Below are 57098 nucleotides of genomic sequence, written 5' to 3' on the forward strand. Positions count from 1 at the left end.
AGACGTCCCGCACGAACTGCTCGCGCAGGTTGCCGTGGTCACTGACGAGGAAGCCGCGCAGGGTGAGCCGCTTGCCGATGACCATCGCCAGGTTGCGCGGGGCGGCCGGCGGCTCGGTGTCGTTGTACTGCGCGATCATGCCGCAGATGGCGGCCCGGCCGTGCAGGTTCATCGCCGAGATCGCCGCCTCCAGGTGGTCGCCGCCGACGTTGTCGAAGTAGACGTCGATGCCGTTGGGGGCGGCCGCCCTGAGCGAGTCGCGTACCGGGCCGTCGTGGTAGTCGAAGGCGGCGTCGAAGCCGAGCGCCTTGAGCCGCTCGACCTTGGCCGCCGAGCCGGCGCTGCCGACCACGTGCCCGGCGCCCTTGAGCTTGGCGATCTGGCCGACCAGGCTGCCGACCGAGCCGGCGGCGGCGGAGACGAAGACGCTCTCCCCCGGCTTCATGCCGGCCACGTCGAGCAGCCCGGCGTACGCGGTCAGACCAGTCATGCCGAGCACGCTCAGGTACGCGCTCACCGGCGCGATCGTCGGGTCGACCGGGCGGGCGGCCTTGGCGTCGAGCAGCGCGTACTCCCGCCAGCCGAGGCCGTGCAGCACGGTGTCGCCGACCTTGACGCCGTCGGCCTCGCTGGCCACGACCTCGCCGACCGCGCCGCCGTCGAGCGGCGCCCCGAGCTGGAACGGCGGGACGTACGACTTCACGTCGTTCATCCGCCCCCGCATGTACGGGTCGACGGACATGAACTGGTTGCGGACCACGATCTGGCCCGGGCCGGACGTCGGCACCTCGGTCTCGACGAGGCGGAAGTTGTCGGCGGTCGGCCAGCCCTGGGGGCGGGAGGCCAGGTGGATCTCGCGGTTGGTGCTCACGGTGTCGTCCTTTCGTACGCGGGGGGAAGGGCCGGGCGGCGCTCAGGCCGCGGCGGCCTCGCGGACGGTGAGGGCGACCTCGATGTTGCCGCGGGTCGCGTTCGAGTACGGGCAGACCTGGTGGGCCTGCGCGACCAGCTGCTCGGCGGCGGCGCGCTCGACGGCGGGCAGGTCGACCAGGAGGGCGACGGTCAGCCCGAAGCCGCCGCTGCCGTTCGGGCCGATGCCGACCTCGGCCTCGACCACCGAGCCGGAGACGTCGGCCTTGGCCCGGCGGGCGACCAGGCGCAGCGCCGAGTGGAAGCAGGCCGCGTAGCCTGCGGCGAAGAGCTGCTCGGGGTTGGCCGCGCCACCGGCGCCGCCCATCTCCTTCGGGATCGCCAGGTCCAGCTCGACGGTGCCGTCGGAGGTGCGGACGTGGCCGTCGCGGCCGTCGCCGCTGGCGAGGGCGGACGCGGTGTAGAGCACCTGCATGGTCACTGCTCCTTCTGTCGGTGGATCGTCTCGGTGACCCGGGTGAGGGTGTCGCGCAGGGCGATCAGCTCGGCCTCGGTGAGGCCGGTGGCGCGGGCGACCTGCAGCGGCACCTCGTCCATCCGCTGCCGCAGGGCCCGACCGTCGGCGGTGAGCCCCACCTCCACCCGTCGCTCGTCGCGCGCCGACCGGGACCGGACCACCAGGCCCGCCGCCTCCAACCGCTTGAGCAGCGGGGAGAGCGTGCCGGAGTCCAGCCGCAGCGCGGCGCCGAGCTCGGAGACCGTGGGGGCGTCCTCGCGCTCCCAGAGCACCAGCAGCACCAGGTACTGCGGGTAGGTCAGGCCGACCTCGTCGAGGATGGGCCGGTAGACGTCGGTGAGGGCGCGCGACGCGGCGTAGAGCGCGAAGCACACCTGTCGACGTAGCACCAGATCATCGGTCACGGGGAAACCGTAGCCCACGATTGAATTGTGCACAACCGATCTGGCCGGGATGTGGCCCCGCCCACCCGGTCGCCGGGCGGGGCGGCCGGGCTCAGCGCTCGCCGAGCCAGGCCTCCAGCTCCACCTCGACCAGCTGGTCGGGGTCGAGCAGGCCGGCCACCACCACCATCGTCGCCGCCGGACGGACGGCCCCGAACACCGCGTTGTGCGCCCGACCCACCTCGTCGGCGTAGCTCCGGTCGGTCACGTACAGCCGGGTCCGGACCACGTCGCCCGGCTCGGCGCCCACCTCGGCGAGCGCGTCCAGCCCGATCCGCAGCGCCTGCGCGGTCTGCGCCGCGGCGTCGCCGACGTGCGTCACCCGACCGTCCACGGTCGACGTGCATCCCGCCGTCCACGCCAGGTCGCCCGCCCGGACCACCCGGGCGTAGCCGTAGACGGCCTCCCACGGGCCGCCCGAGCCCAACCGGGTGACGGTCACGCGGCGGCCAGCGTTTCCAGCGCCTGGGCCACGGTGAACGCGCCGGCGTAGAGCGCCTTGCCGGCGATCACGCCCTCCACCCCGATCGGCTCCAGGGTGGCCAGCGCCCGCAGGTCGTCCAGGGTGGACACGCCGCCAGAGGCGATCACCGGGGCGTCGGTGCGCGCGCAGACCTCACGCAGCAGGTCCAGGTTCGGCCCGCGCATGGTGCCGTCCTTGGTGATGTCGGTCACCACGTACCGGGCGGCGCCCGCCTTGTCCAGCCGCTCCAGCACCTCCCACAGGTCACCGCCGTCGCGGGTCCAGCCCCGGGCGGAGAGGGTACGACCCCGCACGTCCAGCCCGATCGCGACGCGGTCGCCGTACTCGCCGCAGACCCGGTCGCACCACTGCGGGTCCTCCAGCGCGGCGGTGCCGATGTTCACCCGGGCCGCCCCGGTGCCCAGCGCCGCCTGCAACGACTCGTCGTCCCGGATGCCGCCGGAGAGCTCCACCTTCACGTCGAGCTGCCGCACCACCTCGGCGAGCAGGTGCGCGTTGGAGCCCCGACCGAACGCCGCGTCCAGGTCGACCAGGTGGATCCACTCGGCGCCGTCGGCCTGCCAGGCCAGCGCGGCCTCCAGCGGATCGCCGTACGCGGTCTCGCTGCCGGCGGCGCCCTGCACGAGCCGGACGGCCTGGCCGTCGGCGACGTCCACGGCGGGCAACAGGGTGAGGCTCAACTTCTCTCTCCTCGCATCAGATCCGACGGTCCAGCGCGATCACGACGATCGCCGGCAGGACCAGCAGCAGCAGGACGACCAGCACCAGGCGCAACGCCAGATCGTCGACGAACGTCCAGATCCCGAACAGCGCGGCCAGGCTCAGGCCGACGATCGCGGCCCGCTCCCCCCGGCTGCGGCGGCCCACCCGGCCGGTGCGACCCCGCCGCCACTGCGGCGCCAGCCGGCGTACCAGCGTGCGGGTGCGCTGCCGGCGGGCCAGCCGGCGCTGGCGCACGACGCGTTCCCGGGCGGCCTCGGCCTCCCGGACGGCGCGGCGGCGGGCCCGCTCCTTGCTCACTGGTTCACCTCAGTTCGCGACTGCGGGGCTCGCAAACCCGGCTCACTCCTCGCGCTCACGCCGTGCCCCGCGGTGCCCCGGCGGCCGGCGTGCCCCGCGCCGGGCCGGCCGGCTCAGCCAACTCAGCCAACCGTGGCCAGCCAGTTGCGCAGGAGGGCGGCCCCGGTGTCGGCCGACTTCTCCGGGTGGAACTGGGCGGCCGACAGCGCGCCCCGCTCCACCGCGGCGACGAAGTCGGTGCCGTGGTGGGCGGTGGTGACCAGAGCCCCGGCGGCGGCCAGCCCGGCGACGTCGTTCACCCCGTACGAGTGGACGAAGTAGAACCGGCTGTCGGCGGGCAGCCCGCCGAAGAGCACCGAGCCGGCCGGCGCGTCGACCGTGTTCCAGCCCATGTGCGGCAGCCGGTCGGCGGGCAGTTTCGTCACCCCGCCGGGCAGCAGCCCGAGCCCCTTGGTGACCACGCCGTGCTCGTCGCCGTGCTCGAAGAGCACCTGCATGCCGACGCAGATGCCCAGCACCGGCCGGCCGGCGGCGACCCGCTCGGCGATCACCGGGCCGGCGCCGAGCGCCTCGATCCCCGCCATGCAGGCGGCGTAGGCGCCCACGCCCGGCACCACTAGGCCGTCGGCCTCGGCGGCGGCGGCCAGGTCGTCGGTGACGGTCACCTCGGCGCCGGCGCGCTCCAGGGCGCGCTCGGCCGAGCGCAGGTTGCCCGAGCCGTAGTCCAGCACCACGATCCTGGTGGTCATCAGCCCTCCCCGGGGAGCAGCCAGAGCACCCCGCCGACGGTGGCGAGCGTGGCCAGCAGCGCCATGATGACCACCGCGCCGCGCGGCGCGCCCTGCTTGTGCAACGACCACGTCCCGCCGACCAGCACACCGGCCAGGATCAGCAGCAGCGTCGGCAGCACCGGCCCCATCAGAGCTCTCCTTCAGTCGCGACTGCGGGGCTCCGCTGCGCTGCACTCCTCGCGCTCATCAGAGCGCACCCTTCGTGCTGGGCACCACGCCGGCCGAGCGCGGGTCGATCGCGGTGGCCTCGCGCAGCGCCCGGGAGACCGCCTTGAACTGCGCCTCCACCACGTGGTGGGCGTCCGGGTGGCCGCCGGGGCGGGCCGCCCGCAGCACGTCCACGTGCAGGGTGATCCGGGCCGACTGGCCGAAGGACTCCCAGATGTGCCGGGTCATGCTGGTGGGGTAGACCGGGCCGATGTACGGCGCGAGCGCCGGCTCGTCGTGCAGCACGTACGGGCGGCCGGAGAGGTCGACGGCGGCGCGGACGAGGACCTCGTCCATCGGCACGGTGGCCGAGCCGTACCGCCGGATGCCGGCCTTGTCCCCCAGCGCCTGGTCGAAGGCGGCGCCCAGGGCCAGCGCGGTGTCCTCCATCGTGTGGTGGGCGTCGATCTCCAGGTCGCCGACGGTGCGCACGGTGAGGTCGAAGCCGCCGTGCCGGGCGATCTGGTGCAGCATGTGGTCGTAGAAACCGACGCCGGTGCTGATCTCGGCCTGGCCGGTGCCGTCGAGGTCGATCTCGACCAGCACCTTGGTCTCCTTGGTGATCCGCTCCACCCGGGCGGTGCGACTCATGTCAGCTTCTCCATTGCGGTGAGGAAGGCGTCGGTCTCGGCCGGGGTGCCGGCGGTGACCCGCAGCCAGCCGGGCAGGCCGACGTCGCGGACCAGCACGCCGGCGTCGAGCAGGGTGCGCCAGGCGACGGCCTGGTCGCCGACCACCTCGAAGAGCACGAAGTTGGCGTCGCTGTCGGCGACCCGGTGGCCGCGGGCGCGCAGCTCGGCGACGATCCGGTCGCGCTGGGCCTTGATCGCGTCGACGGTGCCGAGCAGGGCGTCGCGGTGGGCCAGCGCCGCCCGGGCGGCGGCCTGGGTGAGCGCCGAGAGGTGGTACGGCAGCCGGACCAGCTGCACGGCGGCCACCACCGCCGGGTCGGCGGCCAGGTAGCCCAGCCGGCCGCCGGCGAAGCCGAACGCCTTGCTCATCGTCCGGGTGACCACCAGCCGCGGGTGGCCGGGCAGCACGGCCAGCGCGCTCACCGTGCCGGGGCGGGCGAACTCGGCGTACGCCTCGTCGACCACCACCATGCCGGGGGCGGCGTCGAGCACCGCGGCGACCACCGCCGGGTCCAGCGCGGTGCCGGTGGGGTTGTTCGGCGAGCAGAGGAAGACCACGTCCGGCCGGTGCTCGCGCACCTGGGCCACCGCGTCGTCGACGGTCAGCCCGAAGTCGGCGCCCCGGACCCCCGGCACCCAGCCGGTGCCGGTGCCCAGCGCCAGCAGCGGGTGCATCGAGTACGCCGGGGTGAAGCCGAGCGCGGTGCGCCCCGGGCCGCCGAACGCCTGGAGCAGCTGCTGCTGGATCTCGTTGGAGCCGTTGGCCGCCCAGACCTGCTCGACGGCGAGCCCGTGGCCGAGGTACGCCGCCAGGTCGGCCCGGAGCGCCACCGCGTCCCGGTCCGGGTACCGGTTCAGGTCGCGCAGCTCCGCGGCGAGGGCCTTGCCGATCGCCTCGACCACCGGCTCGGGCACCGGGTACGAGTTCTCGTTGGTGTTCAGCCGGACCGCCACGTCGAGCTGCGGCGCCCCGTACGGCCGCAGGCCCCGCAGGTCGTCGCGGAGCGGCAGGTCGTCCAGGGTGGTCACGCCGGCCCCCCGGGGAAGCGGGCCGCGACGGCCTGGCCGTGCGCCGGCAGGTCCTCCACGTTGGCCAGGGTCACCACGTGCGGGGCCACCTCGCGCAGCGCGTCCTCGGTGTACTCCACCAGGTGGATGCCGCGCAGGAAGGACTGCACCGACAGCCCCGAGGAGTGCCGGGCGCAGCCGCCGGTGGGCAGCACGTGGTTGGAGCCGGCGCAGTAGTCGCCGAGCGACACCGGCGACCAGGCGCCGACGAAGATCGCCCCGGCGTTGCGCACCCGCATCGCCCACGCGCGGGCGTCCACGGTCTGGATCTCCAGGTGCTCGGCCGCGTACGCGTCGACCACCCGCAGCCCGGCGTCGAGGTCGTCCACGAGGACCACGCCGCTCTGCTCGCCACTGAGCGCGGTGCTGACCCGCTCGGCGTGCTTGGTGGCCGGCACCTGCCGGGCCAGCTCCCGCTCGACCGCCTCGGCCAGTTCGACCGACGGGGTGACCAGCACGCTGGCGGCGAGGGGGTCGTGCTCGGCCTGGCTGATCAGGTCGGCGGCGACGTGCGCCGGGTCGGCGGTGTCGTCGGCCAGGATGGCGATCTCGGTCGGGCCGGCCTCGGCGTCGATGCCGACCACGCCGCGCAGCAACCGCTTGGCGGCGGTGACCCAGATGTTGCCCGGACCGGTGATCATGTCGACCGGGTCGCAGTGCGCGCTGCCCTCGGCGTCGACCGCCGCGCCGTATGCCAGCATCGCCACCGCCTGGGCGCCGCCGACGGCGTACACCTCGTCGACGCCGAGCAGCGCGCAGGCCGCCAGCACCCGCGCGTCGGGCAGGCCGCCGTTGTCCTGCTGCGGCGGGCTGACCACCACCAGCGAGCGCACCCCGGCCGCCTGGGCGGGGACCACGTTCATCACCACGGTCGACGGGTACATCGCCAGGCCACCGGGGACGTAGAGGCCCACCCGGTCGACCGGCACCCAGCGCTCGGTCACCGTGCCGCCGGGGACGACCTGGGTGGTGTGGTCGGTGCGCCGCTGGTCGGCGTGCACCCGGCGGGCGCGCGCGATCGACTCCAGCAGCGCGGCGCGCACCTGCGGGTCGAGCGTCCCCTCGGCCTCGGCGATCGCCTCGGCCGGCACCCGCAGCACCGCCGGGGAGACGCCGTCGAACCGCTCGCTGGCCTCCCGGATCGCCGGATACCCATGCTCCCGGACCGCCTCGACGAGCGGGCGGATCCGCTCGACGGCCACGGAGACGTCGAGCTGGGCACGGGGCAGCAGGCGGCGCGGGTCACGGACACCGCCGCGCAGGTCGATCCGATTCAACACCCTTGCGAGTCTAGGCCGCTTCGTCAGGATCTTTCCGCGCCGCCCGTACCGCGGGAGGCGTGAGCCGGGCCACGCCGCGGGCGTCCGGTCCGACTAGGCTCGACGCGTGACTGCGCGGCTGCCGGTGTTCCCGCTCGCAACGGTGCTCTTTCCCGGACTCGTGCTGCCGCTGCACATATTCGAGGAGCGCTACCGCGCGCTGGTGCGCCACCTGGTCGGGCTGCCCGAGGGGGCGCCCCGCGAGTTCGGCGTGGTGGCGATCCAGGCCGGCTGGGAGGTCGCCCCGGCACCCGGCCGGTCGACCCCCGGCGGCGGTGACGTGACGCTGCACGAGGTGGGGTGCACCGCCGAGCTGCGGCAGGTCACCGAGCTCGACGACGGCGGCTTCGACATCGTCACGGTGGGCCGGCGGCGGTTCCGGATCGCCGACGTGGACCGCTCCTCGGCGCCGTACCTGACCGCGCAGGTCGAGTGGCTGCCCGAGCCGGGCGGCACCGACGAGATCGCCGAGCTGCTCGCGGCCCGGGTGATCGCGGTCTTCCGCCAGTACCTGGGGCTGATCCGGCCCGATCCGGAGGAGATCTCCGAGCAGCTGCCGGAGGACCCGACAGTGCTGTCCCACCTGGTCGCCGCGACGGCCGCGCTCACCGTGGCGGACCGCCAGCGACTGCTCGCCATCGACGACACCGCCACCCGGCTCCGCGCCGAGCTGCGGCTGCTCAACCGCGAGGCGGCTCTGCTGCGTCAGGTGCGGGCGGTTCCGGTGCCGCTGTCGGAGCTGGCGTCGCCCCCGGCCCCCAACTGAGGCCGCCGGGCTCCGGCTCCGGCCGCAGCGACGGCCAGCGCGACCAGCCGGCCAGCAGGGTGTACGTCACGGCCGCGGCGAACGCCGGCAGCAGCACGTCCCCGAAGGGCACCGGCAGGAACCCGAACAGCCACTCGATCCCGCCGGCGCGCAGGTCGGCCGGCTTGCTGAAGGCGGTGCCGTCCGGGGCGTTCTCCAGCAGCCGCCGGTAGCCGGAGAGCCCGACCCGGCGGCCGACCTGCCAGGCGACCAGCGCGGCGCCGAGCGCGCCGAACGCCGCCCCGGCCAGCACGGCGGGGCCCCGGCGGCGGCGCAGCACGACCCAGAGCCCGACCGCGGCGAGCAGCCCGAAGCCGAGCCCGAGCAGGCTGAACCAGCCGTCGGCGGCGATCGGCTGCTCCGGCTGCGGCTGGGCGTAGATGGCGCCCTCGGCGGTCTTGAGCACCGGGGTGTCCGGGGCCACGGCGGCCCAGAGCAGCCCGAGCGGCACGCCCAGGACGGTCAGTGCGAGCACGGTGGCGAGGGTCGCCGCGACGGAGCGGCGGGGCCGGTCGGCCGGCTGCTCCGGGAGGCCGGCGTACGCCGGGGGCCAGGCCGCGGCCGGTCCGCCCGGTTGCGGCCAGGGGCCACCCGGCGTGGCCAGCTCGACCGGGCCCGGCTCGCCGGGCCGCGATCCGGCGTCGGGCGCGCCGGAGAGCGGCGTCCAGCCGTCGTTCACCGTGCGGGCCGGCGGGGCGGGGCCGGCGGGCGCGGCGGCACGGTCCGGCTCGTCGGGACGGTCGACGGACCGGTGCGGATCGGGGGTGTCCGGGCTCACCCGGTGATCCTCTCAGGCGGGGCGGCGACGGGGGGCGCCGGTGGCCGGACACTCCCTCAGCGGGCGAACGGCTCCAGCATCACCGCGGCGGCGCGCAGCCACGCCTGCCGGGTCTCCGGCTGGAGCTGGGGGTACTCGATCGAGGAGCCGGTCTCCAGCGCCGGGTCGTACGGCACCACGGCGACGGCCCGGGTACGGGTGGCGAAGTGCCGTTCCAGGTCGTCCTGGAGCTGGGAGCGGCCGGGCGTCGGGCAGGAGATCAGGGTGACCGCGTTGTCGGCCAGCTCCCCCATCCCCTCCTCGTGCAGCAGGTCCAGCATCCAGTCCGCGCTGAACGCGGCGTCCTCGCGCGGCACGGTGGTCACCACCAGCTGGTCGGCGGCGTGCATGACGGTGCGCCAGTTGGCGCTCTCCACGTTGTTGCCGGTGTCCACGCAGACCACGTCGTGGGTGCGGCGCAGCAGCTCCAGCACCCGCTTGACGGTGAACTGGTCCAGCCGCTGGGCGAACCGGGGGCTCTCCTCGCCGGCCAGCACGTCGTACGAGCCGTCGGAGGCGTGCCGCAGGTAGTCGTCGAGGGACTCCAGCAGTTCGGCGCCCTCCCGGATCTCGATGTGCGCCAGGTCGCTGATCAGGTGCCGGATCGTCCGGGCGTGCCGGGCGCTGCCGGCGCGCAGCCCGAGGGTGCCGCGCAGCTCGTTGTCGTCCCAGGCCAGCACGCCCCGACCGCGGACGCTGCCGACGGTGGCGGCGGCGAGCACGGTGGCGGTGGTCTTGTGCACCCCGCCCTTGGGGTTGGCGAAGGCGAGCACCCGGGGCGTGCCGAGGTCGCGGCGCAGCACGCCGGCGGCCCGCTCCTGCTCGTCCTGCGGGGCCTGCGGGCGCCACTCGATCCGGGCCGGTTCGATCCGCGCCGGCGAATAGCCCCGGTCGGCGGTCACCGCGGGCGGGTACGCCGGCTCGGCGGGCACGGCCGGCTCCGGCGGATAGGTCGGCTCGGGCCGGTACGACGGCTGCGGCGGGTACGCCGGCTCGGCCGGGGCGTAACCGGGTCGGAAGCCGTCGTCGAGCAGCGGGGCGTACCGCGACTCGACCGGCGGCGGCTCGTGCCGGTAGCCGTTGTCCAGCAACGCGTAGCGGGACTCCGCCGGCGACTCGGGCGGGTAACCGGGCTCGGCCCGGTAGGCCGGCTCCGGCGGGTACCCCGGCTCACTCCGGTACGACGGCTCCGGCTGGTACGACGGCTCGGGCTGGTACGACGGCTCGGGCTGGTACGACGGCTCCACCCGGTACGCCGGGTCGATCCGGTAGGTCGCCTCGGCCCGGTAGCCGGGGTCGGTGCCGTACCGGGGCTCGACGGGCGGCACGGCGGCCGAGGCCCGCCCGGACCAGCCGGTGCCCGACCCGCGCCGGGGCAACGCCTCGCGCGCCGGTGGGGGCTCCTCGGGACGGCGGTCGGCCTCCGCCGGCTCGCCGGCGCGACCGCCCCGGGCGCGGTCGAGCAAGGCCCGCCATCGCGGTGCCGGTTCGGCCGACCGGCCCCAGCCGGTCTCGCTGCCGTCCAAGGCTCGCCCTCCCCGCGCCATCGATCTCCGCCTGACAGGCTACGAACGAAACCCTATTCGGACCACACCTGTTGCCGCACATCCCCCATGGGCAATCCTCACCCGCCCGGCGCCGGTGCACCCCCACCGCCGGTGTCCGGCGAGGTCGGAGGCGGTGTGAGCGCCCGCGAGCCAGCCGATCCGCCGGGTGAGGGATCGATCACGTCCCGTGCCTGTTCCGACGAAACGCCCACCGACGGGAAGTCCAGCGCGGTGTCGGCCGGCGGCCGCACCACGTCCCGCTGTTCGGGCAGCGGCGGGAGGACCACCGCCCGGTCCAGCCGGCGCAGCTCCGGGGCCGGGTCCACCGCGCGCACCCCGGGCCGGCCGGCCAGCGTCCGCAGCACGGCCGGGTCGGCGCGCACCACCGCCGCGTAGACGCACGCGCACCCCGCCCGGTACGCCCGCGCCTCCCGCGCGGCGACCTCCGCGCCGGTGGCGTACACCCGGCGCAGCTCGCCCTCGGCGGTGCCGGCGGCGCGGGCGCGCTGGTCGGCGGCCTCCCGGTCCTTGCGCTCGGCCACCGCCGCCATCCCGGCGACCACGTCCTGCGGCAGCAGCTGCGCCGCCAGGCGGACCACCTCGGTCTGCCGGTCGGGCAGCGGCACCCGCGTCACCACCTCGGAGACCGGCGCGTCGGCGAGCACGCCGGGCACCTGCGCCGGCGCGAGGTAGCCGGTGAACGAGACCAGCGCGTACGTCCCGGACGGCGATCCGGACGGCGGCAACGCGGCCAGTTCGGCCGCGGCGGCGCGCACGTACTCGGGGATCCGGTCGCCGGGCCGTACCCCGACCCGGGTGACCTCGCCGACGGTGCGGTCGCCGACCGGCTCCTCCCGGCCCCCCGCCCAGCCGGCGGTGAGCAGCACCGCCCCCACCGCGGCGAGCGCGGCCGAGGTGAGCCAGCGCGGCCGGGCACGGCCGGGCCGGCCCACCGGCGGTGTCGGCCGGTCGGCCGGTGGCGGTACGGCGGCGCTCACCGGCGCGGGCCCCCTGTCGGCTCGGATCGGGTGCGGTTCGGTCGGCTCGGACCGGGTGCGGTCAGTCGCGCAGGATCGCCAGCGCCTGGGCCAGGTCGTCCGGGTACTCGCTGACGAAGGTCACCTCGTCGCCGGTACGCGGGTGCAGGAAGCTCAGCGACCGGGCGTGCAGCCACTGCCGGCCCAACCCGAGCCGGGCCGAGAGGGTCGGGTCGGCGCCGTAGGTGATGTCGCCCACGCAGGGGTGCCGCAGCGTCGAGAAGTGCACCCGGATCTGGTGCGTGCGACCGGTCTCCAGGCGCACGTCGAGCAGACTCGCCGCCGGGAACGCCTCGATGGTGTCGTAGTGGGTGATGCTCGGCTTGCCGCCGGAGACCACCGCCCAGCGGTAGTCGTGGTGCGGGTGCCGGTCGATCGGGGCGTCGATGGTGCCGCGCAGCGGATCGGGGTGCCCCTGCACCACGGCGTGGTAGCGCTTCTCCACCTCGCGGTACTTGAACGCCCGCTTCAACGCGGTGTACGCCTGCTCGCTCTTGGCCACCACCATGATTCCGGTGGTGCCGACGTCGAGCCGGTGCACCACGCCCTGCCGCTCGGCGGCGCCGCTGGTCGAGATCCGGTGCCCGACGGCGGCGAGGCCGCCGATCACGGTCGGCCCGGTCCAGCCGGGGCTGGGGTGGGCGGCCACGCCGACCGGCTTGTCCACCACCACGATGTCGTCGTCGGCGTGGACCACGGTCAGGCCCGGCACCGCCTGCGGCACCACCGTCGGCGGCGCGACCGGGGCGGGCAGCGTCACCTCCAGCCAGGAGCCGGCCTTCACCTTGTGCGAGTTGGGCCGCGCGGCCCCGTCGACCAGCGCGTCACCGGCGTCGACCAGGGCCGCCGCGGCGGTGCGGGAGAGCCCGAAGAGGCGGGACACCGCCTGGTCCAGGCGCATGCCGTCGAGCCCGTCCGGGACGGGCAGGGAACGCTGGTCACCGCCACCGGCGGCGAAGGCCGAGGTCACGCCCGCTCCCGGGGCTGAGCGCCGGTGGCGTCCCGGTCGTTGGCCGCCGCGTCGTCGGCGGCGCCCTGCGTACCGGCCCGGCTGCCGTCCCGCTGCCGGCCGGTCAGTTCGAGCAGCACGGCGAGGAGCACCCCGGAGACCAGCGCGCTGTCGGCCAGGTTGAACACCGGCCAGACCTGTCCGTACGGGTCGAAGAGGCTGACCATGTCCACCACGTGCCCGACGAAGTGGCCGGGGGCGCGGAAGATCCGGTCGGTGAGGTTGCCCAGCGCGCCGCCCAGCACCAGGCCGAGGGAGACCGCCCAGGGCAGGGACCGCAGCCGTACCGCCATCCAGACGATCCAGCCGACCACGCCGATGGTGATCAGCGGGAAGATCCAGGTGTGGTCGGCGCCGATGCTCCAGGCCGCCCCGCTGTTGCGGGTCAGGGTCAGGTAGACCGCGCCGCCGAGCAGGCGTACCGGCCCCCGGTCGTCGAGCGTCACCAGCGCGAGGTGCTTGGTGAACAGGTCGGCCAGCAGGGCCGCGAGGGCGATGCTGGCCAGGACCACGACCGCCTTGCGGCGAGGCGTACCGTCGCCCGGCTCAGCGGTGCCGGATCCGGCGGTCGGTGCTGTGGTCATCGACTCCCCATCGACTGTCCGACGGTGAGCGGTTCACCGTCTCGCGTGTGTCACCGGGGAGCGGACGTCAGCGCCGCTCCTCCAGCTGCTTGCAGGTCACGCAGAGGGTCGCCGACGGGAAGGCGGCGAGCCGCTCGACCGGGATCGGGTTCCCGCACCGCTCGCACCACCCGTAGCCACCCTCGTCGAGGCGCTCCAGGGCCCGCTCGACCTGCGTGATCCGTTCCCGGATGCTGTTGGCGAGAGAGATCTCCTGCTCGCGCTCGAACGTCTTGGTGCCGGTGTCGGCCTGGTCGTCCCCGGCCGAGTCGGTCAGCCGGTCGCGCTGCAGCTCGGTGATCTCGCTCAGCGTCTGATCGTACTCGGCTCGCAGCTCGTCCCGTCGGGCCGCCAGGGCCGCCCGGATCTTCTCGGTCTCCGCCGCGCTGCGGGTGGCCTTCACCGCAGGCTTGCGGCCGGCGGTCCTGGTGTCGGCTGGCTTCGCCATCGTCAGCTCCCTCAGCCGCGTAGCGCGGCGGTCGGCGGTGTCCGGACAGGGGTCACCGGCCTGGCGCCCCCACGTAACAAAACGGGCGCACGGCAACGAGGGCCGCGCACTCCGGAGGTTGGCAAGAATACGGAACGTACAGGCGTCCGACAACGTGGCGCACCGTCGTGCCGCTATTCAGCCCCTGGTAAGCCCTAATTGGGGCAAAGGGAACGCTAGCAGATCAGCCATCCCGATCCTCGCCGTACTCGCCAAACCACCTGGCCAGTCGACCCCGCCGACTGACCGCCCGCAGCCGCCGCTCGACCTCGTCCCGCACCCCGGCGGTCGCCACGATCAACAGGCTGTCGCCTGTCTTGAGCCGGGTGTCCGGGCCGGGCACGAAACCCGCCCCGTCGCGCAGCACCAGGGTCACCGAGGCGCCCACCGGCAACCGCAGCTCGTCCACGTGCACGCCGGCCAGCCGGGAACCCGGCGGCACCTCCAACTGGAGCAGGTCCGCCCGCATCCGCTCCAGCGGCGCCGTCTCCACGTGGATCTCGGCCAGCTCGGCGGGCGCGGTCACCCGCAACCGGCGGGCCGCCGGCGCCAGCGTGCCCGCCTGCAACACCGTGAAGATCACCACCAGGACGAAGACCGCGTCGAAGAGCCGGTCCGCCCCGGGCACCCGCTCGGAGAGCGGGATGGTGGCCAGCACGATCGGCACCGCCCCGCGCAGCCCCGCCCAGGACAGGAACGCCTGCTCGCGCAGGTTGACCCGGAACGGCAGCGCGGCCACCAGCACCGACAGCGGCCGGGCCAGCAGCAGCAGGGCCAGGCCGGCGACCACCGCCGGCAGCACCGCCGCGTTCAGCCGGCTGGGCGTGGCCAGCAGCCCGAGCAGCACGAACAGCCCGATCTGGGCCAGCCAGGCCAGCCCGTCGGCGAAGCCCAGGATGGCCTGCCGGTGCGGCAGCCGGGCGTTGCCGAGCAGCACCCCGGCCACGTACACGGCGAGGAAGCCGGAGGCGTGCAGCACCGCCCCGGCGGCGTACGCCAGCACGGTGAAGCCGACCGCGGCGATCGGGTAGAGCCCGGACGACGGCAGCGCCGCGCGGCGCAGCGCGAAGCGGCCGGTCAGCCCGGCGGCGAGCCCGACCGCCGCTCCGACGCCCAGCTCGTAGCCGACCAGGAACACCTCGTACCACCACGGGTGACCACCCTCGGCGCCGCGGGAGAGCAGCACCACCAGGATCACCACCGGGGCGTCGTTCATCCCGGACTCGGCCTCCAGGGTGGCCACCAGCCGGGGCGGCAGGCGCAGCCGGCGCAGCGTGGCGAAGACCGCCGCCGCGTCGGTGGAGGAGAGCACCGCGCCGTAGAGCAGGGCGAGCCGCCAGTCCAGGCCGAGCAGCAGGTGCACCACCAGGCCGACGACCAGGATGCTGACCAGCACCCCGACGGTGGAGAGGGCGGCGGCCAGCCCGAGCACCGGGCGCAGGGTGCTCCACCGGGCGGTCAACCCGCCCTCCGCGATGATCACGATCAGCGCGCAGAAGCCCAGCACCCGGGTCAGCTCGGCGTCGTCGAAGCGGATGCCGAGGCCGGCCTCCCCGATCGCCACCCCGAGCGCCAGGTAGACCAGCAGACTCGGTACGCCGAGGCGGGTGGAGAAGCGGACCGCGCCGACCGCCACCAGCAGGACGGCGGCGCCGAGCAGCAGCGCGAGGTCCAGCCCCGGCGTCACCGGCCACCGACCCGCAGCGCCCTCACCCGTCCGATCCGTCGCGCAGCCGGCGGAGCACGTCGGTCAGCCCGGGGGCCGGACGCTCGACGGTGAACAGCTTGTCGCGGCTGGCCGCGCCGGTGCGCAGCGACACCGCCGCCGGTCGTACGCCGAGTGCCCCGGCCAGCGCCTTGCGGGCCGCCTCGGTGGCCCGCCCGTCCACCGCCGGCGCGTTCACCGCGATCACCAGCGCGGGGCCGTGCGGGCCGTCGAAGCGGCCGCCGACGCGGGCGCGGGAGGCGCCGGGCTTGACGCGTACCGCCACGGTGAGCGGCTCCCCGGTGGGCATCGACGCGACTCAGCCGGGTCGGGTGTCGGCGAGCAGGGCGGTGTCCGGCGCGCAGTCCGCGCACGGGGTGAAGCCGAGCGAGACCGCCTCGGAGACCGGCAGCGGCTCGTCGTCCCGGCCGAGCAGGCGGGGGCAGGAGCGCAGGTGGTAGCGGGGGCGGCCGTCGACGACCCGCACCTCGGTGTCGAGCCGGGCCACCCACGCGGCGTCGGCGGGGGACACGTCCTGGGCCTCCGGTTCGTCGTCGACCTCGGCCGGTTCCGCCGCCCAGCCGCCGGCCGCCCCGTCGCGCCAGGGGCCCGGGGCCGGACTCACCGAGTCCCACGGGCCGGCGTCGTCGACGTCGCGGGACCGCCCGGCGGTCGGCGCGGCCTCCCACGCCGGGTCCGCGTCCGGTGCGCGGCGCGCGGCCACGCCGTCGGAGTCCCACGGGCTCTCGGCCTGCGGCTCCCACGGGTCGGCGTCGCCGGTCACCGGCGGCTCGGGCGGTTGCCGCCACCCGTCGCCACCGGTGCCGCTCGTCGGGGGAACGTGCTGGACGGGGATCTCCGGCTCCACCGGGGCGTAGGGCTCCGGCGGGGTCGTGGCGCGGGACGTACCCGCGAAACCCCGGCCCGCGCGCGGCCCGGGCCGGCCCGTCGTCGCCTTGGCGGCGGCCACCTGGCGGGCGCCCGCGATCAACGCGACGGCGGCCAACAGGCTGGCCGCGATGGAACTGATCAACAGAGTGCTGGAGCCGTCAGCGAGACCGAACACCAGCAGTACGACCGCGACGAGGATGAGCAGCAGACTTGCGACTATCACGGCTCACCCCCGCCGCGTCGTGTCGGTGTGGCGCGGTCGGCGACCGTCGGGCGACGGCCGCCGACCGTGGATCAGCGACCGGCTTCGAGAGCGCCGGAGCGACCGCCGCCGTACGAGCCGGCGAGGCTCGGGGCGGCCAGCCCGTTGCCGGTGGCGGCGCGGCTGCCCTCGGCGCGGGTCATCTCGGCCTCCAGGCCCTGGCCCCGGCCGTCGAGGTCCCGCAGCTGGCTCTCCAGGTACGCCTTGAGCCGGGTGCGGTACTCGCGCTCGAACTGCTTGAGCTCCTCGATGTGCTTCTGCAGCGCGGTGCGCTTGGCGTCCAGGCCGCCCATGGCCTCCTGGTGCCGCTGGCGGGCGTCCCGCTCGAGGGCGTCGGCCTTGGCGCGCGCCTCGCGGGTGACCTCCTCGGCCTTGGACCGGGCCTCGGAGAGAAGCTGGTCGGCCTCGCGGCGGGCGTCCGACACGTGGTCGTCAGCGGTGCGCTGGGCCATCATCAACACCCGCAGCGCCTGCTGCTCGCCGTCGCCGCCGCCGGCCGGGCCACCGGCGGACCGGACCTGCTCCAGCTCGGCCTGCATGGCCCGGGCGGCCTGCTCGGCCGCGGCCTTGTCGCGCTGCACCCGGTCGAGCTGGGCCTTGACGTCGTTGAGCTCGGCCGCGAGACGGGCGTCGCCGCCGGGGCCGGCGGGAGCGCCACCACGGCCGCCGCGCTCCACCTGGGCGCGCAGCTCGTTGTTCTCCTCGATCAGACGGGCAAGCTCACGCTCGACCTCGTCCAGGAAGGCGTCGACCTCCTCCTCGTCATACCCCCGCTTGCCGATCGGCGGCTTTTTGAAGGCGACGTTGTGGACGTCGGCCGGGGTCAGCGGCATCGAAACTCCTCGGGTCAGTTGCGGCCGCGTAGCGGGCTGGGCCACCGGACGTTCATCCGATGATCAACCGCTTCAACACGAACTCCATCAGCACGAACAGGATAACCAGGAGCACAAGGGAGGCCAGGTCGATGCTCACGGTACCAATTCGCAGTGGAGGGATCACACGCCTCAACGCCTTGAGAGGCGGATCAGTGACGCTCCACACGGATTCCAGTCCCGCCGATGCCCCGCGCCCCGGTTGCCACCGGCGACCGTACTGCAGGACGGCGCTGAGGACGAATCGGGCCAACAGCACAATTAGGAAGAGGTACAGGAGCAGGTACAGCGCTTGGAGCACGATCGACAACACGGCAGGCGACGTCCCTCGGTCGGGCGGACTTAGCTCAGGCTGAAAAAGCCGCCCTCAGCGATCTTGGCCTTGTCCTCCGCGGTGACCTGGACGTTGGCCGGTGAGAGCAGGAACACCCGGTTGGTCACGCGCTCGATCGTACCGCGCAGCCCGAACGCCAGCCCGGCGGCGAAGTCAACCAACCGACGGGCGTCGGCCTCGTCCATCTCGGTGAGGTTGATGATCACCGGAACCCCGTCGCGGAAGTGCTCGCCGATGGTCCGCGCCTCCCGGTAGGTGGTCGGGTGCAGCGTGGTGATCTGGTAACGCTGCTCCTCCTCGGCCACCACCGCGCGCTCGCGCGCCTGGGTCTGCGGCGCCAGGGCCAGGTTGTCCCGGGTGTGGTAGGTCAGCGCACCCGAGGTCTCCCCCGCGCCGGACCGGGTGATCGAGCGGACGCTGGACCGCTCGACCCGCTCCGGACGCTCGTCGTCGGCCCGGTCGGCCTCCACAGCCCGGCTCGCGCCGCGCTCGCTCAGCCGGCCCCGCTCGCCGAGCCGCGGGCGCGGCGCCGGCGGCTCCTCCGACTCGTCCTCGTCGTCGTCGGCGAACTCCTCGGAGTACCGGCTCGACCGGTACCGCGAGTCGCGGTAGCCCGGCTTGTCGTAGCCGTCGTCGTAGGCCCGCTCGTCATCCTCCTCGACGAGACCGAGCCAGACCCCCGCCTTGCGCAGTGCACCCATCCCGCGCCCTTCCGTCCGCCGTGCGGCACGCACCCCCGTGCCGTGTCGCCTGATCACGAATGGACAATCCATGCCCACCGGATCGGAGCGGCAATCCCCCGACAGGCGATTCGCGGCCGCCCGCCGTGGCCCCCGACAACGGGACGCCGTTCCTGAAACAACACAGATGTAATTTGCTTCTACCGCGGTCAGGCTACCGCAGCGTGGGACGCATTCCGAGCAACGCGCTGCCGACGCGGACATGTGTCGCGCCATATTCGATGGCCGGTTCGAGGTCGCCGCTCATTCCGGCGGAGAGCGCGGTCGCCTCCGGGTGCCGGTCGCGGAAGCGCGCCGCCACCTCGGCGAGCCGGGCGAACGCCCGCTCCGGCTCCCAGCCCAGCGGCGCCACCGCCATCAGCCCGGCCAGCCGCAGGCCGCCGGCACCGGCCAGCGCCTCGGCCACCGGGCCCAGGCCGCGGTCCGGGTCGGCCGAGTCCGGCAGCGCGCCGCCACGCGCCGGGTCGCCGTCGATGCTCACCTGCACCAGGGCGTCCAGCGGCCGGTCCCGGCCGGCGGACGCGGCCGCGTCCAGGGCCCGGGCCAGCCGGACGCTGTCCACCGAGTGCACGACGTCGGCGTAGCGGACCACCGAGCGGGCCTTGTTGCGTTGCAGCTGGCCGATGAAGTGCCAGCGGACGGCCACCCCGGCGGCGGCCACCTCGGCCGCCTTCGGGGCGGCCTCCTGGTCGCGGTTCTCCCCCACGTCGGCCACCCCGAGCCCGGCCAGCGCGACCACGTCGCCGGCCGGGTACGTCTTGGTGACCGCGATCATGGTGACCTCGGCGCGGTCCCGTCCCGCGGCGGCGCAGGCGTCGGCGATCCGGGCGCGGACCCGGGCCAGCCCGGCCGCGAGTTCGGCACGCCGGTCGGGCCGTACCGTGGCTGGTTCGTCGGTCATCGGCGGAGCTCAGGAACCGTTCTTGAGGAAGTCGGGCACGTCCACGTCGTCGAAGAGCACCCGGCGCGGCGACTGCTGCTGGGCCGGCAGGGTGGTCGGCGGCGCGACCGGCGGGTTCTGCGGCGCCGGCTGGTTCTGGTTGGTCTTGCGCGGCGCCTCGGCCGCCTTGTACGAGGGCGCGCCGCCGTCGAAGCCGGCCGCGATGACGGTGACCCGGACCTCGTCGCCCAGCGCGTCGTCGATGACCGCGCCGAAGATGATGTTGGCGTCCGGGTGCGCCGCGTCGGTGACCAGCTGGGCGGCGTCGTTGATCTCGAACAGGCCGAGGTCGGAGCCGCCGGCGATGGAGAGCAGCACGCCCCGCGCGCCGTCCATGCTCTGCTCCAGCAGCGGGCTGGAGATGGCCGCCTCGGCCGCCTCCACCGCGCGGTTCTCGCCGCGGGCGCTGCCGATGCCCATCAACGCGCTGCCGGCGCCGCTCATCACGCTCTTGACGTCGGCGAAGTCCAGGTTGATCAGACCCGGCGTGGTGATCAGGTCGGTGATGCCCTGGACACCGGAGAGCAGCACCTGGTCGGCGGTGCGGAAGGCGTCCATCATGGAGATGTTGCGGTCGCCGAGCGCCAGCAGCCGGTCGTTCGGGATGACGATCAGCGTGTCGCACTGGTTGCGCAGCTCGTCTATGCCGGACTCGGCCTGCACCTGGCGACGCTTGCCCTCGAAGGAGAACGGCCGGGTCACCACGCCGATGGTGAGCGCGCCGAGCTTGCGGGCGATGTTCGCCACCACCGGCGCGCCGCCGGTGCCGGTGCCGCCGCCCTCGCCGCAGGTCACGAAGACCATGTCGGCGCCCTTGAGGACCTCCTCGATCTCGTCGCGGTGGTCCTCGGCGGCGTTCTTGCCGACGTCCGGGTTGGCGCCGGCGCCGAGGCCCCGGGTCAACTCCCGGCCGACGTCGAGCTTGACGTCGGCGTCACTCATCAGCAGCGCCTGCGCATCGGTGTTGATCGCGATGAACTCGACGCCCTTGAGCCCAACCTCGATCATCCGGTTGACGGCGTTGACGCCGCCGCCCCCGATGCCGACGACCTTGATGACCGCCAGGTAGTTGTGCGGAGGTGTCATCTCCGGTCCTTTCCCTTCGAGATTGGCATCGCCCCGACCGGGTACGGCGTGACCAGACCGACGGTCGACGACAGCTGTCACCACAGAGGATCAGGAGTAAACCCTCACCCTCTACTAGAGGCTTACAGTTATGTCAACCACTGATCCTCTTCGGGGCAACGTAAGCGCCCCCACGCCGAGAGCCAAGGACCTGCCCGGCGTGTCGCCGCCATTGGCGGGACGGCTCACGTCCGGCGTCGGCGAATCACTTGAAGGTCACCACGTCGGGCGCGCTGACGTCGATCGTGTCGGCCTTGCGACCCAACAGCGCGGTGGCCACCCGCGCCTTGTCCGCCCCCCGGGTCGCGTCCCCCCAGACGACCGTCCGATCGCCACGGAGGGTGAGGCTGATCCGGGCCAGCCCCTGCACGGTGAGCTCGGTCAGCTCCGCGCGCAGCGGCGGGGTGAGCACCGCCAGCACCTCCAGCGCGGCCCGGGTGCCCGGGTCGTCCGGGCCGGGGGTGGCCAGCCGGACCACCGGCAGGCCGTCGGGGGCGCGCGGCACCGTCCGGAACACCACCCCGTCGGCGTCGAGCACGACGAACTGCCCGTCCCGGGGCACCGCCGCGACCCCGGTCCGCTCCACCACCGTCACCACCAGCGTGCCCGGCCAGTCCCGTGTCACCGTGGCCCGCTCGACCGGGGCCAGCGCGCCGATCCGGCGGCCGGTCGCGGCCAGGTCCACCCGGGCCAGTGGGACCCCGTCCGGGACCCCCGCGGCCTCCCGCACCTCGACCGGGGTGACCAGCTCCGCGCCGACCACCCGCACCTCGCGGACCCCGAACAGCCCGGTGCCGAGCACCGTCCAGGCGACCAGCGTGGCCACGGCGAGCACCGCGGCGGCCACCGCCCAGGGCAGGGCCGCGCGCATCCGCCGCTGCCGCGCCCGGGCCATGAACCGCCGGGTGGACGGCGGGACCGCGTCGCTGCCGGCCCGGACGAGCTGCCAGCGCCGGACCGGGTTACGCCGGGGGCCGCCGCCGTCCGTGCCGGCGGTACGGCCCCGCGCCGGACCCGGGCTCATCCGGCGGCGGAGGCCGCGCCGTCCGGGTCGACGGCCACGCCGAGGGCCGTCGGGTCGGCGGCGCCGCCGGAGGCCCGCGCGGTGAGGGCGTCGATCAGCTGGTCGCCCATCAGGGAGATCGGCGGGGCGCCCATGGTCACCACCACGTCGCCGGGGCGGGCCCGCCGGGCCACCTCCACCGGAGCGTCCTCCCACGAGTCGACGAACACCTTGTGCGCGGCGTCCAGCGGCACCGCCTCGACCAGGGCCGCGGAGCCCTCCCCCGGCTGGCGCAGCTCACCCGGCCCGAAGACCTCCAGCAGCACCAGCTCGTCGGCGATGCCCAGGGCCCCGGCGATCTCCGCCTGGAGGTCCCGGGTGCGGTAGAGCCGGTAGGGCTGGAAGACCACGATCAGCCGGCCGTCCCCGGCCACCTCGCGCAGCGTCTGCAACGCCAGCGTCATCGAGGTCGGGTGGTACGCGTACTCGTCGTAGACCAGCACGCCGTCCGCGACGCCCTTGCGCTCGAAGCGCCGGCGTACGCCGGGGAAGGCGCCCAGCGCCGCCTCGGCCGCCTCGACGGGCAGCCCGAGCAGGTACGCGGTGAGCACCGCGGAGGCGCTGTTGAGCCCCATGTGCCGCCCCGGCACCGGCAGCCGGATCTCGCCCAGCGAGCGGCCGTCGACCTCGGCCAGGAAGCGCACCCCCTGCGCGGTGGAGGCCATGTCGTCCAGCCGCAGGTCGGCGTCGGGAGACAGGCCGTAGGTGTGCACCCGGCGGCCCTCCGCGCGCAGCGTCTCGGCCAGCCGGCGGCCGCCCGGGTCGTCGGCGCAGGTGATGATGAAGCCGTCCGGGTCGGTGAGCCGGGCGAACTCGGCGAAGGTCGCCTCCAGGTTGGCCAGGTCGCCGTAGGTGTTGAGGTGGTCCGCCTCGATGTTGGTGATGATCGAGACGTACGGGCGGTAGATCAGGAACGAGCGGTCGCTCTCGTCCGCCTCGACCACGAAGTACTCGCCGGTGCCGTGGTGCGCGCCGGAGCCGACCTCGGAGATCTCCCCGCCGATGACGAAGGACGGGTCCGTCCCGGCCTGCTGGAGCACCATGGTGACCATCGAGGTGGTGGTGGTCTTGCCGTGGGTGCCGGCGACCGCCACCGTCCGGCGGCCGGTCATCGCCGCGGCGAGGGCCTCCGAGCGGTGCAGCACCCGCAGGCCGCGCCGGCGGGCCTCGACCATCTCCAGGTGGTCCTGCGGAATGGCCGAGGAGTAGACCACGGTGTCCACGCCGTCGAGGTTGCTCGCCTCGTGGCTCATGTGGATCGTCCCGCCGAGCGCCCGCAGCCCGGCCAGCGACGGCCACTCGCGCAGCTCGCTGCCGGAGACCGGCAGGCCACGGGTGAGGAAGAGCCGGGCCAGGCCGCTCATGCCGACCCCGCCCACCCCGATCAGGTGGATCCGGCCCAGGTCCTCGGCGGTGAGCGTGCCGGCCGGGGTGAACTGCGCGGTGTTCATGCCAGGTACCTTCCCGTCGCGGTGGCCGGCGTCATCGCGCCACCGTCGTTCGCGACTGCGGGGCTCGCAAGCTCACTTTTCGCGCTCACCGAGCCACCGCCTCGTAGACGAAGTTCAGCAGCGCGACGTCGCCGTCGCGTCGCCCGTACCCGGCCGCGGCCGCGCCCATCGCGGCGAGCCGGCGGGGGTCGCGGACCAGCGGGATGACCGTCCGCTCCAGCCAGTCCGGGGTCAGCTCGGCGTCGTCGACGAGCAGCCCGCCGCCGGCCTCCACCACGGGCAGCGCGTTGCGCTTCTGCTCCTGGTTGCTGTGCGGGTACGGCACGTAGATGGTGGGCAGGCCGATGGCGGCCACCTCGGCGCAGGTCATCGCCCCGCCCCGGCCCAGCATCAGGTCGGCGGCGGCGTAGCCCAGCTCCATCTCGGACAGGTAGGGCAGGGCCACGTACGGCACCGGCAGGTCGGTGGGGACCGGCACCGGCTCGTTGCGGGCACCCATCACGTGCAGCACCTGTACGCCGTTGCGGGCCAGTTCCTTGGCCGCGCCCGAGACCGCCAGGTTGATCGAGCGGGCGCCCTGCGAACCGCCGGCGACGAAGAGCACCGGCAGGTCGGGGCGGAGTCCAAAGTGGGCGCGAGCCGCGTTGCGCATGGCGACCCGGTCCAGCCCGGCGATGCCCCGACGCAGCGGCACGCCGACCACCCGGGCGTCGCGCAGCGACTCGGCCTGCGCGGGCTGGTGCGGGAAGCCGACCGCGACGTTCTTGGTGAACTTCATGCCGAGCCGGTTGGCCACGCCCGGTGGCACGTTCACCTCGTGGATGACGATCGGCAGCTCGCGGCGCCAGGCGGCGAGGTAGCCGGGGACGGAGACGTACCCGCCGAAGCCGACCACCGCGTCGGCCTGCACCTCGTCGATCACCTTGCCCGCGGCGCGGGCCGCCTTCCACATCCGGTCCGGGGTGCGCACCAGGCTCATGTTGACCGAGCGCGGCAGCTGGTACGCCGGGATCTGCCGCAGGTCGTAGCCGGCCGGCGGGATCAGCTCGTTCTCCAGGCCCTTCGGCGTGCCCAGACAGGTGATCCGGACGCCCGGGTCGTGTCGGCGCAGGCAGTCGGCGAAGGCGAGCAGCGGGTAGATGTGGCCACCCGTACCGCCTCCACAGAGCACCACCGAACGCAGCGGACCCATCAGCGTCTCCTCTCGCTCGCCGTACCGCCCCGGGTCCGGCCCTGCCGGCCACCGCGCGGTGCGGCCTGGTCGTCCTCCCGCCGCGCTCGCGACCGGGGCACGGACCCTCGGGCAGCCGGTGGCGTCGCCGGGCGGCGGCGCCGGCCGGGAAGCGGCGGCAACGGGGCCCAGAGTAGTCGGACCCACCGGGCGGGCGGACGGGCATGCAGGGCTCGCGCGGCGTCGGGCTCGGCGCGGGCGAACGAGGCGAGGATGCCGACCGCCGCCAGCGTCACGACCAGGGCGCTGCCGCCGTCGGAGATGAACGGCAGCGGCACGCCGGTCAGCGGCAGCAGGCCGATCACGCCGCCGATGTTGATCACGGCCTGGCCGACCAGCCACGCGGTGATCGCGGCGGCGGCGAGCCGGCGGAACGGGTCCTCGACCCGCCGCGCGACGCGCAGCCCGGTGTAGGCGAGCACGGCGAAGAGCACCAGGATGACGGTGCAGCCGACCACCCCGAGCTCCTCGGCGATCACCGCGAAGATGAAGTCGTTGTGCGCCGCCGGCAGCCAGCCGAACTTCGCGCTGCTCTTGCCCAGCCCGACGCCGAACCAGCCGCCGTGCTCGATGGCGTTGCGGGCCTGGACGAGCTGCCAGCAGCCGGTCTCCAGGCAGGTGGCCGGGTCGGGCGGGCTGATGAACGAGGTCAACCGGGCCAGCCGGTAGTTCTCCTCGCCGACCGCGCCGGAACCGGCGCCGAGCGAGGCCACCGCCACCAGCACGCCGATGCCGAGCAGGCCCACCGCGGAGAGCGCGGCGAACACCCGCATCCGCACCCCGGCCGCCCAGAGCAGCCCGACCACGATCGCCAGCAGGCAGAGCATGGTGCCCAGGTCGTTGTAGCCGACCAGCACGAAGAGCAGCCCGACCACCGGGAAGAGCGGGGTGGCCAGCTCCTTCCACCAGCCGAGCGCGGCGCCCTTGCGGGCGATCACGTGCGCCCCCCAGAGCACCAACGCGAGCTTGGCCAGCTCGGAGGGCTGCACCTGGATCGGGCCAAGGTAGAGCCAGAGCAGGTTGGCCCGCAGCGGCCCGAGCGCCTTGATCTTGAACAGCGAGTCCAGGGCCAGCAGCAGGTTGAGCACCAGCAGCAGCACCACCGCCGCACCCAGCACCGGCCGGCCGAGCGAGCGGAAGGTGCTGGCCGGCAGCCGCTGGCAGGCCCAGAACGCGACGATGCCGATCACCGCGAAGACGGCCTGCTTGGTCACCGACGCCGAGGCGTCGCCGGCCTCGGCGTAGTCCCTCACGCTGGTCGCCGAGAAGACCATGGCCAGGCCGATCAGCAGCAGCAGGCCGGCGCTGGAGAGCAGCAGGTAGTAGGAGGCCAGCGGGCGGGCCAGCAGGCCGCGCAGCGCCGCCAGGCCGCCGGCCGCGTCCAGGCCGGTGATCGACGCCGGCGGGTCGGCGGTACGCCCCGCGACCCGCCGTGCCTGGGTCTCCGCCGCCGTCGTCGTCGTGCCGGTGCCGCCTCGGTCCTCCCCCACGAGCCCATCATCGCCGCTTCGCCGGGCCCGTTCCCGCCGTTCGGCCCGGTCGGCGTGTCGGAATGCGGAACGGGGGCCCCTCGGCTATGAGGGACCCCCGTACGCGACGCTCGCGGCGCGCCCCGGCCGACACCGGCCCGGCCGGGCCCGGCCGGGCCGGTGTCGGCGACTCAGCCCATGCTGGCCAGGAAGTCGCTGTAGAACAGGCCGAGGGCGATGGCGACGCCGATCCCGGCGATAATCCAGAACCGCACCACGATGTTGACCTCGCTCCAGCCGGCGAGTTCGAAGTGGTGCTGCAACGGCGACATCCGGAACACCCGCTTGCCGGTGGTCCGGAAGGAGATGATCTGGATCACCACCGACATGGTGATGATCACGAACAGCCCGCCGATGATCGGCAGCAGCAGGATCGTCCGGGTGGACATCGCCATGCCGGCGATCAGACCGCCCAGGCCGAGCGCGCCGGTGTCGCCCATGAAGATCCGGGCGGGCGAGGTGTTCCACCACAGGAAGCCGACGCAGGCGCCGGCCGCCGCCCCGGCGATCAGCGCGATCTCCAGCGGATCCCGCACCGCGTAGCAGTAGTTGTTCGGGTTGGCGGTGTAGGTCGGGTCGGCGCACCAGTGCCGGTACTGCCAGAACGCGATCAAGGCGTACGCGGCCAGGACCATCACCGAGGCGCCGGTGGCGAGGCCGTCGAGGCCGTCGGTGAGGTTCACCCCGTTGGTGGCGGCCATCACCACGAAGATGATGACGATCACCGAGGCGATCTTGCCGATCTCCAGCGCCGGGATGTCCCGGATGAAGCTGAGCGTGGTGGCCCCGACGGTCTCGGTGTTGGTCGCCGCGCCGCTGGCGTCGGTCATCGTGCTCGGGAAGTAGAGCGCCACCACCCCGAAGATCGCGCCGACCAGGATCTGCCCGAAGAGCTTGCCGCGCTTGTTGAGACCGCCGCTGTGCCGCTTGCGGACCTTGAGGAAGTCGTCGATGAAGCCGACCGCCCCGGAGAAGACCATCAGCCCCAGCAGCACCAGCGCCGTGATGGTCGGCTCGACCTGGGCGATCTGCGCGTCCGGCAGCGTGGTCAGGGCCAGGTGACCGGCGACGTACGCGATCACCGTGGCCAGGATGAAGACCACGCCGCCCATCGTCGGCGTGCCCTTCTTGCCCTGGTGCATCGCCGGGCCCTCGGCCCGGATCGGCTGGCCGGCCTTGAGCCGGGTGAACACCTTGATCGCGATCGGGGTGCCGAGCAGCGAGATCAGGAACGCCACGCCGACGGCGATGATCACCGCCCTCATGCGGCGTCCCCGTTCCCGGTGGCGCCGGCGCGCAGGGCGTCGGCCACCTCCCAGGTGCGGTACCGGGAGCCCTTCACCAGGACGACGTCGCCCGGTCGTAGCTCGCTGCGCAGCACCTCGACGGCCGCCGCCTGATCGGTGAGCAGCACCGACTCTCCTCCCCAGTCACTTACCGCTGTCGCGCCCTCGTGGATCGGCGCCGCCGGCTCACCCACCACGAGCAGCCGGTCCACGCCCAACTCCGCCGCGAGCCGGCCCACCTCCCGGTGCCCGTCGCGTTCGAAGTCGCCCAACTCGGCCATGTAGCCGAGCGCGGCAAAGATACGCCCTTCGCGGCGCATGCCGGCAAGGGCGCGCAGCGCCACCGCCATCGAGGCCGGGTTGGCGTTGTACGAGTCGTCGATCACGGTCACCCCGTCGGGCCGGTCGAAGACGTCCATCCGGCGGGTGGAGACCAGCCCCAGCTCACCCAGGGCGCCGGCCACCTCGGCCAGCGGCATCCCGAGCTCGCGGGCCACCGCCGCCGCGGCCAGCGAGTTGGAGACCTGGTGCCGGCCGGTCAGCCCGAGCCGCACCGGGGCGCTTCCCTCCGGGGTGACCAGGGTGTACGACGGCCGGCCCCGGTCGTCCAGCGACACGTCGACCGCCCGGACGTCGGCGTGCGCGGCCTCGCCGTACCGGACCACCCGGGCGCCGGTGCGCGCGGCCATCGCGTCGACCAGCGGGTCGTCGGCGTTGAGCACGGCCAGCCCGTCGGCCGGCAGCGCCTCGACCAGTTCCCCCTTGGCCAGGGCGATGTTCTCCACCGAGCCGAACTCGCCGATGTGCGCGACCCCGACGTTGAGCACCACGGAGATCCGCGGCGGCACCACGTCGCACAGGTAGCGCACGTGCCCGATCCCCCGGGCGCCCTTCTCCATCACCAGGAAGCGGGTCTCCGGCGTGGCCTGCAACGCCGTGTACGGGTGCCCCAGCTCGTTGTTGAACGAGCCGGGCGGGGCCACGGTCGGGCCGAGCCGGACGGTGAGCTGGGCGATCAGGTCCTTGGTGGTGGTCTTGCCCGACGAGCCGGTCAGCCCGATCACGGTCAGCTGCGGCAGCCGCCCGACCACCGCGCGGGCCAACCGGCCCATCGCGGTCAGGGCGTCTCCCACCAGCACCATCGGCACCCCGGGCACCTCTCGGGTGCCGAGCACCGCCACCGCGCCGGCGTCCACCGCGCCGGCCGCGTAGTCGTGTCCGTCGACCTTCTCGCCGGGGAAGGCGACGAAGAGCGCCCCGGCGGTGACCTTGCGCGAGTCGAACTCGACCGGGCCGGTGACCCGGGCCGCCGGGTCGGCGCCGACGAGGCGGCCGTCGACGGCCGAGGCGACCTCGGCCAGGCTCAGCGGGATCACCGTCGACCCGCCAGGTCCCCGAAGCGGGCGCCGAGCGCCTCCGCCAGCTCCACCCGGTCGTCGAACGGGTGCACCTCGCCGGCGACCTCCTGGCCACGCTCGTGGCCCTTGCCGAGCACCGCCACCACGTCGCCGGGCTCGGCGAGCCGGACCGCCTCGGCGATGGCGGCCCGCCGGCCCGGGGCCTCGATGATCCGGGCGGGGGCACCGGCCGCGTACGCCCCGGCGAGCACCTCGGCCCGGATCGCGGCGGGGTCCTCGGTGCGCGGGTTGTCGTCGGTCACCAGCACCACGTCGGCGCCCCGCGCCGCGGCGGCGCCCATCACCGGCCGCTTGCCCCGGTCCCGGTCACCACCCGCGCCGATGACGCAGATCAGCCGACCCGCGCTCAGCTCGCGCAGCGCGGCCAGGGCGGCCACGATGGCGTCCGACTTGTGTGCGTAGTCGACCACGCCGCGCACCGGACCGGCGGCGCTGACCAGCTCCAGCCGCCCCGGGACGCCGCCGCAGGCGGCCACCCCCTCGGCGGCGACCGCCGGGTCGACCCCGGCGGCGACCAGGCTGGCGATGGCCAGCAGCGCGTTGGCCACGTTGTGCCGGCCGGGCAGGGCCACCCCGGCGGGCAGCGCCAGGCCGTCCGGGCCGTGGACGGTGAAGCGCTGGGCGTACCCCTCGCCACCGACCTCGTCGGCCCACCAGGTGGCCGCGCGGTCGCCGGCCGCCGAGTAGCTGACCGTGGTGGGCTTGAACAGCGGGCGCAGCGCCGGGTCGTCGAGGTTGAGGACCTCGGCGGCGCAGCGGCCGTCGAAGAGCCGCGCCTTGGCCGCGAAGTAGTCGGCCGAGTCGGCGTGGAAGTCGAGGTGGTCGGAGCCGAAGTTGGTGTAGCCGCCGACGGTGAACCGGACCCCGCCGACCCGCCCCATCGCCAGGGCGTGGCTGGAGACCTCCATGACCACCGCGGTCACCCCGCGCTCGCGCGCGGCGGCGAGCATGGCGTGCAGGTCGGTCGCCTCCGGGGTGGTCCGCACGCTGTCGATCACCAGATCGCCGAGCCGGGTCTCCACGGTGCCGATCAGGCCGGTGGTGTGCCCGGCGGCGCGCAGGCCGGACTCCACCAGGTAGGCGGTCGAGGTCTTGCCGGCCGTGCCGGTGACCCCGATCACGGTCAGCCCCTCGGTCGGGTCGCCGTAGACGGCGGAGGCGAGGTCGCCGAGCACCGCCCGGGGGTCGGACACCACCAGGGCGGGCAGGCCGGCCTCGGTCACCGCGGCGGCGCCGGCCGGGTCGGTCAGCGCGGCCACCGCGCCGGCGGCCGCGGCGGCCGCGGCGAACTCCGCGCCGTGCCGGCGGGCGCCGGGCAGCGCGGCGTACAGGTCGCCGGGAAGGACCTCCTGGCTGGCGTGCGTCGCCCCGGTCACCGCCACGTCGGCGGCGGCCTCCGGTGGCGCGACGGCGAGCCGGGCGGCGAGGTCGCCGAGCCGGACTCCGGGCACGGTACGGGGACGTGGATTGCCGGGCACGGCGTCAGACCCTACCCGGTCGTCCGGTTCCGACCGCACAGCCGCCCCGGTGGTTCGTCCCCACTCACCGATGATGTCCCGCCGTGGCTGTTCACTGCGGAAAGACCTCGAACTTGGGGGCCTTGCCGCCCGACGGGGGAACCCGGTAATGCCGCAGGGTGAAGCCCATCATCTCGCGGAAGGCGGGCGCGGCCACCGTGCCGCCCTCGCCGCCGGGGCTCCACACGAAGACCGCCACCACGTACCGGGGCTTCTCCGCCGGGGCCATCCCGATGAACGAGCCGACCTCGCCGGGCTGCTTCTCGCCGTCGACCAGCCGCCAGCCGGTGCCGGTCTTGCCGGCGACCCGGTAGCCGGGCACCGCCGCGGCCACGCCGGTCGCCCCGTCGACGGTGGTGACCGCCTCCAGGATGGTGCGCAGCGCGGTGGCGTTGGCCGGGCTGAGCACCGGTCGGGTGACCGGCGGCCCGGCGGGCGTCCGCTTCCCGTCCGCCCCGCTGATCACCTCCTTGATCAGGTGCGGCTGGACGTACGTGCCGTTGTTGGCGATGGTGGCGTACGCGGCGGCCATCTGCAGGGGCGTGGCGTCCACGCTGTGCCCGATCGGCACCGACCCGTGCGACGAGTCGCTCCACTCGTCGGCGGGCAGCAGCCGCCCGGAGGCCTCCCCCGGCATCCCCTCGCCGGTGGGCTGCCCCAGCCCGAACCGCTTCTGGTAGTCGATCAGCCGGTCCCGGCCCAGCTCGTCGGCGATCTGAATGGTGCCGACGTTGGACGAGAAGGCCATCATCCCCGGCAGAGTCATCCGCCGGCCGTTCGCCGGGTGGGTGTCGGGGAAGGTCGTGTCGCCCTTGGTGATGGTGTTGGGGACGGGCAGCGTGGTGTCGGGAGTGATCACGCCCTCCTGCAACGCCGCGCCGAAGGTGATCGCCTTGTGCACCGAGCCCGGTTCTACCACGAAGCTGGTCGCCGCGTCCTCCCGGTCGGTCGGCCGGCTCGGCTCCGGGTTGGCCGCGTTGTAGCTGGGGTGGCTGGCCTGGGCCAGCACCTCGCCGGTCGCCACGTCCAGCACCACGGCGGCGCCGACGCTGCCCCGGGTCTGCGCCATCTGCCGGCCGAGCACCTGCTGCACCTGGTACTGCAGGTCCCGGTCGATGGTGAGCACCAGTGAGCTGCCCGGCTTGGCCGGAGTGGTCTGGCTGTAGCCGCCGGGGATGGGCGCGTCCAGGTCGCCCTGGCCCGCCTCGTAGACGCGCCGGCCGTCCTTGCCCTGGAGCACGTCGTCGTAGCGCGCCTCCAGCCCCTCCAGGCCGTTCATGTCCTGGCTGACGAAGCCGACCAGGTTGGCGGCCAGGTCGCCGCCGGGCACCTCGCGCCGCTCGTCGCGGTGGGTGCCGATGCCGGCGAGGTCGAGCGCCTCGATCTGCTTGGCCTTCGGGATGTCGACGCCCCGGGCCAGGTACTGGAACTGCGACTCGCCGCCGCCGGGCAGGCCGCGCCGCTTCATCTTCTCGGCCAGCTCGGAGGCGGGCACGCCGAGCAGCGGGGAGAGCAGCCGGGCGGTGGTCGCCCGGTCCTTGACCTGGGTCGGGTCGGCGAAGACGTACCGGGCCTCGACGCTGCGGGCCAGCGGCGCGCCGGTGCGGTCGACGATGGCGCCGCGCGGGGCGGGCAGGTCGACCCGGGTGAGCCGGGAGTCGATGCCCCCACCCGCGTACGCCGGGGTGTCCACCGCCTGGAGGAAGACCAGCCGGATGCCGATGGTGACGAAGAGCGCCAGCACGAGCATGGTGCCCAGCCGCAGCCGGCGGCGCGGCTCGGCCAGCTTGGGCGGCCGGCGCGGCTTGCGGGCGGGGCGGCGGGCCGCCGGACGCTCCGGCCGGCGCGGCGTACGCCCGCCGGCCCGGCGGCGCGGCGGCGCCAGCTCCTCGTCGTCGTCGTCGGTCCAGGCCGGCCGGGCCGGGACGGTGCGGATGACGCCGGCCCGGGCGACCGGGGCGGCCTCCCGCCGCCCGGCGCGGGCCCCCGCCCGGCCGCCGTCGAGCACCTGCAACGCCGGGCGGAACGGGTCGCCGGAGCGGCTCGCCCGGGGAGTACGCCGCTGGCCGGACCGCTCGTCACGGCCGCCGGCCCGCTCCTCGCCGCTCTCCCGGATGGTCCGGCCCCGAGGGGTGTACGCCCGGGCGTCGGAGATCCCGCCGATCCCCGGCTCGCCGGTCCGCGGGTCCCCGCCCCGGCCGGCCCGGGACGGGCCGCGCCGGGAGCCCGTGGTGGGGTCCCGGCGCGGTTCGTCCGATCTCGGCGGCACTGCTATCCCCCGTTGCCCTGCTGGCTGGTGATCGCCGGCTGCCCGTCGGCGGGCTGCGGCACGCCGATCACCCGGCCGTCCGGCAGCCGGATGTACGCCGGCTCGCCGGCCTCGACCAGGCCGAGCTTGCGCGCCTCGGCGGTCAGGTTGCCCGGCGCCTTGGCCGCCTCGATCTGCTTGTTCAGCTGCTGCTCGTCCACGTCGAGGCGGGCCTGCTGCTGCTGGAGCTGCTGGAGCTTGAAGGCGTTCTCGTTGATCTTCGTGTTGACGGCCAGGATGCCCAGCACCCCGCCGACGACCAGCACCACGATCAGCGCCGCGAACGGCGCCCGCGGCACCCGCACCGGCGGCGGCGGAGCGACCCGCAGCCGGGGCCGGGCGGCGGTGGTTTCGGCGACCTTCTCGGCCGGCCGCAGCGCGGCGTTGCCCTGGACCGGGAACTCGCGCGCCCCCCGGGCGCGAGTCTCCCCCTGCCGGCCGGCGAGGTCCGCCGGCTTGTCGCCGCGCGTGGTGCGCTGCGCCGCGGTCCGGCCCCCCGACCGCGGTGCGCGCTGCCCGACGGCCTCCCGGCCGTCGCGCTTGTTGACGTTCATGTCCCCTCCCCCTCTTCGTCCGTCCCTCTGCCGTCCCCCGGCGTCGACCTGCGGTCCACTGTGGAACCCGACGTCGACCCCGTCCCCGGTTGGTGCATCGCCTTGACCCGGCGGCGGTACCGTTCGCGGTCGGTCCGCCCCTGCTGCTCGGTGGCCGGGTCGAGTCGTTCCGCGGCCCGCAGGCGCACCGAGGCGGCGCGCGGGTTCACGGCGACCTCCGCCTCCCCGGGAAGCTCGGCGCCCCGGCTGAGCAGCCGGAACGTCGGGCCCGATCCGGGAAGTTCCACCGGAAGGTCGACCGGGCCCTTACTGCGGACCCGGTCGGCGAGCGCCTGCTTGGTGAGCCGGTCCTCCAGCGAGTGGTAGGACAGGACCACCATGCGGCCGCCCACGTTGAGCTTGTCCAGAGCGGCCGGCAGCGCCGCCTCCAGCGCTGCCAGCTCCCTGTTTACCTCGATCCGTAAAGCCTGAAACGTTCTCTTGGCCGGGTGTCCACCCGTTCGCCGGGCTGGTGCCGGAATGCTCTCCCTGACCAGCTCGGCGAGCCGGGCCGAGGAGGTGATCCGGCCACGCTCGCGCTCCCGGATGATCGCCGAGGCGATCCGCCCGGCGAACTTCTCCTCGCCGTAGACCCGCAGCACCCGGGCCAGGTCCGGGTGCGAGTAGGTGTTGACCACCTCCTCGGCGGTCACCCCCCGGGTCTGGTCCATCCGCATGTCCAGCGGCGCGTCCTGGGCGTACGCGAACCCGCGGTCGGGCGCGTCCAGCTGCAACGAGGAGACCCCCAGGTCGAACAGGATCCCGTCGATGCCCGGATAGCCGAGCTGCTCCAGCACCTCGGGCAGCTCGTCGTAGACGGCGTGCACCAGGTGGATCCGGTCGGCGAAGCGAGCCAGCCGGACCCGCGCGTGGGCGAGGGCCTCGGTGTCCCGGTCCAGGCCGATCAGCACCGTCCGCGGGTGCCGTTCCAGCACCGCCTCGGCGTGCCCGGCCAGCCCCAGCGTCGCGTCGACGTGCACCGTCCGGTCACCCCGGTCCAGCGCGGGGGCCAGCAACTCGAGACACCTCTCGAGCAGCACCGGCACGTGCGTGCCGCGTAGCTCCCCCATGTCGACCCCCACTGGTTGAAAGTTCCGTTCGGTCCTGCGACCCTGCTCGTCGGACGACGCCGTGCCGTCGTACCGCCAGATCCCCATCCGCTCCCGCTTCGCCTCCCGAGGCCGCGGCCCCGGAGACTGATCGTGCGCCTGGCACCGGGGAAGGGGTGCCAGGAACTCGAAAGCGGCTGGAGATCTCGCAGTACGTCGGGCGTCGTCACGCCCTACAGGCCGCCGGGCAGCACCCCCTCCTCGATGTCGGCGAAGTCGTCTTCACTCTCGGCGAGGTAGGCCTCCCAGGCCGCCTTGTCCCAGATCTCCACCCGGGTGCTCGCCCCGATCACCACCAGGTCCCGGTCGAGCGCGGCGTACGACCGGAGGTGGGCCGGGATGGTGACCCGTCCCTGCTTGTCGGGGACCTCGTCGTGCGCGCTGGCGAAGAAGACCCGGCTGTAGGCCCGGGCCGCCTTGTGCGTCATGGGCTGCGCGCGCAACTGGTCGGCGATCCGCTGGAACTCGGGCGTGGGGAAGACGTAGAGGCAGCGCTCCTGCCCTTTAGTGATCACGACACCCCCCGCCAGCTCGTCCCGGAACTTCGCCGGAAGGATCAACCGGCCTTTGTCGTCCAGGCGCGGAGTGTGGGTGCCGAGGAACATCGGCCCTACCCCCTCGCCCTTTAGCGGCGTTCGCGGCGCCGCTGACCCCCCGGGCCGGTGGGCCCTCCCGGCCTCACCATCGCGCCCCACTCTACTCCACTTCCCTCCACCTGCAACCAGAAACGCCCGCGTGGCGCGCCGCTCCGCCGGGCAAAAGCGCACGTCAGGAGGGGTGGAGCGGAGTGGAGGGCCGGAGCGCCCCCCGCGCCGCGTCCGCTACCCGACATGGGTCGACTCCGACCGGCGGAGCGCGGGGCGACCGGACGCCCGAGAAGGGTCCGGCCGAACGGTTCGCCGTCGGCGGCGATCTGGTGGGCGTGCGGGTCCGGTAACCTCGCTCGGGTGACGGACGCGAAGATGCCCCTGCGGGCAAAGGTGGCCAGCTCCGTGTCCCGGACGGCCGCGGCCCTGTCGCGCGCCGCCGGCCGGGGCGACGGCTCGGTGATCGGCGGCTGGATCGGGCTGAAGATCGATCCCGACCTGCTGGCCCACCTCTCCGCCGGCCGCGCCATCGCGCTGGTCTCCGGCACCAACGGCAAGACCACCACCACCCGGCTCGCCGCCGCCGCCGTCGGGGTGCTCGGTCGGGTGGCCACCAACTCCTTCGGCGCCAACATGCCGACCGGCCACACCTCCGCCCTGGCCAAGGCGGGCAGCACCCCGTACGCGGTGCTGGAGGTCGACGAGCACTACCTCGCGCAGGTGCTGGAGGCCACCGAGCCGCACGTGGTGGCGCTGCTCAACCTCTCCCGCGACCAGCTGGACCGGGCCAAGGAGGTCGCCATGATGGCGCAGCTCTGGCGCGCGGCGCTGGTCCGGCACGCCGACGTGCGGGTGGTGGCCAACGCCGACGACCCGATGGTGGTCTGGGCGGCCACCCCGCCGGCCGACCCGGCGCGCGGGGTCAACCCGCCGCACGTCACCTGGTTCAGCGCCGGCCAGCGCTGGCACGACGACTCCTGGGTCTGCCCGGAGTGCGGCTCCACCATCCAGCGCTCAGGAGAGCAGTGGTGGTGCACCGGCTGCCCGCTGCGCCGGCCCGAGCCGCAGTGGACCGTGGAGGACGAGGGCGTCCTCGACCCCACCGGCGCCTGGCACAAGGTGGCCCTCCAGCTCCCCGGCAAGGTCAACATCGGCAACGCGGCCACCGCGCTGGCCGTCGCCGCCGAGTTCGGGGTACGCCCCGTCGACGCGGTCTCCCGGCTGGGCACGGTCACCTCGGTCGCCGGCCGCTACGCCCAGGTCGACCGGGACGGGCGCAACATCCGGCTGCTGCTGGCCAAGAATCCGGCCAGCTGGCTGGAGGCGTTCGACATGGCCGACGTGGCGCCGACGCTGCTCTCCATCAACGCCCGCGACCCCGACGGGCTGGACACCTCCTGGCTCTTCGACGTCGACTTCGCCCCGCTGCGCGGTCGGCAGGTGCTGATCACCGGCGACCGGGCGTACGACCTGGCGGTCCGGCTCGACGTCAACGCCGTGCCGTTCCAGCACGTGCGGACGTTCGACGAGGCGGTCCGGGCGGTCCCGCCGGGCCGGCTGGAGGTCATTGCGAACTACACCGCCTTCCAGGACATCCGAGCGGAGTTGGACCGTGTCAACTGAGAGCCTGCGCATCGTCTGGATCTACCCCGACCTGCTCTCCACCTACGGCGACCGGGGCAACATGCTGATCCTGGCCCGCCGGGCGCAGCTGCGCGGGATGCCGGTCGAGGTGCTGGAGGTCCGCTCCGACCAGCGGCTGCCCGCGACCGCCGACATCTACCTGATCGGCGGCGGTGAGGACGGCCCGCAGGCGCTGGGCGCCCAGCGGCTGATCGCCGACGGCGGCCTGCACCGGGCGGTCGCCCAGGGCTCGGTGGTCTTCGGCGTCTGCGCCGGCTACCAGCTGCTCGGCACCTCCTTCTTCGCCAAGGGCACCAAGTGCGCCGGGCTGGAGCTGCTCGACCTCTCCTCCGACCGCGGCCCCACCCGGGCCGTCGGCGAACTGGCCGGCGAGATCGACCCGCGGCTGGGCGTACCGGCGCTGTCCGGGTTCGAGAACCACGGCGGGCGCACCCACCTCGGCCCCGGCGTCTCGCCGCTGGCCCGGGTCACCGCCGGGGTCGGCAACGACGGCGCCACCGAGGGCGCCTGGCGCGGCAAGCTGCTCGGCACGTACTCGCACGGGCCGGCGCTGGCCCGCAACCCGGCCCTGGCCGACCTGCTGCTGCGCTGGGCCACCGGGGTGCACCAGCTCCCGCCGCTGGACGACACCTGGGCCGACCGGCTCCGCTCCGAGCGCCGCGCCGCGGTGGCCGCCGCCGACCGGGCATGATCCACGCCGTCCGGCGGCTGCTCGGCCAGCCGTCCGGGCGTCGCTTCGCCGCGCTGCTGCTCCTGCTCGCCGGCTTCGGGGTGCTGCTGCTGGTGGCGCCCCGGCCGGACGTCGCCCGGCTGCCGCGCCTCGCCGACTCCCTCGGCGGGTACGCCCCGCTCGCGGCGATCGCCGCCGGGGCGGTGCTACTGGTCGCGCTGGTCCCGCGGACCTTCGTCACGCTCGCCTCCGGCGCCATCTTCGGCCCCCTGGAGGGCGCCGCGTACGCGCTCGGCGCGGCCCTGCTCGCCGCGGCGATCGGCTTCGCGGTCGGCCGGGTGCTGGGCCGGGAGTTCGTCGCGGAACACCTCCGGGGCCGGCTGGCCCGGCTCGACGGCTGGTTCGCCCGGCAGAGCGTGCTGGGGGTGATCACCGTCCGGCTGCTGCCCATCGCCGGCTTCGGCCTGGTCAGCTACGGCTACGGCACCACCGGAGCGCGGGTGCTGCCGTTCCTCGCCGGCAGCGTTCTCGCCTCCGCCCCGACCGCGTTCGGCTACGCCGCGATCGGCGCGGCGGTCAGCTCACCGGGCGAGGTCAACTGGTACGCCGCCGCCCCCGCCAGCCTCGGCCTGATCGCCAGCGCCGTGCTGATCCACCGCTGGTGGCGGGCCGAACGGCAGCGCCGGCTCGGTGCGACGGAGCCGCGACCGTGACGGGTGGGAACCGGCCGCCGCGCCGCGCCGAGGTGACCGGCGCTGCCGAGGAGGTGCTGGCCGGCGGGTTCATCGCCGAGGTGGTCCGGATCGGCGACACCGTCCGCCGCACTCCCCCGGCCAACGCCGGGTTCGTCACCGCCCTGTTGGCACACCTGGACCGGGTCGGCGCGCCCGTGGCGCCCCGACCGCTGGGCACCGACGAGCGGGGCCGGCAGGTGCTCAGCCACCTCGCCGGGCAGGTGCCGTGGCGGGAGCGGGAGGACCCGGCCTTCTTCTCCGACGCCGCGCTGACCCGGCTGGCCGAACTGATCCGGGCCCTGCACGACGCCTGCGCCGGCACCGCTCTGGCCGGCCGCGCGGAGACGGTCTGCCACCGCGACCTGTCGCCGAAGAACACCGTGTACCGGGACTCGCCCGCCGGGCTGCTGCCGGCGGCGTTCCTGGACTGGGACCTCGCCGCGCCGGGCCGCCGGATCGACGACGTGGCGTTCGCCGCGTGGCACTGGGGGGAGCTGGGCGACGACGCCGACCCGGCCGAGCTGGGCCGGCGCTGCCGGCTGCTCTGCGACGCCTACGACGCGGCCGCCGCCGGACCGGATCCGGTACCGCTCCCCCGGGACGAGTTGGTCACCCTCATGCTCGACCAGCTCGAGGCCACCTGGCGGGGCATCGACGCCGGCGCGGACCGGGACGAGCCCGGCATGCGCCGGCTGCGCGCGGCCGGCGCGGTCGACGGGGTACGCCACTGGCAGGACTGGCTGCACACCCACCGGCGCGCGGTGGAGTCGACCCTCCACGCCTGAAGCCACCCGCGCCATCGGCCGGGTGTCGTGCCGGCGTGTCGCGGCCCGGAGTGGACGTGCCCGACGAGCGACATACCTGAGAGGCATAAATATGCCTCTGAGTCATCACGCTCGTCGGGGCGTGCGCCACCACGGAGGTCACGCTCCGTGTATCGCCTTCCGGGCGCCGCTCGCCCGTTGGGACCGCGCGCCGACCTTGGTGAAGAGCCCGGCCACCCCACCCCGGCCCAAGATCCGCCCAAGTTCACGGAAAGAGTGGCCATTCCGCGCGGAACAGCCACTCTTTCCGTGAAACTGCCAGCCCCGGCCGGGGGGATGGGTCAGGCGACTACGGAGACCATGCGGCCCTTGACGACGATGACCTTGCGGGGTTCCTTGCCGGCCAGCGGGCCGGCGACCGCCTCCAGGGCCGCCGCGCGGACGGTCTCCTCGGACGCGTCGGCGGGGACCTCGACCCGGCCGCGGACCTTGCCGTTGATCTGCACCGGGTACGTCACCGTCTCGGCGACCAGCAGCGCCGGGTCGGCGGTCGGGAAGTCCGCGTACGTCAGGGAGCTCTCGTGCCCCATCCGCCGCCACAGCTCCTCGGCCACGTGCGGGGCGAACGGCGCCAGCATCAGCACCAGCGGCTCGGCCACCTCGCGTGGGGTCTCCGACAGCCGGGTCAGCCCGTTGGTCAGCTCGATCAGCTTGGCGATCGCGGTGTTGAACCGGATCGCCTCCATGTCACCGCGGACCCCGTCGACCACCTTGTGCAGCAGCCGCCGGGTCGCCTCGTCGGCCGGGGCCTCGGTGACCCGCAGCGCGCCGGTCTGCTCGTCGACGATCGCCCGCCAGACCCGCTGCAGGAACCGGTACGACCCGACGACCGCCCGGGTCTCCCACGGGCGGGACACCTCCAGCGGGCCCATCGACATCTCGTAGACCCGGAACGTGTCGGCGCCGTACGCGGCGCACATCTCGTCGGGCGTGACGACGTTCTTCAGGGACTTGCCCATCTTGCCGTACTCGCGCTTGACCTGGGTGTCGCCCAGGTAGAAGCCGCCGTCACGCTCGATCACGTCCTCCGCCGGCACGTAGGCGCCCCGGGCGTCGGTGTACGCGTACGCCTGGATGTAGCCCTGGTTGAACAGCTTGCGGAACGGCTCGAACGACGAGACGTGGCCCAGGTCGTACAGCACCTTGTGCCAGAAGCGGGCGTACAGCAGGTGCAGCACGGCGTGCTCGGCGCCGCCGACGTACATGTCGGTGCCGCCGCAGTCGCCCTCGCCGCGCGGGCCCATCCAGTACCGCTCGTTCTCCGCGTCGACGAACCGCTTCGAGTTGGTCGGGTCCAGGTAGCGCAGCTCGTACCAGCAGGAGCCGGCCCACTGCGGCATCACGTTGGTCTCGCGGGTGTAGCGCTTCGGGCCGTCACCCAGGTCCAGCTCCACCTCGACCCAGTCGCGCCGCCGCGACAGCGGGGTCTCCGGGTTGCTGTCGGCGTCGTCGGCGTCGAAGGTGCGCGGCGAGAAGTCGTCCACCTCGGGCAGCTCGACCGGCAGCATCTCCTCGGGCAGCGCGATCGCCGCGCCGGTCTCGTCGTACACGATCGGGAACGGCTCGCCCCAGTAGCGCTGCCGGGAGAACAGCCAGTCGCGCAGCCGGTAGGTGACCGCGCCGGCGCCGTGCCCGTTGGCCTCCAGCCACTCGATGATCGCCGCCTTGGCGTCGGCGACCCCCAGGCCGTTCAGGTCCAGGCCGCGGTCGGGCGCGGCGCTGTTGATCGCCGGACCCTCCCCGGTGTACGCCTTGCCGTCGAAGCCCTCCGACGGCTGCACGGTCCGCACGATCGGCAGCTCGAAGACCTCGGCGAACGCCCAGTCCCGCTCGTCCTGCGCGGGCACCGCCATGATCGCGCCGGTGCCGTAGCCGGCCAGCACGTAGTCGGCGATGAAGATCGGGATCTGCCCGCCGGTGACCGGGTTGACGGCGTACGCGCCGACGAAGACGCCGGTCTTCTCCTTCGTGTCGGCCTGCCGCTCGACGTCGGTCTTGGCCGCCGCCGCCTTCCGGTACGCCTCCACGGCCGCGCGCGGGTTGGCGTGCCCGCCGGTCCAGGCGTCCTTCGTCCCCGCCGGCCAGGCCGCCGGCACCAGCGCGTCGACCAGTTCGTGCTCCGGGGCCAGCACCATGTAGGTGGCCCCGAAGATGGTGTCCGGGCGGGTCGTGAACACCCGGATCGGCTCCCGCTCGGTGGGGAAGTCGATGTGCGCGCCCTGGGAGCGGCCGATCCAGTTGCGCTGCATCAGCTTGATCGGCTCGGGCCAGTCCAGGGTGTCCAGGTCGTCCAGCAGCCGGTCGCCGTACGCGGTGATCCGCATCATCCACTGCTTCAGGTTGCGCTTGAAGACCGGGAAGTTGCCCCGCTCGGAGCGGCCGTCGGCGGTGACCTCCTCGTTGGCCAGCACGGTGCCCAGCCCGGGGCACCAGTTCACCGGGGCCTGTGAGACGTACGCCAGCCGGTGGTCGTCGACGATCGTGCGCCGCTCGGCCACGGTCAGCTCGGCCCAGGGCCGGCCGTCCGGGGTGGGGCGGTTGCCGCCCTCGAACTCGGCGATCAGCTCCGCGATCGGGCGGGCCCTGCGCACGTCCGGGTCGTACCAGGAGTTGAAGATCTGCAGGAAGATCCACTGGGTCCAGCGGTAGAAGTCGGTGTCGATGGTCGCTACCGAGCGGCGCTCGTCGTGGGCCAGCCCCAGCCGGCGCAGCTGCGCCTTGTACCGCTCGATGTTCGCCACCGTGGTGGTCCGCGGGTGGGTGCCGGTCTGCACCGCGTACTGCTCGGCGGGCAGGCCGAACGCGTCGAAGCCCATCGCGTGCAGCACGTTGCGCCCGGCCATCCGCTGATAGCGGGCGAAGCAGTCGGTGCCGATGTAGCCCAGCGGGTGGCCGACGTGCAGGCCGGCGCCCGACGGGTACGGGAACATGTCCAGCACGTACAGCTTCTCCGCGCCGGCCCGGGGGTGGTCCGGGTCGGCCAGCGGGCCGGTCGGGTTCGGGGCGTGGAAGGTGCCCTCACGCGCCCAGACGTCCTGCCAACGCTGCTCGATCTCGTCGGCCAGGGCCGCGGTGTACCGGTAGGGGGGAATGTCGCCCGCCGGTGCGGCTGCCTCACTCATGGCGTCTCCTCGCTTCGCTCGTCGCCGCCGGCCGTGCCCGGCCGGGCTGGGTGCTGACCTCGCTCGGCGTGGTCATGGTTCGGTATGGGGAGTGGATCCGCTCCCGGTGCGGCCCGCCCGGGCGGGCCCGGGGCACACGCCGGCCGGCGGAGGGCACAAAAAAGCCCCTCGCGCAGGAGGGGCCGCCGTGCTGTCGCGCGTCAGCGCATCAGCACGGCCCGGTAAGAAGCAGGAAGACTCCGGCCATGTCCGGCAGTGTACCCCGCCCGCCGGGCGCGCGGGTGGCCCGCCACCGCGGGTCGGCGCCGGGCCGGGCGGGGCCACCCCCGCCGGGCCCGCGCCGGTGCCCATCGTGATCATGGTGGGCACCGACAGCGACCGTCAGGTCCCCCGTTGCGGTGGATATTCGGGGCGTAACCGACCGTCTACCTGCGGGGGTCGGCGACAACGAGAAACATGGTTAGCCTGAGAACCAGTGAGATTTCTGCGGCAGACGTGGCTCGGCGTCGCGAACCCAACGGCGGGTCCAGGTGCTCTATACAGAGCTGCCGTTCCGGCGACGAGGAGGAGGCCCGTGACACAACAGACCTGGGACGAGGTGGGCGGCCTGCTGCCGCACGACCAGTTCCGCGCCGCCAGCGAAGCCATCGTGGCCAACATCGAGCAGGTCATCGAAGGCAAGACCGCGACTGTGCGCCTCGCCCTGGCCGTCCTGCTCGCCGAGGGACACCTCCTGATCGAGGACGTGCCGGGCGTCGGCAAGACCAAGCTGGCCAAGGCCCTCGCCCGCTCGATCGACTGCTCGGTCCGGCGCATCCAGTTCACCCCCGACCTGCTGCCCAGCGACGTCACCGGGGTCAGCGTCTACAACCAGGAGACGCACGACTTCGAGTTCCGTCCGGGCGCCGTCTTCGCCAACCTGGTGGTCGGCGACGAGATCAACCGGGCCTCGCCGAAGACCCAGTCCGCGCTGCTCGAGTGCATGGAGGAGCGGCAGGTCACCGTCGACGGGGTCACCTACCAGCTCCAGACGCCGTTCATGGTGATCGCCACCCAGAACCCGATCGAGATGGAGGGGACGTACCCCCTGCCGGAGGCGCAGCGCGACCGGTTCACCGCCCGGATCGCCATGGGCTACCCGGACCCCGGCGCCGAGCTGGCCATGCTGGACGGCCACGGCGCCACCGACCCGCTGCAGGAGCTGCGCCCGGTCTCCGACGCCGCGACGGTGCGCCAGCTGATCGCCACGGTCCGGCAGGTGCACGTCGCGGACGCGGTCAAGCAGTACGCGGTGGACCTGGTCACCGCCACCCGCGAGGCCCCCGACCTGCGCCTCGGCGCCTCCCCCCGGGCCACGCTCCAGCTGCTGCGCACCGCCCGCGCGGTCGCCGCGCTGGAGGGTCGCGACTACGTGCTCCCCGACGACCTGCAGGCGCTGGCGGTGCCGGTGCTGGCGCACCGGATCATCCCGACCGCCGACGCCCAGCTGGCCCGGCGCACCACCGACGCGATCGTCTCGGAGCTGGTGCACCGGCTGGCGCTGCCGCAGGAGCGCAAGCGCACCCCGTACGACACGCCGCGGCCCGCCGCGGGCAACGGCCGCGGGCCGTACGAGCCGCGGAGGCCGTGAGGTGCGCGACGGGCTGCGCGGCCTGACCACCCGCGGCCGCTCGTTCCTGGCGGCCGCGGTCGCGGCGGCGGTCTCCGCCGGCATCCTCGGCGAGAAGGACCTGCTGCGGGTGGCCGTGCTGCTCGCCGTCCTGCCGCTGCTCGCCGCGCTCTACGTCGGGCGCAGCCGCTACAAGCTGGCCTGCAACCGGTCGCTGGAGCCGCACCGGGTGCCGGTCGGGGCCAGCTCCCGGGTGGTGCTGCGCCTGCAGAACATGTCCCGCCTGCCCACCGGCACCCTGCTGCTGGAGGACCGGCTGCCGTACGCGCTGGGCAGCCGGCCCCGGGTGGTGCTGGAGCGGCTCGGCGCGCACCAGGCCAGCTCGGTCGCGTACACGGTCCGCGCCGACGTGCGCGGCCGGTACGAGGTGGGCCCGCTGGTGGTCCGGCTGACCGACCCGTTCGGGCTCTGCGAGCTGACCCGGGCCTTCCCCAGCACCGACCACCTGACCGTGATCCCCCAGGTCACCCCGCTGCCGACGGTCCGCCTCCCCGGCGAGTACGCCGGCAGCGGCGACAGCCGGGCCCGGTCGGTGGCCGTGCACGGCGAGGACGACGCCGCCACCCGGGAGTACCGGGTCGGCGACGACCTGCGCCGGGTGCACTGGAAGTCGACCGCCCGCACCGGCGAGCTGATGGTGCGCCGCGAGGAGCAGCCCTGGGAGAGCCGGGCCACCGTCGTGCTGGACACCCGGGCGTTCGGCCACCGCGGCGACGGCCCGACCGCCAGCTTCGAGTGGGCGGTCTCCGCCGCCGCGAGCATCGCGGTGCACCTGCGCCAGTCCGGTTACAAGCTGCGGCTGGTCACCGGCTCCGGTGCGGACGTGGACGCCACCGAGGGCGCCGGGGACGGCCTGCTCCTGGACCACCTGGCGGACGTCCGCCTCGACCAGCGCGGCGAGGTCGCCACCCTGGTGCAGCGAGTCCGGCAGCGCTCCGACGGCGGCCTGATCATCGCCCTGCTCGGTGCGGTGAGCACCGCCGAGGCCGAGCTGCTGGCCGGGCTGCGCGGCAACGGGGCGACCTGCGTCGCCTTCCTGTTGGACAGCTCCACCTGGCTCAACCTGCCGGAGAAGGCCCGCGCCGAGTCGGAACGGGCACACGGCGCGGCCGCGCTCGCCCTGCTCCAGGGCGGCTGGCGGGTGATCGGGGTGGACCACGGCGGCCGGCTGCCGGCGCTCTGGCCGCAGGCCGCCCGGGGCTCGCAGGGCTTCGCGTTGCGCGCGGCGCTCGCCGAGACGGTCGCCGGCGGCGTCCGATGACGGAAAGGGTGACGTCGTGATCGCGTCCCGGAACCTCGGCTTCGTGGCCGCCGCGGCGACTCTGCTCGCCGCGGCGCCGCTGTCTTCGATCTTCCAGCGCTGGACCTGGCTGATCGAAGCCGCCATCGCGGTGGCCGTGGTCGCCGGGGTGGCCGCGCTGACCCGACTGGTCCGGGCTCCCCTGTGGGGCCAGGTGCTGGGCATGCTGGCCGGCCTGCTGCTCGCCCTGACCTGGCTCTTCCCGGGCGGCACCGAGCTGGTCGCGTTCCTGCCCACGCCGGCCACCCTGGCCCACTTCGGCGAGCTGTTGCAGGGCTCGTTGCAAGACATGCGCTCGTACGGCGTCGAGGTGCCGGACACCACCCCGCTGCTGTTCATCACCGTGCTCGGGGTGGGCTCGGTGGCGATCATGGTGGACGTGCTCGCGGTGGGGCTGCGCCGTCCGGCGCTGGCCGGCCTGCCGATGCTGGCCATCTACTCGGTGCCGGTGGCGGTCTACGTGGACAGCGTGCCCGCGCTGCCGTTCGTGGTCGGCGCCTCCGGCTACCTGTGGCTGCTGGTCACCGACAACGTCGACCGGGTACGCCGGTTCGGCCGCCGGTTCACCGGCGAGGGACGTGACGTCGACGTCTGGGAGTCCTCCCCGCTGGCCGCGGCCGGCCGCCGGCTGGCGGTGGTGGGCGTGGCGCTGGCCGTGGTGCTCCCGCTGGCCGTGCCCGGGATGACCGGTGGGCTGCTCGACCAGGTCAACTCGACCGGCAACGGCACCGGCAACGGGCGGCCCGGCCAGGGCGGCAGCCCCGGCCGGATCGACCTGTTCGCCGCGCTCAGCGGCCAGCTCAACCAGAGCGAGGTGGCCGAGATGGTCAAGGTGACCACCACCGAGCCGAGCCCGTTCTACCTGCGCTTCGGCGTCGCCGACGAGCTGCGGCCGGACGGCTTCCGGGTGCGCCCGCCCAACGGCCGGCGGGTGGACCGGGACCTGCCCGCCCCACCGGCCCGCCAGGGCGCCGAGCAGCAGCGGTACCGGGCCACGGTCGAGGTCACCCGCAACCTGGAGATGCCGTTCGTGCCGGTGTACGCCGACCCGGTCAACGTCGACGGGCTCAGCCGCAACTGGCTCTACGACTCGAACCTCGGGGTGGTCTTCTCCAACCAGGACAACTCCCGGGGCAAGCGCTACTCGTTCGAGTACGTCCGCTCGACGTTCACCCCGTCGGCGCTGCGCCGGGCCCGCTCTCTGCCCGCCGAGCACCCGATCGCCGTCCAGCAGACCCGGCGGCCGGCGGTGCAGCAGGTCGACCTGCTGGTGTCCCGGCTGGTCGAGGGGAAGCGGAACGACTACGACAAGGTCCGGGCGATCTACGACTACTTCTCCCGGGAGAACGGCTTCAGCTACTCGCTGAGCACCAAGGGTGGCACCAGCGGCGAGGAGATCGTCGACTTCCTCACCAGCAAGGTCGGCTACTGCCAGCAGTACGCGGCGGCGATGGCCTGGCTGGTGCGCTCCGCCGGCATCCCGGCCCGGGTGGCGTTCGGCTTCACCAACGGCACCAGCGCCGGCGAAGACGCGTACGTGCTCACCAACCGCAACCTGCACGCCTGGACGGAGGTCTACTTCGACCAGCTGGGCTGGGTCCCGTTCGACGCGACCCCGGCGTACGCGGTGCAGGGCGCGAACCGCTCGGCCTGGGCCCCGGACAGCGACGCCCCGGACCCGGAGCCGTCGGAGACCAGCGCGCCGGGCGCCTCCCCGGAGGACCCGGCCGCCACGGCCGGGCCGGACCGGGAGGACGCCGCCGACCGGGACACCGACGCCGGCTTCGACGCGGCCGGCGGCGCCCCGACCCGGCGCGCGCCGAGCTGGCCGTGGTGGACGGCGGGTGCCGTGCTGGCGCTGATCGCCCTGCTCTGCCTGCCGGCCCTGCGGCGGATGGCGCTGCGGCGTCGCCGCCACGGCCGGCCGGTCCGGGCGGTCGCCGCCGTCGCCGGCGCCGGCGGCCCGGACGGGGCGGGCGGGGCGGCCGCCGACGCGCCCGGCATGGTCGTGCTGGGCGCGGACCACGACCGGGCCCGCGCCGACGCGCACGCGGCCTGGGACGAGCTGCTGGACACGCTGGTCGACTACCGGGTACGCGTAGACCGCACCGAGACGCCCAGGGCCACCGCCGAGCGGCTGGCCCGCGAGGCCGTCGCCGACGACACCGCGTCCGCGGCGGCGGTACGGCTGCTCGGCCGGGCGGAGGAGCGGGCCCGTTACGCCCGCGACCCGCTCACCGGCGAGCCGTTGCACCCGGCGTTGACGGCGGTCCGGGGCGCCCTCGCCGCCCGGTCGGACCGGCGCACCCGGTTCCTGGCGACCGTGCTGCCGCCGTCGGTGCTGCTGCGCTGGCGGCTGGCGGTGGCGGACTCGTCCTCCCGGCTGGTGGCCAGCGGCGGGCGGACCCGCTCACGGTTGCTGCGCTGGAACCCGCGCCGGCTGCTCGCCGACCGCGCCACCCGCCGGGCCTGACCCGGCCCGCACCCGGCCACGTGCTCGGGGCCGCCCCGGCCCCGAGCACTTTCAGAGAAGGCGTGGCTATTCTTCGCCGAATAGCCACGCCTTCTCTGAAAGTGCGTGAGGACAGCTCGGCGTGCCCGGGTGATGCCGCGCCGCCAACCTCGGGCGCTGGACATTGCGTCTGCGGCGCCGCGCCATGTCGTCGACATGGGCGGCATTCCGGGCCTTCGGACCCCGCCACGGCGCCGACACCGAGTCGGTCACGACCGACGACGGTGGCTTGGCTCCGGCAACCTGATCGAGGCCGGGGCCGGGGCTCGGAGCGGGGTCGGACGTGCGGAAACGACGGAGGTGGCCGGACCCGTCCGGCACCCACCGTCGTGGCGACGCCCACCCGCCTCAGGGGCGGTGAGCGTTCAGCGATGTCCCTCCGGACGCTGCCGCCACCGGTCCTCCATGCGGTCCAGCAGCGACGGCCGTCGACCACCCGCGCGCCCGCGCGGACGACGGCGACTCGTCGTGCCACCCACCACGTGCAGGTCGGGTGACTGCGACCGGCGATGCGACTGCACCGCGTAGCCCAGCGCGGCCAGCATGACGACGAAGCCCGCCACTGCCAGCGGCGGAGTCTTGATCACCGCGCCGTAGACCAACAGGGCCAGGCCGACGACGACCACGCCGGCAGCGACGAGCAGGCGACGCCGCGCGTGGAAACGCGGGTCGCTGGCGCGCACGGCCGAGGCGAATTTGGGGTCCTCGGCAAGCGACCGCTCGATCTGCTCGAACAGCCGCTGCTCGTGCTCCGAGAGCGGCACGGCACTCCTCCCCGGTCACGTTGGTCGGCCCGCTCGGGCCGACAGACCGTGGCAGCCAACCGGCTGCTTGCCGTCAAGTCTACGAGGGGGCTCGCGCGTCGGAAAGCGGGACGACCTACGGCCGGGTCGGATTTTCGCCTCGACGGGTATCACGCTTGCCGAGCAGACTGGCCGGACCTATGACGGACCGCCCGAAACGGGCAGCCGCGGCGTCGGCGGCAGCTTCCGCCTCCCGCCAGCCGCGCTCGGGCGCGCCGAGGGTCAGCTGCTGTGGCGTCTCCGTCACCCCGGCCAGCCCCTCCACCCGGACGCCGACCAGTCGGACGCGCTCGGCGGGGTCGAGAACGGTGTAGAGCGCCCAGGCGGTGTCGAAGATCTCCCGGGCGGTGTCGGTGGACACGTCGAGGGTGCGGGACCGGTTGACCGTGCGGAAGTCGGCCAGCCGTACCTTGAGCGAGACCGTCCGGCCGACCTGCCCGGCCCGGCGCAGCCGGGCGCCGACCTTGTCGCTGAGGGCGAGCAGGGTGCGGCGGATCTCCACCGGGTCGGCGACGTCGGCGTCGAAGGTCGTCTCGGCGCCGATCGACTTCTCCACGTGCTCGGGGCTGACCGTGCGCGGGTCGCGCCCCGAGGCCAACTCGTGCAGGTGGCTGGCGGACGCCTCGCCGACCGCCTTGCGGAGCATGCCGTACGGCGCCTCGGCCAGGTCGCCGATGGTGTTCAGGCCCAGCCGGCGCAGCGTCTCGGCGGAGCGCTCCCCCACCCCCCAGAGCGCGCCGACCGGCAGCGGGTGCAGGAACTCCAGCACCCGGTCGGCCGGCACCACGAGCAGGCCGTCCGGCTTGGCCCGGGTGGAGCCGAGCTTGGCCACGAACTTGGTCGGGGCCACCCCGACCGAACAGGTCAGCTGCTGCTCGGCCGCCACCCGTTCGCGGATCCGGCGGGCGATCTCGGCCGGCGGCCCGAACAGTCGCCGGGCGCCGGCCACGTCGAGGAACGCCTCGTCCAGGGAGAGCGGCTCGACCAGCGGGGTGACGTCCCGGAAGATCTGCATGACCGCGCGGGAGGCGGCCGTGTACTGCGCGAAGTCGGGCGGGAGGTAGACCGCGTGCGGGCAGAGCGCCCGGGCGCGCATGGTGGGCATGGCGCTGCGGACGCCGTACCGCCGGGCCTCGTAGCTGGCGGAGCTGACCACGCCGCGTGGTCCGACGCCACCGACCACCACGGGCCGGCCGCGCAGCTCGGGGCGGCGACGCACCTCCACCGAGGCGAAGAAGGCGTCCATGTCGACGTGCAGGATGGGGCTGCCGGAGTCGTCGGCGTCCGGCCCGAAGCGCGGGTCACCGCCACGCGGCAACGACTGGCTCCGACCCATTCCCGCAGGTTAGCCCGCCGGTACGACAGCCCGACCGGTCAGCCCCGCACCACCAGCAGCGGGATGATCAGCTCCGCCGCCGTGTCCGCCCCGTGGTACGCCACCAGCCGGGACACCGCCGGCGGCTCGGAGCGGCTGGCCAGCACGGCGTACGTGCCGTGGCAGGTCACCACGACGTCGCCGACGCGTCGCAGGTGCTCCTCCGGCACCGGGCCGAACCGCCCGGCGGCCACCGCCTCCGCCCGGGTCTCCACCCGGGCGGCCGGGCCGAGCACCGCCGACCAGGCGGCCACCACGTCGCCGACGGCGCCCGGCTCGACGTGCAGGTAGCGCACCCGCGGCTCTCCGGCGACGACCCGCACCCCGGCCCGCAGCCGGGAGTCGGTGTCCAGGTCGAAGCGGTGCGCGGCGGGCACGTCGAGCTGCCCGTGGTCGGCGGTGACCAGCAGCGCGGCGTCCGGCGGCAGCCCGTCGACGAGCCGGGCGAGCAGCGCGTCCACCTCGGCGGCGGCGATCCGCCAGGGCGCGGAGTCGACGCCGGTGAGGTGCCCGTGCCGGTCCAGGTCGGGGTGGTAGCCGGAGACCAGGGTCGGCCCGGGGCCGGCGGCGAGCGCGGCGAGCATCGTCGCCGCCAGGGCGTCCACCCCGACGGCGCCCCGGTAGTCGCCGCCCCGGTTGGCGGCCAGGGTCAACCCGCTGCCGGCGAACTCCGGGCGGCTGACCACGGTCACCGCGACACCGGCCGCCCGGGCCCGCTCCCACTGGGTACGGACCGGCTGCCAGGTCAGCGGCTCCGGGTCACCGGCCCACTCGATGTGGTTGAGCACCCGGTCGGTACCGGGCACCCGGACGGTGAAGCCGAGCACGCCGTGCGGCCCGGGCGCGACGCCCGCGCCGAAGCTCACCAGGCTGGTCGGGGTGGTGGAGGGAAAACCCGAGGTCAGCGTCCGACCGACGGTGGCGGCGAGCCCGGCCAGGGTCGGTGCGTACGGCGCGGCCGTCGGGATCTGGTACCAGCCGAGCCCGTCGACCAGGAGCACGGCGATCCGCCGCACCCCGGCCAGCCGGGGAGTGAGCCCGAGCAGGTCGACCGCGCCGGGTACGCCGAGCACCGCCAGCGCGCTGGGCACCACGTCGGCGAGGCTGCCGCCGCCGTAGCGGGGCGCCACGACGTCCAGCGGATCGGGCGGTGCGGCGGGGGTCATGCCGGCCGGCGGGCGAACAGGTGCAGCTGGGCGGCGAGGTCCCGGTACGGCGACCGGGCGGCGAGGGCCCGTTCCAGCTCGACCAGGCTGCCCGGCTGGCCGTCGGCCACGGCGGCGGGGAGCAGGTCGGCGAGGACGCGTACCCCGTGGATCTCCTCGACGGTGAGCCCGGCGGCGCGCAGCAGCGTGGCGGCGCCGTCGGCGTCGAAGCGCCGGCGCAGGGTGTCGCGCGGCCCGGCGGAGCCGTCCGGGGCGGCGGCGAGCGCGGCGGCGACGTCCAGGTGGCCGTTCATCGCCCGGGCCAGCACGGCGGCGGCCCGGCCGGCGACCAGCACGCTGGCCGCGCCCCCCGGTCGCAGCGCGGCGGCCAGCGCGCTGACCACCGGCGTCGGGTCGTCGACCACCTCCAGCACGGAGTGGCAGAGCACCAGGTCGGCGCTGGCCGGTTCGACCAGCCCGGCCAGGGCGTCGCCGTCGCCCTGCACGGCGCGTACCCGGGCCGCGACCCCGGCCTCGGCGGCCCGGCGGGTCAGCGCGGCGAGCGCGTCGGGGCTGGCGTCGACGACGGTGACCCGGTGCCCGGCCTGGGCGAGCGGGACGGCGAAGCCGCCGGTCCCACCGCCGACGTCGAGCACGGTCAGCTCGGCGCCGGCACGTCGGTCCAGCTCGGCGGCGAGGACCGACCAGATGACAGCGGTACGGGGGGTCAACGGCGGCCCGGTGAACCGGCCTCGGGTGGTCTGCTCCACCCGGTTGAGCCTAGTCACCCGCGCCACCGGACCCCCCGCAGGCGGTACCGCGCTGGTCAGGACTCGCCGCCGGCGGCGGGGTCCTCCTCCGCGCGGGACCGGTTCGCGTTGGCCACCGGGCCGTCGTGCACCTGGTACTCGCGCGTCTCCACGTCCTGCGCCGGCGCCCATCCGGCCGCGAGCCGGGTGCGCCGGGCGTTCGCCACGCCGCCGGTGTGCATGCTGTTCGACGTCATCGCGTCTTCCCCCTTGCCGCGAGCGGGCCACTCTGCCCGCACGTGCCGGAAGTCTCCCGCCTGGCGTCCGAGGAAACCGTAATGTGGATCACTGGAATCAGCGGAAATCCCGGGACGCCGGGGTGACCGGTGGCTCGATGGCGTCCAGCCGGTCCGCGGTGAGGCTGGTGACTCCCTCGTGCCGCTGCAACCGGCCTCGCACCACCAACGCCGCGCTGGTGCGGGCGATCCGACGGTAGCGCTGCCACAGCCCCGGGGAGCAAGTGACATTGAGCATCCCCGTCTCGTCCTCCAGGTTGAGGAAGGTGACCCCGCCGGCGGTCGCCGGCCGCTGCCGGTGGGTGACGATCCCGCCGACCCGGATCCGCCGGCCCGGCTCCACCCGGCCGAGCCGGGCGATCGGCACCGCGCCGAGGGCGTCGAGCCGGTCGCGGATGAACCGGGCCGGGTGGCTCTCCGGGGACAGCCCGGTCGCCCAGACGTCGGCGACCAGCCGGTCCACCGCCTCCATCCCGGGCAGGGTGGGCGCGGCCGTCCCGGTCACCGTGCCGGGCAGCCGCCCCGGCCGGTCCTGGGCCGCCGCGCCGGCGGCCCAGAGCGCCTGCCGCCGGGTCAGCCCGAAGCAGGCGAAGGCGTCCGCGGTGGCCAGCGCCTCCAGCTGCGCGGCGGTGAGCCCGACCCGCCGGGACAGATCCGGCATGTCCCGGTACGGCCCGTGCGCCGCCCGCTCCGCCTCGATCCGCTCGGCCACGTCCTCGCCGAGGGTACGCACGCTGCCGAGCCCGAGCCGGACCGCCGGACCGCCCAGCCCCCAGGCGTGCGGCGGCTCCCCCGGCTGGCTCCCCCACCGAGTCTCCGGCGTCGACTCCAGCACCGCCTTGGCCCCGCTGGCGTTGATGTCCGGCCGGCGTACCTCCACGCCGTGCCGGCGGGCGTCGTCGACCAGGGTCTGCGGCGAGTAGAAGCCCATCGGCTGGGCGTTGAGCAGCGCGGCCAGGAACGGCCCCGGGTGGTAGCGCTTGAGCCAGGAGCTGGCGTAGACCAGGTAGGCGAAGCTCATCGCGTGGCTCTCCGGGAAGCCGTAGCTGGCGAAGGCGGTGAGCTTGCGGTAGACGTCGTCGGCCAGCTCGCCGGTGATGCCCCGCTCGGCCATCCCGGCGTAGAGCTGGTCGGCGATCTGCGCCATCCGCTCCACCGAGCGCTTGGACCCCATCGCCCGGCGCAGCTGGTCGGCCCCGGCCGCGTCGAAGCCGGCCAGGTCGATCGCGAGCTGCATGAGCTGCTCCTGGAACAGCGGCACGCCGAGGGTCTTCTCCAGCGCGTTGCGCATCAGCGGGTGCGCGAAGGTCACCGGCTCCTGGCCGTTCTTGCGCCGGATGTACGGGTGCACCGAGCCGCCCTGGATCGGGCCGGGCCGGATCAGCGCCACCTCGACCACCAGGTCGTAGAACTCGCGGGGCTTGAGCCGGGGCAGGGTGGCCATCTGGGCGCGGCTCTCCACCTGGAACACCCCGACCGAGTCGGCCCGGCAGAGCATGTCGTAGACCTCGGGGTCGTCCAGCGTCATGTCGCCCAGGTCGAGGGTCATCCCGATCATGTCGTAGCCGTAGTGCAGCGCGGAGAGCATGCCCAGGCCGAGCAGGTCGAACTTGACCAGGCCGACGGCGGCGCAGTCGTCCTTGTCCCACTGGAGCACGCTGCGGCCGGGCATCCGGCCCCACTCCACCGGGCACACCTCGATCACCGGCCGGTCGCAGATCACCATGCCGCCGGAGTGGATGCCCAGGTGCCGGGGGAAGGTCTGCAGCTCGTTGGCGTACGCGACCACCTGCTCGGGGATGTCCTCGACGTCGACCGACGCCACCGAGCCCCACCGGTCGATCTGCTTGCTCCAGGCGTCCTGCTGGCCGGGTGAGAAGCCGAACGCCTTGGCCACGTCCCGCACCGCCGAGCGGGGCCGGTACGAGATGACGTTGGCGACCTGCGCGGTGTGCTCCCGGCCGTACCGGGTGTAGACGTGCTGGATCACCTCCTCCCGGCGGTCGGACTCGATGTCCACGTCGATGTCGGGCGGGCCGTCGCGTTCCGGGGCGAGGAAGCGCTCGAAGAGCAGCCGGTGCCGGACCGCGTCCACGTTGGTGATCCGCAGCGCGTAGCAGACCGCCGAGTTCGCCGCCGAGCCCCGACCCTGGCAGTAGATGTCCTGCTCACGGCAGAACGTGACGATGTCGTAGACCACCAGGAAGTAGCCGGGGAAGCCCAGCTCCTCGATCATCTTCAGCTCGTGCTCCAGTTGCCCGTACGCCTCCGGGTGCGCCTCGGGCGGGCCGTAGCGTTCCCGGGCGCCCTGCATCGTCAGGTGGCGCAGCCAGCTCATCTCGGTGTGCCCCGGCGGCACCGGGTACGCCGGCAGCTGCGGCGCGACGAGCTGGAGGTCGAAGGCGAGTTCGGCACCGAACTCCGCGGCCCGGGCCACCGAGCCCGGGTACGCGGCGAACCGCGCCGCCATCTCCGCGCCGCTGCGCAGGTGGGCGGTGGCGGCGGCGGGCAGCCAGCCGTCGATCTCGTCCAGGCTGCGCCGGGCCCGGACGGCGGCCAGGGTGGTGGCGAGCCGGCGCCGGGCCGGGGTCGCGTAGTGCACGTTGTTGGTGGCCACCGTGGGCAGCCCGGCGGCGGCGGCCAGCTCGGCGAGGGCGTCGTTGCGGTCGGCGTCGACCGGGTGGCCGTGGTCGGTCAGCTCCACCGCCACCGTCTCGGCGCCGAAGAGGGCGGTGAGCCGGTCCAGCTCGCGGGCCGCCGCGTCGACGCCCTCGGTGAGCAGCGCGCCCGGCACGTGCCCCTTGCGGCAGCCGGTCAGCACCAGCACGTGGTCGCGCAGCTCGGCGGCGGCCTCCTCCAGCTCGCCGTAGACCGGGCGGCCCTTCTCCCCGCCGCGCAGCTGGGCGCGGGCGATGGTGGTGGCCAGCCGGGCGTACCCCTCGTGGCCGTGGGCGAGCACCAGCAGGTGGGCGCCGTGCGGGTCGGGCTCGCCGTTCTGCGGGCCCGGCAGCCCGAGGGAGAGTTCGGCGCCGAAGATCGTCGGCAGGTGCAGCGCACGGGCCGCCTCGGCGAAGCGGACCACGCCGTAGAAGCCGTCGTGGTCGGTGACGGCGAGCGCGGTGAGCCCCAGCCGGGCGGCCTCCTCGGCCAACTCCTCGGGATGGCTGGCGCCGTCGAGGAAGCTGAAGTTGGTGTGCGCGTGCAGCTCGGCGTAGGGCACCGTGCCGTCCGGGTGGGGCAGCTCGGGCGCCTCGTACTGCTGGCGCTTGCGGCTCCAGGCCGGGGCGTCGCCGCCGTCGGCGTCGACCGCGAGCGGGTCGACCACGTGCAGGTGCCGCTCCTCGCGCGACCGGCCACCCCGCGGCCTCCCGCCGCCGCCCGACCCGCCGTCGGGTCGCCCGGAGAGCACCCGCTCCAGCTCTGACCAGGGCAGCTTGGGGTTGTGGAAGCTCATCCGGCCGCCCCCGCGGGCGACCGGGTCCCGACGGCCGGCTCCACCGGGGCAGCCGCCCCCGACCCGGAGCGGACCGACCGGTCGGGCGCGCCAGCTCCGCAAGGGAACCGCCCCGGACCGGACGGGACCGGCTCAGTCATAGATCGCCTCCACCAGCCACTGGCCGGCCTCCACCGCCAGCAGCAGGGCGGCGCCGTCGGCCAGGCAGACCTGGAACCGGGCCAGGCGCCGGGCCTCGGCCGGCGCCCACCAGCGCTCGTCCACGGGCCACGGGCCGGCCCAGCCGACGATCTCGACCGGTCGGGCCGTGCCGACGGCCAGCCGGGCCGGCGCGGCGCTCACCGCCAGGCGCGCGCTGACCACGACCGGCTCGCCGGCGGCGTCGTGCACGGTCGCGGCGAGCGGGGTGGGCAGCACCACGGCCGGTGCGGGCGGCGGCAGCCGGCCCGGCCACGGCGGGACGGCGCTCCCCCCGCCGGCCAGACCGCCGCCAGCGCCACCGGCAGCGCCGCCGCCAGCGCCACCGGCAGAGCCACCGGCGACCCGGCCGGTGCCCGTGGCCCGACCCCCACCGGCGGCCCGGTCGGTGCCGAGGGCCGGCTCGCCGGGCAGCGGGGGTGGGCCGGGGCGGGCGGGGAGCCGTTCGTCGCCCCAGGGGACCAGGTGGGTCTGGTCGGCCGGGGAACGACCGCCGCCGAGCACGGCGGTGACCACCGACTCCGGGCCGAGGATGCCCTGCACCCGGCTCAACGCCCGATGCGCCCGCTCCCGCTCCTCGCCGGTCTCCCCCCACAGGCCGGGTTGCAGCCCCGCCTGGGCCAGCACCCCGTCGGGGACCAGCCGCAGCCGGACGATCCCGGCGGTCGGCCGGGCCGGGCGGGCGCCGGCCCGGCCGGTGCTGCCGGAAAGCCAGCCGTCGAGCTGCCAACGGACCCGGTCGGCGATGGCCGCGGCGGTGAGCAGGCCGTCGTGCCGCCAGACCCGGTGCAGCTCCTGGCCGTGCGCGGTGACCGCCTCGATGCCGAGCCGGGTGCAGGCCAGCCCGTGCGCGGCGAGCCGGTCGTGCAGCCGCTCGGCGAGCGCGCGGGCGGCGAAGGCGGCCGCGTCGACCCGGTCGAGCGGCTCGTCGTGGTCGGCGGTCACCGCCAGGTCGACCGGGGGCTGCCGGACGGCCAGCGGGCGGTCGTCCCGCCCGGCGGCGAGCCGGTGGGCCAGCGCCCCGTCGAGGCCGAACCGGGCCAGCACGTCGCCGGCGGGCAGCGCCGCGAAGTCGCCGAGGGTACGCACGCCGAGCCGGCGCAGCAGGTCGGCCAGCGCGGGACGGCCGAGCGCCTCGACCGGCAACCCGGTCAGGAACTCCGGCGTCCCGCCCGGCGGTACGACCCGGCCGGCGCGCGCGGCCAGCCCGGCGGCGAAGACCCCGTCGGCGATGCCGACCTGACTCTCCACCGCGCAGGCCTGGGCCACCTGCTCGACGATCCGTTCGGCGGCCGCCTCCTCGCCGCCGAGGTAGCGGCTGGGACCCCGGGCGGCCACCGCGCAGGCACCGGGGCGTACCACCTCGACGCCGGCGACGACCTCCTCGACGGCGGCGACCACCGGTTCGAAGGCGCGGGCGTCCCGCCCCGGGTCGTGGTCGACGACGGTCAGCTGCGGGCAGCGCCCCTGCGCCTCTCGCCGGCGCAGGCCCCGCCGCACCCCCTCGGCGCGGGCCTGCTCGGAGCAGGCCACCACCCGGTTGGCGTGCAGCACGGCGACCGGGCCGGTGGCGGGCACCCCGTCGACGATCTCGGCGGCGATGACCGGCCAGTCCGGACACCAGAGCAGCAGGGTGCGCACCGGCGTGCCGGTCACGCGGACCCGACCACGGTGAGCGCGCCACGCCGGGGGCGGCCGACGCCGTCCGCGACCGCCGGCCGGGGGATGACCCGGGTGAGCCCGTCGCCGGGCAGCCAGACCTTGATCTCCTTGGGCCGGGCGGCCGCCCCGCGCCCGCGCGCCGACACGGTCACCTCGCGGCGGCGCAGCCGGCCCCGGCCCGACCCCAGCCCCTCCCAGACCCCGCGGACCACCTGGAGGGTGACGTCCGCGCCGTCCCACCGGCCGTACGGGACGAGCACGCTGCCGCGCTGCCGGGCCCGGGCGGCGAGCCGGTTGGCGACCG

At 74.8% G+C, this 57098-nt stretch carries 51 protein-coding genes and 3 pseudogenes (2 of these 54 cut by a window edge); 8 read left to right on the forward strand and 46 right to left on the reverse strand.

Features of this window, described 5'->3' with window-relative positions; all coding sequences use genetic code 11:
- The 11 genes from ACTMTB_RS12405 to hisD all read right to left on the reverse strand — a co-directional run.
- Positions 1–871, reverse strand: partial view of an NADP-dependent oxidoreductase gene (locus ACTMTB_RS12405; protein WP_441145172.1) — the 5' portion only. It extends 128 nt beyond the left edge of the window; 871 of the gene's 999 nt are visible here — the first part of the coding sequence; the start codon lies at positions 869–871; its stop codon lies off the left edge, out of view.
- A gap of 42 nt (positions 872–913) precedes the next feature.
- The gene (locus tag ACTMTB_RS12410; protein ID WP_280838173.1) at positions 914–1345 is read right to left on the reverse strand and encodes an organic hydroperoxide resistance protein; all 432 of its coding nucleotides are present in this window, start codon (positions 1343–1345) and stop codon (positions 914–916) included.
- A 2-nt stretch (positions 1346–1347) separates the two neighbouring features.
- Positions 1348–1791 (reverse strand): MarR family winged helix-turn-helix transcriptional regulator, encoded by a 444-nt coding sequence (locus tag ACTMTB_RS12415; RefSeq protein ID WP_154943836.1) that lies wholly within the window; start codon positions 1789–1791, stop codon positions 1348–1350.
- A 91-nt stretch (positions 1792–1882) separates the two neighbouring features.
- Positions 1883–2272, reverse strand: a complete 390-nt coding sequence (locus tag ACTMTB_RS12420; RefSeq protein ID WP_441145174.1) for a RidA family protein — start codon at positions 2270–2272, stop codon at positions 1883–1885.
- Entirely contained in the window at positions 2269–2994 is a 726-nt protein-coding gene (gene priA / locus ACTMTB_RS12425) for a bifunctional 1-(5-phosphoribosyl)-5-((5-phosphoribosylamino)methylideneamino)imidazole-4-carboxamide isomerase/phosphoribosylanthranilate isomerase PriA (RefSeq protein WP_238449452.1), read from the reverse strand. Before priA ends, ACTMTB_RS12420 begins: the two co-directional genes overlap by 4 nt.
- Positions 2995–3010: 16 nt before the next feature.
- Positions 3011–3334: a hypothetical protein gene (locus tag ACTMTB_RS12430; protein ID WP_441145176.1), complete on the reverse strand. Its 324-nt coding sequence runs from the start codon at positions 3332–3334 to the stop codon at positions 3011–3013.
- 122 nt (positions 3335–3456) lie between these two features.
- Entirely contained in the window at positions 3457–4083 is a 627-nt protein-coding gene (gene hisH / locus ACTMTB_RS12435) for an imidazole glycerol phosphate synthase subunit HisH (protein WP_441145178.1), read from the reverse strand.
- Positions 4083–4253: a hypothetical protein gene (locus ACTMTB_RS12440; RefSeq protein WP_170285505.1), complete on the reverse strand. Its 171-nt coding sequence runs from the start codon at positions 4251–4253 to the stop codon at positions 4083–4085. The genes hisH and ACTMTB_RS12440 overlap by 1 nt, the downstream gene beginning before the upstream one ends.
- A gap of 58 nt (positions 4254–4311) precedes the next feature.
- Positions 4312–4923: an imidazoleglycerol-phosphate dehydratase HisB gene (gene hisB / locus ACTMTB_RS12445; protein WP_154943845.1), complete on the reverse strand. Its 612-nt coding sequence runs from the start codon at positions 4921–4923 to the stop codon at positions 4312–4314.
- On the reverse strand, positions 4920–5993 hold the full coding sequence (locus ACTMTB_RS12450; protein WP_441145181.1) for a histidinol-phosphate transaminase: 1074 nt from the start codon (positions 5991–5993) through the stop codon (positions 4920–4922). Before ACTMTB_RS12450 ends, hisB begins: the two co-directional genes overlap by 4 nt.
- The gene (hisD, locus tag ACTMTB_RS12455) at positions 5990–7312 is read right to left on the reverse strand and encodes a histidinol dehydrogenase (protein WP_441145183.1); all 1323 of its coding nucleotides are present in this window, start codon (positions 7310–7312) and stop codon (positions 5990–5992) included. Before hisD ends, ACTMTB_RS12450 begins: the two co-directional genes overlap by 4 nt.
- Positions 7313–7418: 106 nt before the next feature.
- Between hisD and ACTMTB_RS12460 the strand changes: the two genes are divergently transcribed.
- A complete protein-coding gene (locus tag ACTMTB_RS12460; protein WP_441145185.1) occupies positions 7419–8117 on the forward strand; it encodes an LON peptidase substrate-binding domain-containing protein in 699 nt (232 codons plus the stop codon).
- Here the strand turns inward: ACTMTB_RS12460 and ACTMTB_RS12465 are convergent.
- The 25 genes and pseudogenes from ACTMTB_RS12465 to mraZ all read right to left on the reverse strand — a co-directional run bounded on the left by ACTMTB_RS12465 (position 8032) and on the right by mraZ (position 34655).
- A complete protein-coding gene (locus ACTMTB_RS12465; protein WP_441145187.1) occupies positions 8032–8934 on the reverse strand; it encodes a DUF2567 domain-containing protein in 903 nt (300 codons plus the stop codon). The genes ACTMTB_RS12460 and ACTMTB_RS12465 overlap by 86 nt on opposite strands.
- A gap of 56 nt (positions 8935–8990) precedes the next feature.
- The gene (locus ACTMTB_RS12470) at positions 8991–10520 is read right to left on the reverse strand and encodes an AAA family ATPase (RefSeq protein WP_441145189.1); all 1530 of its coding nucleotides are present in this window, start codon (positions 10518–10520) and stop codon (positions 8991–8993) included.
- A gap of 77 nt (positions 10521–10597) precedes the next feature.
- A complete protein-coding gene (locus tag ACTMTB_RS12475) occupies positions 10598–11518 on the reverse strand; it encodes a hypothetical protein (protein WP_441145191.1) in 921 nt (306 codons plus the stop codon).
- A 61-nt stretch (positions 11519–11579) separates the two neighbouring features.
- A complete protein-coding gene (locus ACTMTB_RS12480; RefSeq protein ID WP_441145193.1) occupies positions 11580–12527 on the reverse strand; it encodes an RluA family pseudouridine synthase in 948 nt (315 codons plus the stop codon).
- Entirely contained in the window at positions 12524–13150 is a 627-nt protein-coding gene (gene lspA / locus ACTMTB_RS12485; protein ID WP_441145195.1) for a signal peptidase II, read from the reverse strand. The genes ACTMTB_RS12480 and lspA overlap by 4 nt, the downstream gene beginning before the upstream one ends.
- Before the next feature lie 67 nt (positions 13151–13217).
- Positions 13218–13637: a TraR/DksA family transcriptional regulator gene (locus ACTMTB_RS12490; protein ID WP_154943859.1), complete on the reverse strand. Its 420-nt coding sequence runs from the start codon at positions 13635–13637 to the stop codon at positions 13218–13220.
- Positions 13638–13860: 223 nt separating this feature from the next.
- A complete protein-coding gene (locus tag ACTMTB_RS12495) occupies positions 13861–15363 on the reverse strand; it encodes a potassium/proton antiporter (RefSeq protein WP_441145198.1) in 1503 nt (500 codons plus the stop codon).
- Positions 15364–15385: 22 nt separating this feature from the next.
- Entirely contained in the window at positions 15386–15691 is a 306-nt protein-coding gene (locus ACTMTB_RS12500; RefSeq protein ID WP_210774742.1) for a DUF167 domain-containing protein, read from the reverse strand.
- A 9-nt stretch (positions 15692–15700) separates the two neighbouring features.
- Positions 15701–15946 (reverse strand): annotated as a pseudogene (locus ACTMTB_RS12505) (hypothetical protein); the annotation flags it as partial.
- Between the two features lie 620 nt (positions 15947–16566).
- Positions 16567–17367 (reverse strand): DivIVA domain-containing protein, encoded by an 801-nt coding sequence (locus tag ACTMTB_RS12510; RefSeq protein WP_210774740.1) that lies wholly within the window; start codon positions 17365–17367, stop codon positions 16567–16569.
- A gap of 52 nt (positions 17368–17419) precedes the next feature.
- Positions 17420–17719, reverse strand: a complete 300-nt coding sequence (locus ACTMTB_RS12515) for a YggT family protein (RefSeq protein WP_088961129.1) — start codon at positions 17717–17719, stop codon at positions 17420–17422.
- A 29-nt stretch (positions 17720–17748) separates the two neighbouring features.
- Positions 17749–18441 (reverse strand): cell division protein SepF, encoded by a 693-nt coding sequence (locus ACTMTB_RS12520; RefSeq protein ID WP_210774738.1) that lies wholly within the window; start codon positions 18439–18441, stop codon positions 17749–17751.
- A gap of 193 nt (positions 18442–18634) precedes the next feature.
- Positions 18635–19381 carry a YggS family pyridoxal phosphate-dependent enzyme gene (locus ACTMTB_RS12525; RefSeq protein WP_441145201.1) on the reverse strand — a complete coding sequence of 249 codons (747 nt, stop codon included), beginning with the start codon at positions 19379–19381 and terminating at the stop codon, positions 18635–18637.
- A gap of 9 nt (positions 19382–19390) precedes the next feature.
- A complete protein-coding gene (gene ftsZ, locus ACTMTB_RS12530) occupies positions 19391–20506 on the reverse strand; it encodes a cell division protein FtsZ (RefSeq protein ID WP_334573038.1) in 1116 nt (371 codons plus the stop codon).
- Positions 20507–20750: 244 nt separating this feature from the next.
- Positions 20751–21569: a cell division protein FtsQ/DivIB gene (locus ACTMTB_RS12535; RefSeq protein ID WP_441145203.1), complete on the reverse strand. Its 819-nt coding sequence runs from the start codon at positions 21567–21569 to the stop codon at positions 20751–20753.
- Entirely contained in the window at positions 21566–23059 is a 1494-nt protein-coding gene (murC, locus tag ACTMTB_RS12540) for a UDP-N-acetylmuramate--L-alanine ligase (protein ID WP_441145205.1), read from the reverse strand. Before murC ends, ACTMTB_RS12535 begins: the two co-directional genes overlap by 4 nt.
- Before the next feature lie 85 nt (positions 23060–23144).
- Positions 23145–24251: an undecaprenyldiphospho-muramoylpentapeptide beta-N-acetylglucosaminyltransferase gene (gene murG / locus ACTMTB_RS12545; protein ID WP_441145207.1), complete on the reverse strand. Its 1107-nt coding sequence runs from the start codon at positions 24249–24251 to the stop codon at positions 23145–23147.
- Positions 24251–25657: an FtsW/RodA/SpoVE family cell cycle protein gene (locus ACTMTB_RS12550; protein WP_441145901.1), complete on the reverse strand. Its 1407-nt coding sequence runs from the start codon at positions 25655–25657 to the stop codon at positions 24251–24253. The genes murG and ACTMTB_RS12550 overlap by 1 nt, the downstream gene beginning before the upstream one ends.
- A 293-nt stretch (positions 25658–25950) precedes the next feature.
- Positions 25951–27084 (reverse strand): phospho-N-acetylmuramoyl-pentapeptide-transferase, encoded by a 1134-nt coding sequence (gene mraY, locus ACTMTB_RS12555; protein WP_154943876.1) that lies wholly within the window; start codon positions 27082–27084, stop codon positions 25951–25953.
- Positions 27081–28481, reverse strand: coding sequence for a UDP-N-acetylmuramoyl-tripeptide--D-alanyl-D-alanine ligase (locus tag ACTMTB_RS12560; protein WP_441145209.1), 1401 nt, complete (start codon positions 28479–28481; stop codon positions 27081–27083). Before ACTMTB_RS12560 ends, mraY begins: the two co-directional genes overlap by 4 nt.
- Positions 28478–30040, reverse strand: a complete 1563-nt coding sequence (locus ACTMTB_RS12565; protein WP_441145211.1) for a UDP-N-acetylmuramoyl-L-alanyl-D-glutamate--2,6-diaminopimelate ligase — start codon at positions 30038–30040, stop codon at positions 28478–28480. Before ACTMTB_RS12565 ends, ACTMTB_RS12560 begins: the two co-directional genes overlap by 4 nt.
- Before the next feature lie 52 nt (positions 30041–30092).
- Positions 30093–32309 (reverse strand): peptidoglycan D,D-transpeptidase FtsI family protein, encoded by a 2217-nt coding sequence (locus ACTMTB_RS12570; RefSeq protein ID WP_441145213.1) that lies wholly within the window; start codon positions 32307–32309, stop codon positions 30093–30095.
- 2 nt (positions 32310–32311) lie between these two features.
- Positions 32312–32902, reverse strand: coding sequence for a hypothetical protein (locus tag ACTMTB_RS12575; protein WP_441145215.1), 591 nt, complete (start codon positions 32900–32902; stop codon positions 32312–32314).
- Positions 32899–34011, reverse strand: a complete 1113-nt coding sequence (gene rsmH / locus ACTMTB_RS12580; RefSeq protein WP_441145217.1) for a 16S rRNA (cytosine(1402)-N(4))-methyltransferase RsmH — start codon at positions 34009–34011, stop codon at positions 32899–32901. The genes ACTMTB_RS12575 and rsmH overlap by 4 nt, the downstream gene beginning before the upstream one ends.
- Positions 34012–34223: 212 nt before the next feature.
- Entirely contained in the window at positions 34224–34655 is a 432-nt protein-coding gene (gene mraZ / locus ACTMTB_RS12585) for a division/cell wall cluster transcriptional repressor MraZ (protein ID WP_357913325.1), read from the reverse strand.
- Positions 34656–35012: 357 nt separating this feature from the next.
- On the opposite strand from mraZ, the gene ACTMTB_RS12590 reads away from it, so the two are divergent.
- The 4 genes from ACTMTB_RS12590 to ACTMTB_RS12605 are packed head-to-tail and all read left to right on the forward strand — an operon-like array spanning position 35013 to position 38470.
- Positions 35013–36260, forward strand: a complete 1248-nt coding sequence (locus tag ACTMTB_RS12590) for a MurT ligase domain-containing protein (RefSeq protein ID WP_280838264.1) — start codon at positions 35013–35015, stop codon at positions 36258–36260.
- Positions 36250–36972, forward strand: coding sequence for a type 1 glutamine amidotransferase (locus tag ACTMTB_RS12595; protein ID WP_154943885.1), 723 nt, complete (start codon positions 36250–36252; stop codon positions 36970–36972). The genes ACTMTB_RS12590 and ACTMTB_RS12595 overlap by 11 nt, the downstream gene beginning before the upstream one ends.
- Positions 36870–37664 (forward strand): TVP38/TMEM64 family protein, encoded by a 795-nt coding sequence (locus tag ACTMTB_RS12600; RefSeq protein WP_441145903.1) that lies wholly within the window; start codon positions 36870–36872, stop codon positions 37662–37664. The genes ACTMTB_RS12595 and ACTMTB_RS12600 overlap by 103 nt, the downstream gene beginning before the upstream one ends.
- Complete coding sequence (locus ACTMTB_RS12605) at positions 37661–38470, forward strand: phosphotransferase (RefSeq protein WP_441145220.1); 810 nt, start codon at positions 37661–37663, stop codon at positions 38468–38470. Before ACTMTB_RS12600 ends, ACTMTB_RS12605 begins: the two co-directional genes overlap by 4 nt.
- Before the next feature lie 320 nt (positions 38471–38790).
- Here ACTMTB_RS12605 and leuS read toward each other — a convergent pair whose 3' ends face one another.
- The gene (gene leuS, locus ACTMTB_RS12610) at positions 38791–41631 is read right to left on the reverse strand and encodes a leucine--tRNA ligase (protein ID WP_441145222.1); all 2841 of its coding nucleotides are present in this window, start codon (positions 41629–41631) and stop codon (positions 38791–38793) included.
- Positions 41632–42205: 574 nt separating this feature from the next.
- Between leuS and ACTMTB_RS12615 the strand changes: the two genes are divergently transcribed.
- The 3 genes from ACTMTB_RS12615 to ACTMTB_RS12625 are packed head-to-tail and all read left to right on the forward strand — an operon-like array spanning position 42206 to position 47073.
- Positions 42206–43261: an AAA family ATPase gene (locus ACTMTB_RS12615; RefSeq protein ID WP_088961109.1), complete on the forward strand. Its 1056-nt coding sequence runs from the start codon at positions 42206–42208 to the stop codon at positions 43259–43261.
- 1 nt (position 43262) lies between these two features.
- Positions 43263–44561, forward strand: a complete 1299-nt coding sequence (locus ACTMTB_RS12620; RefSeq protein WP_441145224.1) for a DUF58 domain-containing protein — start codon at positions 43263–43265, stop codon at positions 44559–44561.
- Positions 44562–44577: 16 nt separating this feature from the next.
- Positions 44578–47073, forward strand: a complete 2496-nt coding sequence (locus tag ACTMTB_RS12625; protein ID WP_441145226.1) for a transglutaminaseTgpA domain-containing protein — start codon at positions 44578–44580, stop codon at positions 47071–47073.
- A gap of 404 nt (positions 47074–47477) precedes the next feature.
- On the opposite strand, the gene ACTMTB_RS12630 is transcribed toward ACTMTB_RS12625, so the two are convergent.
- The 9 genes and pseudogenes from ACTMTB_RS12630 to ACTMTB_RS12670 all read right to left on the reverse strand — a co-directional run.
- Complete coding sequence (locus tag ACTMTB_RS12630) at positions 47478–47876, reverse strand: DUF3040 domain-containing protein (RefSeq protein ID WP_088961106.1); 399 nt, start codon at positions 47874–47876, stop codon at positions 47478–47480.
- 115 nt (positions 47877–47991) lie between these two features.
- Positions 47992–49251, reverse strand: coding sequence for a DNA polymerase IV (locus ACTMTB_RS12635; protein WP_441145229.1), 1260 nt, complete (start codon positions 49249–49251; stop codon positions 47992–47994).
- 38 nt (positions 49252–49289) lie between these two features.
- Positions 49290–50456 carry an alkaline phosphatase family protein gene (locus tag ACTMTB_RS12640; protein ID WP_441145231.1) on the reverse strand — a complete coding sequence of 389 codons (1167 nt, stop codon included), beginning with the start codon at positions 50454–50456 and terminating at the stop codon, positions 49290–49292.
- A complete protein-coding gene (locus ACTMTB_RS12645) occupies positions 50453–51223 on the reverse strand; it encodes a methyltransferase domain-containing protein (protein WP_441145233.1) in 771 nt (256 codons plus the stop codon). The genes ACTMTB_RS12640 and ACTMTB_RS12645 overlap by 4 nt, the downstream gene beginning before the upstream one ends.
- 38 nt (positions 51224–51261) lie before the next feature.
- Positions 51262–51441 carry a hypothetical protein gene (locus ACTMTB_RS12650; RefSeq protein ID WP_088961103.1) on the reverse strand — a complete coding sequence of 60 codons (180 nt, stop codon included), beginning with the start codon at positions 51439–51441 and terminating at the stop codon, positions 51262–51264.
- Between the two features lie 97 nt (positions 51442–51538).
- A complete protein-coding gene (locus ACTMTB_RS12655) occupies positions 51539–54934 on the reverse strand; it encodes an error-prone DNA polymerase (RefSeq protein ID WP_441145235.1) in 3396 nt (1131 codons plus the stop codon).
- Between the two features lie 132 nt (positions 54935–55066).
- Positions 55067–55399, reverse strand: a pseudogene (locus ACTMTB_RS12660) (DNA polymerase Y family protein); the annotation flags it as partial.
- Positions 55400–55531: 132 nt separating this feature from the next.
- Positions 55532–56788: pseudogene (locus tag ACTMTB_RS12665) on the reverse strand (DNA polymerase Y family protein); the annotation flags it as partial.
- Positions 56785–57098 carry the 3' end of a hypothetical protein gene (locus tag ACTMTB_RS12670; protein ID WP_441145237.1) on the reverse strand. 418 nt of this gene lie beyond the right edge of the window, so 314 of the gene's 732 nt are visible here — the last part of the coding sequence; its start codon lies beyond the right edge, outside the window; its stop codon occupies positions 56785–56787. The pseudogene ACTMTB_RS12665 and the gene ACTMTB_RS12670, both read right to left, overlap by 4 nt.

The organism is Micromonospora sp. L32, assembly GCF_052068055.1.
GTDB lineage: Bacteria > Actinomycetota > Actinomycetes > Mycobacteriales > Micromonosporaceae > Micromonospora > Micromonospora purpureochromogenes.

Excerpts from the sequence above, each read along its gene's own strand:
- ACTMTB_RS12410 (WP_280838173.1), bottom strand. The coding sequence starts at position 1,345 with ATGCAGGTGCTCTACACCGCGTCCGCCCTCGCCAGCGGCGACGGCCGC.
- hisH (WP_441145178.1), bottom strand. The coding sequence starts at position 4,083 with ATGACCACCAGGATCGTGGTGCTGGACTACGGCTCGGGCAACCTGCGC.
- ACTMTB_RS12440 (WP_170285505.1), bottom strand. The coding sequence starts at position 4,253 with ATGGGGCCGGTGCTGCCGACGCTGCTGCTGATCCTGGCCGGTGTGCTG.
- hisB (WP_154943845.1), bottom strand. The coding sequence starts at position 4,923 with ATGAGTCGCACCGCCCGGGTGGAGCGGATCACCAAGGAGACCAAGGTG.
- ACTMTB_RS12470 (WP_441145189.1), bottom strand. The coding sequence starts at position 10,520 with ATGGCGCGGGGAGGGCGAGCCTTGGACGGCAGCGAGACCGGCTGGGGC.
- lspA (WP_441145195.1), bottom strand. The coding sequence starts at position 13,150 with ATGACCACAGCACCGACCGCCGGATCCGGCACCGCTGAGCCGGGCGAC.
- ACTMTB_RS12490 (WP_154943859.1), bottom strand. The coding sequence starts at position 13,637 with ATGGCGAAGCCAGCCGACACCAGGACCGCCGGCCGCAAGCCTGCGGTG.
- ACTMTB_RS12500 (WP_210774742.1), bottom strand. The coding sequence starts at position 15,691 with ATGCCCACCGGGGAGCCGCTCACCGTGGCGGTACGCGTCAAGCCCGGC.
- ACTMTB_RS12510 (WP_210774740.1), bottom strand. The coding sequence starts at position 17,367 with ATGCCGCTGACCCCGGCCGACGTCCACAACGTCGCCTTCAAAAAGCCG.
- ACTMTB_RS12520 (WP_210774738.1), bottom strand. The coding sequence starts at position 18,441 with ATGGGTGCACTGCGCAAGGCGGGGGTCTGGCTCGGTCTCGTCGAGGAG.
- ACTMTB_RS12525 (WP_441145201.1), bottom strand. The coding sequence starts at position 19,381 with ATGACCGACGAACCAGCCACGGTACGGCCCGACCGGCGTGCCGAACTC.
- ftsZ (WP_334573038.1), bottom strand. The coding sequence starts at position 20,506 with ATGACACCTCCGCACAACTACCTGGCGGTCATCAAGGTCGTCGGCATC.
- ACTMTB_RS12535 (WP_441145203.1), bottom strand. The coding sequence starts at position 21,569 with ATGAGCCCGGGTCCGGCGCGGGGCCGTACCGCCGGCACGGACGGCGGC.
- murC (WP_441145205.1), bottom strand. The coding sequence starts at position 23,059 with ATGAACACCGCGCAGTTCACCCCGGCCGGCACGCTCACCGCCGAGGAC.
- murG (WP_441145207.1), bottom strand. The coding sequence starts at position 24,251 with ATGGGTCCGCTGCGTTCGGTGGTGCTCTGTGGAGGCGGTACGGGTGGC.
- mraY (WP_154943876.1), bottom strand. The coding sequence starts at position 27,084 with ATGAGGGCGGTGATCATCGCCGTCGGCGTGGCGTTCCTGATCTCGCTG.
- ACTMTB_RS12575 (WP_441145215.1), bottom strand. The coding sequence starts at position 32,902 with ATGAACGTCAACAAGCGCGACGGCCGGGAGGCCGTCGGGCAGCGCGCA.
- rsmH (WP_441145217.1), bottom strand. The coding sequence starts at position 34,011 with ATGGGGGAGCTACGCGGCACGCACGTGCCGGTGCTGCTCGAGAGGTGT.
- mraZ (WP_357913325.1), bottom strand. The coding sequence starts at position 34,655 with ATGTTCCTCGGCACCCACACTCCGCGCCTGGACGACAAAGGCCGGTTG.
- ACTMTB_RS12590 (WP_280838264.1), top strand. The coding sequence starts at position 35,013 with ATGCCCCTGCGGGCAAAGGTGGCCAGCTCCGTGTCCCGGACGGCCGCG.
- leuS (WP_441145222.1), bottom strand. The coding sequence starts at position 41,631 with ATGAGTGAGGCAGCCGCACCGGCGGGCGACATTCCCCCCTACCGGTAC.
- ACTMTB_RS12635 (WP_441145229.1), bottom strand. The coding sequence starts at position 49,251 with ATGGGTCGGAGCCAGTCGTTGCCGCGTGGCGGTGACCCGCGCTTCGGG.
- ACTMTB_RS12640 (WP_441145231.1), bottom strand. The coding sequence starts at position 50,456 with ATGACCCCCGCCGCACCGCCCGATCCGCTGGACGTCGTGGCGCCCCGC.
- ACTMTB_RS12650 (WP_088961103.1), bottom strand. The coding sequence starts at position 51,441 with ATGACGTCGAACAGCATGCACACCGGCGGCGTGGCGAACGCCCGGCGC.
- ACTMTB_RS12655 (WP_441145235.1), bottom strand. The coding sequence starts at position 54,934 with ATGAGCTTCCACAACCCCAAGCTGCCCTGGTCAGAGCTGGAGCGGGTG.